The sequence below is a fragment of the Neisseria sp. HMSC068C04 genome (genome assembly GCF_001810105.1).
Taxonomy (GTDB): Bacteria; Pseudomonadota; Gammaproteobacteria; order Burkholderiales; family Neisseriaceae; genus Neisseria; species Neisseria flavescens_B.
Genome location: NZ_KV799911.1, coordinates 1 through 57,671, shown reverse-complemented (window position 1 = coordinate 57,671; position 57,671 = coordinate 1). Strand labels below are relative to the sequence as shown.

At 48.5% G+C, this 57,671-nt stretch carries 56 protein-coding genes and 1 pseudogene (1 of these 57 running past the window's edge); 31 read left to right on the top strand and 26 right to left on the bottom strand.

The annotated features are described in order from the left end of the window. The 10 genes from HMPREF2700_RS01920 to nagZ form a co-directional block, all read left to right on the top strand. Positions 1 to 525: the 3' portion of an efflux RND transporter periplasmic adaptor subunit gene (locus HMPREF2700_RS01920; RefSeq protein ID WP_070589586.1), read on the top strand. The gene continues 657 nt to the left of window position 1, outside the view; only the last 525 of its 1,182 coding nucleotides appear in the window; its start codon lies beyond the left edge, outside the window; it ends in the stop codon at positions 523 to 525. Positions 526 to 606: 81 nt separating this feature from the next. Beyond that, positions 607 to 2,544 carry a MacB family efflux pump subunit gene (locus HMPREF2700_RS01915; protein WP_070589584.1) on the top strand — a complete coding sequence of 646 codons (1,938 nt, stop codon included), beginning with the start codon at positions 607 to 609 and terminating at the stop codon, positions 2,542 to 2,544. A 63-nt stretch (positions 2,545 to 2,607) separates the two neighbouring features. After that, on the top strand, positions 2,608 to 3,990 hold the full coding sequence (locus HMPREF2700_RS01910) for a TolC family protein (RefSeq protein WP_070589582.1): 1,383 nt from the start codon (positions 2,608 to 2,610) through the stop codon (positions 3,988 to 3,990). Between the two features lie 112 nt (positions 3,991 to 4,102). After that, positions 4,103 to 4,969, top strand: coding sequence for a DUF808 domain-containing protein (locus tag HMPREF2700_RS01905; protein ID WP_070589580.1), 867 nt, complete (start codon positions 4,103 to 4,105; stop codon positions 4,967 to 4,969). A 55-nt stretch (positions 4,970 to 5,024) separates the two neighbouring features. After that, positions 5,025 to 6,572: an apolipoprotein N-acyltransferase gene (gene lnt, locus HMPREF2700_RS01900; RefSeq protein ID WP_070589578.1), complete on the top strand. Its 1,548-nt coding sequence runs from the start codon at positions 5,025 to 5,027 to the stop codon at positions 6,570 to 6,572. Positions 6,573 to 6,851: 279 nt separating this feature from the next. Further along, positions 6,852 to 7,715, top strand: a complete 864-nt coding sequence (gene rpoH, locus HMPREF2700_RS01895) for an RNA polymerase sigma factor RpoH (protein WP_004519690.1) — start codon at positions 6,852 to 6,854, stop codon at positions 7,713 to 7,715. A gap of 148 nt (positions 7,716 to 7,863) precedes the next feature. Continuing rightward, a complete protein-coding gene (gene hemA / locus HMPREF2700_RS01890) occupies positions 7,864 to 9,117 on the top strand; it encodes a glutamyl-tRNA reductase (protein WP_070589576.1) in 1,254 nt (417 codons plus the stop codon). A gap of 244 nt (positions 9,118 to 9,361) precedes the next feature. Continuing rightward, positions 9,362 to 10,861 (top strand): DegQ family serine endoprotease, encoded by a 1,500-nt coding sequence (locus tag HMPREF2700_RS01885; RefSeq protein ID WP_083303931.1) that lies wholly within the window; start codon positions 9,362 to 9,364, stop codon positions 10,859 to 10,861. Between the two features lie 135 nt (positions 10,862 to 10,996). Further along, positions 10,997 to 12,517: a Na+/H+ antiporter NhaC family protein gene (locus tag HMPREF2700_RS01880; protein WP_070589572.1), complete on the top strand. Its 1,521-nt coding sequence runs from the start codon at positions 10,997 to 10,999 to the stop codon at positions 12,515 to 12,517. A 97-nt stretch (positions 12,518 to 12,614) separates the two neighbouring features. Beyond that, the gene (gene nagZ / locus HMPREF2700_RS01875; RefSeq protein WP_070589569.1) at positions 12,615 to 13,700 is read left to right on the top strand and encodes a beta-N-acetylhexosaminidase; all 1,086 of its coding nucleotides are present in this window, start codon (positions 12,615 to 12,617) and stop codon (positions 13,698 to 13,700) included. A gap of 77 nt (positions 13,701 to 13,777) precedes the next feature. Here nagZ and HMPREF2700_RS01870 read toward each other — a convergent pair whose 3' ends face one another. Beyond that, positions 13,778 to 14,524 carry an amino acid ABC transporter permease gene (locus tag HMPREF2700_RS01870; RefSeq protein ID WP_070589567.1) on the bottom strand — a complete coding sequence of 249 codons (747 nt, stop codon included), beginning with the start codon at positions 14,522 to 14,524 and terminating at the stop codon, positions 13,778 to 13,780. A gap of 327 nt (positions 14,525 to 14,851) precedes the next feature. Here HMPREF2700_RS01870 and yegQ point away from each other — a divergent pair, with 327 nt between their 5' ends. Beyond that, a complete protein-coding gene (gene yegQ, locus HMPREF2700_RS01865) occupies positions 14,852 to 16,207 on the top strand; it encodes a prephenate-dependent tRNA uridine(34) hydroxylase TrhP (protein WP_003679384.1) in 1,356 nt (451 codons plus the stop codon). 62 nt (positions 16,208 to 16,269) lie between these two features. Here the strand turns inward: yegQ and hemC are convergent, their stop codons facing one another. Then, entirely contained in the window at positions 16,270 to 17,205 is a 936-nt protein-coding gene (gene hemC / locus HMPREF2700_RS01860; protein WP_107810756.1) for a hydroxymethylbilane synthase, read from the bottom strand. A 118-nt stretch (positions 17,206 to 17,323) separates the two neighbouring features. On the opposite strand from hemC, the gene ybeY reads away from it, so the two are divergent. The 5 genes from ybeY (at position 17,324) to HMPREF2700_RS01835 (ending at position 21,203) form a co-directional block, all read left to right on the top strand. Further along, positions 17,324 to 17,839 (top strand): rRNA maturation RNase YbeY, encoded by a 516-nt coding sequence (gene ybeY, locus HMPREF2700_RS01855; protein WP_070589564.1) that lies wholly within the window; start codon positions 17,324 to 17,326, stop codon positions 17,837 to 17,839. 1 nt (position 17,840) lies between these two features. Further along, the gene (locus HMPREF2700_RS01850) at positions 17,841 to 18,683 is read left to right on the top strand and encodes an HlyC/CorC family transporter (RefSeq protein ID WP_070589562.1); all 843 of its coding nucleotides are present in this window, start codon (positions 17,841 to 17,843) and stop codon (positions 18,681 to 18,683) included. Continuing rightward, entirely contained in the window at positions 18,680 to 19,417 is a 738-nt protein-coding gene (locus tag HMPREF2700_RS01845) for a methionine ABC transporter ATP-binding protein (RefSeq protein ID WP_070589561.1), read from the top strand. Before HMPREF2700_RS01850 ends, HMPREF2700_RS01845 begins: the two co-directional genes overlap by 4 nt. Position 19,418: 1 nt before the next feature. Then, complete coding sequence (locus HMPREF2700_RS01840; protein WP_063075347.1) at positions 19,419 to 20,105, top strand: methionine ABC transporter permease; 687 nt, start codon at positions 19,419 to 19,421, stop codon at positions 20,103 to 20,105. A 186-nt stretch (positions 20,106 to 20,291) separates the two neighbouring features. Continuing rightward, positions 20,292 to 21,203 (top strand): MetQ/NlpA family ABC transporter substrate-binding protein, encoded by a 912-nt coding sequence (locus HMPREF2700_RS01835; RefSeq protein WP_070589559.1) that lies wholly within the window; start codon positions 20,292 to 20,294, stop codon positions 21,201 to 21,203. Positions 21,204 to 21,794: 591 nt separating this feature from the next. On the opposite strand, the gene HMPREF2700_RS01830 is transcribed toward HMPREF2700_RS01835, so the two are convergent. The 10 genes from HMPREF2700_RS01830 to HMPREF2700_RS01785 all read right to left on the bottom strand — a co-directional run bounded on the left by HMPREF2700_RS01830 (position 21,795) and on the right by HMPREF2700_RS01785 (position 36,044). Next, positions 21,795 to 22,820, bottom strand: a complete 1,026-nt coding sequence (locus tag HMPREF2700_RS01830) for an FAD:protein FMN transferase (protein ID WP_070589557.1) — start codon at positions 22,818 to 22,820, stop codon at positions 21,795 to 21,797. Between the two features lie 119 nt (positions 22,821 to 22,939). Further along, positions 22,940 to 23,434 (bottom strand): nitrous oxide reductase accessory protein NosL, encoded by a 495-nt coding sequence (locus HMPREF2700_RS01825; RefSeq protein WP_070589555.1) that lies wholly within the window; start codon positions 23,432 to 23,434, stop codon positions 22,940 to 22,942. Then, positions 23,431 to 24,261: an ABC transporter permease gene (locus tag HMPREF2700_RS01820; protein ID WP_070589553.1), complete on the bottom strand. Its 831-nt coding sequence runs from the start codon at positions 24,259 to 24,261 to the stop codon at positions 23,431 to 23,433. Before HMPREF2700_RS01820 ends, HMPREF2700_RS01825 begins: the two co-directional genes overlap by 4 nt. Then, positions 24,258 to 25,151, bottom strand: coding sequence for an ABC transporter ATP-binding protein (locus tag HMPREF2700_RS01815; RefSeq protein ID WP_070589551.1), 894 nt, complete (start codon positions 25,149 to 25,151; stop codon positions 24,258 to 24,260). The genes HMPREF2700_RS01820 and HMPREF2700_RS01815 overlap by 4 nt, the downstream gene beginning before the upstream one ends. 59 nt (positions 25,152 to 25,210) lie before the next feature. Continuing rightward, positions 25,211 to 26,578, bottom strand: a complete 1,368-nt coding sequence (locus HMPREF2700_RS01810; RefSeq protein ID WP_070589549.1) for a nitrous oxide reductase family maturation protein NosD — start codon at positions 26,576 to 26,578, stop codon at positions 25,211 to 25,213. Between the two features lie 192 nt (positions 26,579 to 26,770). Then, the gene (nosZ, locus tag HMPREF2700_RS01805; RefSeq protein ID WP_070589547.1) at positions 26,771 to 28,738 is read right to left on the bottom strand and encodes a TAT-dependent nitrous-oxide reductase; all 1,968 of its coding nucleotides are present in this window, start codon (positions 28,736 to 28,738) and stop codon (positions 26,771 to 26,773) included. 109 nt (positions 28,739 to 28,847) lie between these two features. Continuing rightward, a complete protein-coding gene (locus tag HMPREF2700_RS01800; RefSeq protein WP_283129662.1) occupies positions 28,848 to 31,124 on the bottom strand; it encodes a NosR/NirI family protein in 2,277 nt (758 codons plus the stop codon). A 486-nt stretch (positions 31,125 to 31,610) separates the two neighbouring features. Beyond that, on the bottom strand, positions 31,611 to 32,672 hold the full coding sequence (gene porB, locus HMPREF2700_RS01795) for a trimeric porin PorB (protein ID WP_070589545.1): 1,062 nt from the start codon (positions 32,670 to 32,672) through the stop codon (positions 31,611 to 31,613). Between the two features lie 313 nt (positions 32,673 to 32,985). Continuing rightward, positions 32,986 to 33,831 carry a tRNA pseudouridine(38-40) synthase TruA gene (gene truA, locus HMPREF2700_RS01790; RefSeq protein ID WP_070589543.1) on the bottom strand — a complete coding sequence of 282 codons (846 nt, stop codon included), beginning with the start codon at positions 33,829 to 33,831 and terminating at the stop codon, positions 32,986 to 32,988. A gap of 227 nt (positions 33,832 to 34,058) precedes the next feature. Beyond that, the gene (locus HMPREF2700_RS01785) at positions 34,059 to 36,044 is read right to left on the bottom strand and encodes a motility hub landmark protein FimV (protein WP_083303930.1); all 1,986 of its coding nucleotides are present in this window, start codon (positions 36,042 to 36,044) and stop codon (positions 34,059 to 34,061) included. Positions 36,045 to 36,397: 353 nt separating this feature from the next. Here HMPREF2700_RS01785 and HMPREF2700_RS01780 point away from each other — a divergent pair, with 353 nt between their 5' ends. The 6 genes from HMPREF2700_RS01780 (at position 36,398) to dtd (ending at position 39,798) form a co-directional block, all read left to right on the top strand. After that, positions 36,398 to 36,931, top strand: a complete 534-nt coding sequence (locus tag HMPREF2700_RS01780; protein WP_070589539.1) for a septation protein A — start codon at positions 36,398 to 36,400, stop codon at positions 36,929 to 36,931. Further along, the gene (locus tag HMPREF2700_RS01775; protein WP_004519663.1) at positions 36,931 to 37,221 is read left to right on the top strand and encodes a YciI family protein; all 291 of its coding nucleotides are present in this window, start codon (positions 36,931 to 36,933) and stop codon (positions 37,219 to 37,221) included. The genes HMPREF2700_RS01780 and HMPREF2700_RS01775 overlap by 1 nt, the downstream gene beginning before the upstream one ends. Further along, positions 37,218 to 37,490 carry a BolA family protein gene (locus tag HMPREF2700_RS01770; protein WP_070589538.1) on the top strand — a complete coding sequence of 91 codons (273 nt, stop codon included), beginning with the start codon at positions 37,218 to 37,220 and terminating at the stop codon, positions 37,488 to 37,490. The genes HMPREF2700_RS01775 and HMPREF2700_RS01770 overlap by 4 nt, the downstream gene beginning before the upstream one ends. A 69-nt stretch (positions 37,491 to 37,559) precedes the next feature. Next, the gene (locus tag HMPREF2700_RS01765) at positions 37,560 to 38,432 is read left to right on the top strand and encodes a peptidylprolyl isomerase (RefSeq protein ID WP_070589536.1); all 873 of its coding nucleotides are present in this window, start codon (positions 37,560 to 37,562) and stop codon (positions 38,430 to 38,432) included. A gap of 44 nt (positions 38,433 to 38,476) precedes the next feature. Continuing rightward, on the top strand, positions 38,477 to 39,241 hold the full coding sequence (locus tag HMPREF2700_RS01760) for a peptidyl-prolyl cis-trans isomerase (protein WP_070589534.1): 765 nt from the start codon (positions 38,477 to 38,479) through the stop codon (positions 39,239 to 39,241). A gap of 95 nt (positions 39,242 to 39,336) precedes the next feature. Further along, positions 39,337 to 39,798 (top strand): D-aminoacyl-tRNA deacylase, encoded by a 462-nt coding sequence (dtd, locus tag HMPREF2700_RS01755; protein ID WP_070589532.1) that lies wholly within the window; start codon positions 39,337 to 39,339, stop codon positions 39,796 to 39,798. A gap of 59 nt (positions 39,799 to 39,857) precedes the next feature. Here the strand turns inward: dtd and HMPREF2700_RS01750 are convergent. The 13 genes and pseudogenes from HMPREF2700_RS01750 to hisC form a co-directional block, all read right to left on the bottom strand. Then, positions 39,858 to 40,199, bottom strand: a pseudogene (locus HMPREF2700_RS01750) (gluconokinase, GntK/IdnK-type); the annotation flags it as partial. 197 nt (positions 40,200 to 40,396) lie between these two features. Continuing rightward, on the bottom strand, positions 40,397 to 41,173 hold the full coding sequence (gene tatC, locus HMPREF2700_RS01745; RefSeq protein WP_070589530.1) for a twin-arginine translocase subunit TatC: 777 nt from the start codon (positions 41,171 to 41,173) through the stop codon (positions 40,397 to 40,399). Positions 41,174 to 41,188: 15 nt separating this feature from the next. Continuing rightward, positions 41,189 to 41,851 carry a Sec-independent protein translocase protein TatB gene (gene tatB / locus HMPREF2700_RS01740; RefSeq protein WP_070589527.1) on the bottom strand — a complete coding sequence of 221 codons (663 nt, stop codon included), beginning with the start codon at positions 41,849 to 41,851 and terminating at the stop codon, positions 41,189 to 41,191. Positions 41,852 to 41,854: 3 nt separating this feature from the next. Next, the gene (gene tatA / locus HMPREF2700_RS01735; RefSeq protein ID WP_003679438.1) at positions 41,855 to 42,058 is read right to left on the bottom strand and encodes a Sec-independent protein translocase subunit TatA; all 204 of its coding nucleotides are present in this window, start codon (positions 42,056 to 42,058) and stop codon (positions 41,855 to 41,857) included. Positions 42,059 to 42,093: 35 nt separating this feature from the next. Then, the gene (locus tag HMPREF2700_RS01730) at positions 42,094 to 42,417 is read right to left on the bottom strand and encodes a histidine triad nucleotide-binding protein (protein ID WP_049329536.1); all 324 of its coding nucleotides are present in this window, start codon (positions 42,415 to 42,417) and stop codon (positions 42,094 to 42,096) included. A 116-nt stretch (positions 42,418 to 42,533) separates the two neighbouring features. Further along, positions 42,534 to 42,857 (bottom strand): phosphoribosyl-ATP diphosphatase, encoded by a 324-nt coding sequence (locus tag HMPREF2700_RS01725; RefSeq protein ID WP_070589526.1) that lies wholly within the window; start codon positions 42,855 to 42,857, stop codon positions 42,534 to 42,536. A gap of 32 nt (positions 42,858 to 42,889) precedes the next feature. Then, positions 42,890 to 43,288, bottom strand: coding sequence for a phosphoribosyl-AMP cyclohydrolase (gene hisI / locus HMPREF2700_RS01720; protein WP_141745811.1), 399 nt, complete (start codon positions 43,286 to 43,288; stop codon positions 42,890 to 42,892). A 52-nt stretch (positions 43,289 to 43,340) separates the two neighbouring features. Further along, on the bottom strand, positions 43,341 to 44,108 hold the full coding sequence (gene hisF, locus HMPREF2700_RS01715; RefSeq protein WP_003748652.1) for an imidazole glycerol phosphate synthase subunit HisF: 768 nt from the start codon (positions 44,106 to 44,108) through the stop codon (positions 43,341 to 43,343). Between the two features lie 40 nt (positions 44,109 to 44,148). Further along, positions 44,149 to 44,466 (bottom strand): hypothetical protein, encoded by a 318-nt coding sequence (locus tag HMPREF2700_RS01710; RefSeq protein ID WP_063075325.1) that lies wholly within the window; start codon positions 44,464 to 44,466, stop codon positions 44,149 to 44,151. A gap of 175 nt (positions 44,467 to 44,641) precedes the next feature. Then, positions 44,642 to 45,379, bottom strand: coding sequence for a 1-(5-phosphoribosyl)-5-[(5-phosphoribosylamino)methylideneamino]imidazole-4-carboxamide isomerase (gene hisA, locus HMPREF2700_RS01705; protein WP_070589522.1), 738 nt, complete (start codon positions 45,377 to 45,379; stop codon positions 44,642 to 44,644). Between the two features lie 74 nt (positions 45,380 to 45,453). Next, positions 45,454 to 46,098, bottom strand: coding sequence for an imidazole glycerol phosphate synthase subunit HisH (hisH, locus tag HMPREF2700_RS01700; RefSeq protein WP_070589520.1), 645 nt, complete (start codon positions 46,096 to 46,098; stop codon positions 45,454 to 45,456). A gap of 168 nt (positions 46,099 to 46,266) precedes the next feature. Then, positions 46,267 to 47,223, bottom strand: coding sequence for an imidazoleglycerol-phosphate dehydratase HisB (gene hisB / locus HMPREF2700_RS01695; protein WP_070589518.1), 957 nt, complete (start codon positions 47,221 to 47,223; stop codon positions 46,267 to 46,269). Positions 47,224 to 47,242: 19 nt separating this feature from the next. Next, positions 47,243 to 48,328, bottom strand: a complete 1,086-nt coding sequence (gene hisC, locus HMPREF2700_RS01690; protein ID WP_070589516.1) for a histidinol-phosphate transaminase — start codon at positions 48,326 to 48,328, stop codon at positions 47,243 to 47,245. 218 nt (positions 48,329 to 48,546) lie between these two features. Here hisC and HMPREF2700_RS01685 point away from each other — a divergent pair, with 218 nt between their 5' ends. The 9 genes from HMPREF2700_RS01685 to rplS all read left to right on the top strand — a co-directional run bounded on the left by HMPREF2700_RS01685 (position 48,547) and on the right by rplS (position 57,454). Then, a complete protein-coding gene (locus HMPREF2700_RS01685) occupies positions 48,547 to 48,903 on the top strand; it encodes a DUF2069 domain-containing protein (protein WP_070589514.1) in 357 nt (118 codons plus the stop codon). Further along, positions 48,900 to 50,732, top strand: coding sequence for a PglL family O-oligosaccharyltransferase (locus tag HMPREF2700_RS01680; RefSeq protein WP_070589512.1), 1,833 nt, complete (start codon positions 48,900 to 48,902; stop codon positions 50,730 to 50,732). The genes HMPREF2700_RS01685 and HMPREF2700_RS01680 overlap by 4 nt, the downstream gene beginning before the upstream one ends. A gap of 207 nt (positions 50,733 to 50,939) precedes the next feature. Next, a complete protein-coding gene (misR, locus tag HMPREF2700_RS01675) occupies positions 50,940 to 51,617 on the top strand; it encodes a two-component system response regulator MisR (protein ID WP_070589510.1) in 678 nt (225 codons plus the stop codon). 15 nt (positions 51,618 to 51,632) lie between these two features. Next, a complete protein-coding gene (locus tag HMPREF2700_RS01670; RefSeq protein WP_070589508.1) occupies positions 51,633 to 53,030 on the top strand; it encodes a HAMP domain-containing sensor histidine kinase in 1,398 nt (465 codons plus the stop codon). A gap of 55 nt (positions 53,031 to 53,085) precedes the next feature. Beyond that, a complete protein-coding gene (locus tag HMPREF2700_RS01665) occupies positions 53,086 to 55,476 on the top strand; it encodes a bifunctional acetate--CoA ligase family protein/GNAT family N-acetyltransferase (RefSeq protein WP_070589505.1) in 2,391 nt (796 codons plus the stop codon). A 75-nt stretch (positions 55,477 to 55,551) separates the two neighbouring features. Then, positions 55,552 to 55,800 (top strand): 30S ribosomal protein S16, encoded by a 249-nt coding sequence (gene rpsP / locus HMPREF2700_RS01660; protein WP_003684452.1) that lies wholly within the window; start codon positions 55,552 to 55,554, stop codon positions 55,798 to 55,800. A 15-nt stretch (positions 55,801 to 55,815) separates the two neighbouring features. Further along, positions 55,816 to 56,325, top strand: a complete 510-nt coding sequence (gene rimM, locus HMPREF2700_RS01655; protein WP_070589504.1) for a ribosome maturation factor RimM — start codon at positions 55,816 to 55,818, stop codon at positions 56,323 to 56,325. Beyond that, positions 56,325 to 57,074, top strand: coding sequence for a tRNA (guanosine(37)-N1)-methyltransferase TrmD (trmD, locus tag HMPREF2700_RS01650; RefSeq protein ID WP_070589502.1), 750 nt, complete (start codon positions 56,325 to 56,327; stop codon positions 57,072 to 57,074). The genes rimM and trmD overlap by 1 nt, the downstream gene beginning before the upstream one ends. Before the next feature lie 14 nt (positions 57,075 to 57,088). Then, complete coding sequence (gene rplS / locus HMPREF2700_RS01645) at positions 57,089 to 57,454, top strand: 50S ribosomal protein L19 (protein ID WP_003679470.1); 366 nt, start codon at positions 57,089 to 57,091, stop codon at positions 57,452 to 57,454. On the opposite strand, the gene HMPREF2700_RS11880 is transcribed toward rplS, so the two are convergent. After that, the coding region (locus tag HMPREF2700_RS11880) for a hypothetical protein (protein ID WP_210389845.1) at positions 57,451 to 57,671 on the bottom strand (221 nt) is incomplete at its 5' end. The genes rplS and HMPREF2700_RS11880 overlap by 4 nt on opposite strands.

Below are 57,671 nucleotides of genomic sequence, written 5' to 3'. Positions count from 1 at the left end.
ATGTTAAACAAAATGCAGATTGCCGAGGGCGACATCACGAAAGTCAAAGCCGGTCAGGATATTTCGTTCACCATTCTGTCCGAACCGGACACCCCGATTAAAGCAAAATTAGACAGCGTCGACCCCGGCCTGACCACCATGTCTTTGGGCAGCTACACCAGCAGCACGGACACGACTTCCAATGCGATTTACTACTATGCCCGCGCCCTTGTGCCGAATAATGACGGCAAGCTCTCCATCGGCATGACCACTCAAAATACGATTGAAATCAACGGCGTGAAGAATGTCTTACTAGTACCGACACTGACCGTGAAAAAGCATAACGGCAAATCATTTGTCAGTGTTTTGGGCGCAGACAATAAAGCTGTCGAGCGCGAAGTAACCGTCGGTTTGAAAGACAGCATGAATACCGAAATCAAAAGCGGCTTGAAAGAAGGCGAAAAAGTGATCATTTCTGAAATGAGCGCAGATGAAAAGAATAAGAGCAGCGAACGCGCGATGATGGGCGGTGGCCCTCCTCGCTGATTGATTAAGGCCGTCTGAAAGATTTGGCTGTGTTTCAGACGGCCTTAGTTCCTGTATTTCTATTTTTCGCCCGGAAAGATTATGAGTTTAATCGAATGTAAGAATATCAACCGTTTTTTCGGTAGCGGTGAAAACCGTGTGCACGTATTGAAAGATGTCAGCCTTTCTATTGAGAAAGGCGACTTTGTGGCGATTATCGGCCAGTCTGGTTCAGGCAAATCTACGCTGATGAATATCTTGGGCTGTCTGGATACCGCCACTTCCGGCTCTTATCAAATCGACGGCATCGAAACATCGCAAATGCAGCCGGATGAGCTGGCGGCTTTGCGCCGTGAGCGTTTCGGCTTTATTTTCCAGCGTTACAACCTGTTAAGCTCGCTGACCGCCCGAGACAACGTCGCCCTGCCTGCCGTATATATGGGCATGGACAGCAAAGAGCGCGCGGAACGTGCGGAAAAACTGTTGGGCGATTTGGGTTTGCAAAATAAAGAAGGCAACAAACCCAGCGAACTTTCCGGCGGTCAGCAACAACGCGTTTCGATTGCCCGCGCGTTGATGAACGGCGGCGAAATCATCTTTGCCGACGAGCCGACCGGCGCATTGGATACCGCCAGCGGTAAAAACGTGATGGAAATCATCCACAAGCTGCACGAAGACGGGCATACCGTGATTATGGTCACCCACGATCCGGGCATTGCGGCAAACGCAAACCGCGTCATCGAAATCCGCGACGGTCAGATTATTTCGGATATGTCTAAAAATCCCGATATCCCGCCAAGCAAAGTGGAGAGGATTAAAGAAAAAGCTTCTTGGTCGTTTTATTACGATCAATTTATGGAAGCATTCAAAATGTCGGTGCAGGCGATTATGGCGCACAAAATGCGTTCGCTGCTGACCATGCTGGGGATTATCATCGGTATCGCTTCGGTGGTATCGGTAGTGGCATTGGGTAATGGCTCGCAACAAAAAATCTTGGAAGACATCAACTCGATGGGTACAAACACCATCAGCATCTTCCCCGGCCGTGGTTTTGGCGACCGCCGCAGCGGACGGATCAAAACACTGACGATTAATGACGCAAAAGCCATCAGCCAACAAAGCTACGTCGCCTCTGCCACCCCTCAAACCAACTCCAGCGGCACCTTGACCTACCGCAACACCGACCTGACTGCCTCGCTTTACGGCGTAGGCGAACAATATTTCGACGTGCGCGGTTTGAAATTGGAAGAAGGCCGTCTGTTTGATGATGACGATGTAAAAACTGATGCCCAAGTCGTCGTTATCGACCAAAACACCAAAACCAAACTCTTCGGCGAAGGCATCAATCCTTTAGGAAAAACCATCCTCTTCAAAAAACGCCCGCTAACCGTCATCGGCATTATGAAAAAGGATGACAACTCATTCGGCAATTCCGACTCGCTGATGCTTTGGTCGCCTTATACAACGGTCATGCACCAAATTACCGGCGAGAGCCATACCAACTCCATCGTTGTCAAAATCAAAGACGATGCCAACACACAGGTTGCCGAAAAAAGCCTGACCGAGCTGCTGAAAGCACGCCACGGTACAGAAGACTTCTTTATGAACAACAGCGACAGCATCAAAGAAATGGTGGAAAGCACGACCGGCACCATGACGCTGCTGATTTCTTCCATTGCGGTCATCTCTTTGGTGGTCGGCGGTATCGGCGTGATGAACATCATGCTGGTCTCCGTTACCGAGCGCACCAAAGAAATCGGCGTCCGCATGGCAATCGGCGCACGCCGCAACAATATTTTGCAACAGTTTCTGATTGAGGCAGTCTTAATCTGTATCATCGGCGGCCTGTCAGGCGTATTGCTGTCTGCGTGCATCAGCCTGGTGTTCAACTACTTTGTCACCGACTTCCCGATGAGCATTTCCATGACTTCCGTCATCGGCGCAGTTGTCTGCTCCACCGCCATCGGTGTCGCGTTCGGCTTTATGCCTGCCAACAAAGCTTCTAAGCTCAACCCGATTGATGCGCTGGCTCAGGATTGATTATGTTTCAGACGGCCTATTATCTTAGGGCCGTCTGAAATGCTGTTACCCGAAAGATTTTTTATGAAGACGAAACCTTTTTCCCAAGCAGCCTTATCATTGGCTGTTGCCCTTGCCCTGAGTGCGTGCGCCGCACCTAAAGCCAATCCGAACCTGACACTGGAAGCAACCGGCCAAGTCATGAGCGCGGCGGAAACTGCCGAACGCTACGATGTAAACGGCAACTGGTGGGAAATCTACCAAAGCCCGCAGCTCAACGCGCTGATGGAGCAGGCGCTGGCGAACAATGTCGATTTGAAACAGGCCGCCATCAGCGTCAACAAGGCTTTGTACCAAGCCAATATTTTGGGTGCGGATTTGGTGCCTTCGTTCAGCGGCTCGTTGGGGGCGAATGCTTCTAAAAACCTGAAAACCGGCAGCCACGGCAATACCTTCAGTAGCCAGCTTGGCTTGAGCTACGAATTGGATTTGTGGCGAAAACTCAGTGCCACTGCCGATGCGCAGGTATGGGAATACCAAGCCACGCATGAAGACATGGCCAACACACGCCTGACTTTGATTAATAATGTCGCCGATGCGTATTTCAATATCGCCTATCTGAACGAAGCCATCGAGTTGGCGCAAAAATCGCTGAAGCAATATCAGGAAATCAACCGCATTGCGAATGCCAAGTTCCGCTACGGCCGGGCCGACTCAAGCCAGCCGACCCAAGCCAAACAATCATTGCTGAGCGCGGAAAACAGCCTGTTGTCTTTGCAAAACAATTTGGATACGCAAAAACAGGTTTTGCGTAATTTGTTGAATTTAAGGCCGTCTGAAAACATGGCTGCCGATCCGGCACAGTTCCGCCTGCTGCCTGTCAAAGGCGTGAACTTAGACGTACCGATTACCGTTTTGGCCAACCGCCCCGACCTGCGCGCCGCTGAATACCGCCTGCAAGCGTCGCAACAATCGGTCAACGCACAAAAACGCAGTTGGTATCCGTCGATTACTTTGGGCGCAAGTTTGAGTACGTCTTCCGATAAAGCGAAAAGCACGTTCAATATCCCCATGTTGGGCGGCTCGGCCACCATCAATCTGCCTTTCCTTAATTGGCAGACCATGAAATGGAAAGACAAAACCGTACAAGCGGAGATGGACAGTGCCAAGCTGAATTTTGAAAAAGCCCTGACCACCGCGCTCAACGAGGTCAACACCAACTACCTTGCCTACAAAAACGCGCAGGCCAGCCTTGCCAATCAAGAACAGCGTTATCAGTTGGACAAGAAAAACAGCCATTACTATCAAGTACGCTACCAACACGGTAAAAACGAACTGAAAGACTGGCTGGAGGCTTTGAATTCAGAATACAGCTCGGCTCAAAACCTGCTGAACCAACGCTATGAAGCCTTAAAATACGAAAATATGGTGTATAAAGCCATGGCGGGACGTTATACGCCGAAATAGCATTTTCAGACGGCCTTCGGTTAATTTCCGTCAACGGCCGTCTGAAAAACATTCAAGCAACTGAATTTTCATATATAATCGCGCGTTTATTTGATTTTATCCGGACAAAATTATGGCCTTCGCCTCTCTCTTTACGCTTTTGGACGACATTACCGCCGTTTTGGACGACGTAGCGATGATGACCAAAGTCGCCGCCAAAAAAACCGCCGGCGTGGTCGGTGACGATTTGGCGCTCAACGCCAATCAGGTAACCGGCGTATCCGCCGAGCGCGAATTGCCGATTATTTGGGCGGTGGCAAAAGGCTCTCTGGTCAACAAGCTGATTCTGGTGCCGCTTGCGCTGTTGCTTTCCGCTTTCCTGCCTGCGCTGATTACGCCCTTGCTGATGATCGGCGGTGTTTATTTATGTTTTGAAGGCGTGGAAAAACTGCTGCACAAATTCTTGCACCGCAATGAACACGAAGACGGACACGATGCCGAGCCTGAAGTCACAGACGAAAAAACAAAAGTTAAAGGCGCGGTCCGCACAGATTTCATCCTCTCAGCCGAAATCATCATTATCGCGCTGGGTGTTGTTGAAAAATATGACCTGATGACGCGTTCTTTGGTTATGGCCGCCATCGGTGTCGGCATGACGGCATTGGTCTATGGTTTGGTCGGCATTATCGTCAAACTTGACGACCTCGGCATGATGTTGATGCGCCAAAAAAGTGCCGCCGTGCAAGGTATCGGACGCAGTTTGATTTCATTTATGCCTTGGTTTATGCGCGGCTTGAGCATTGTCGGCACGCTGGCGATGTTCTTGGTTGGCGGCGGACTGATCGCCCACAACCTTGGCTTTTTGCACGATTTCCTCCACGCGCAGCATTGGGACAGCGGCATAATGGAGCATATCGCCAATCTGGTGGTCGGAGTAGCCGCCGGTTCATTGGCTTGCGCAATCGTCCTGCCTGCAATGAAATTGTTTCAAAAAGACTGATTTTGTTTCCCTGCCGTCTGAAAATTTTTCAGACGGCCTCAATACCATTTAAAGCATGAATATTTTCCGTAAACTCGAACAATATTGGCAACATCCGCTGCTTTACTGGCCGCTGGTCATCTTGATTGCCGCCGCGACACCGTTCACTTTCGCCCCCTATTATCATTTCTGGCTGATGCCGCTGTTGTTTGGCGCGCTGATACGCCTGATTGAATTGCGTCCGCGCTTTGCCGTCATGACTGCCTATCTGTTCGGATTAATCGGTTATACGGCGCAGTTTTATTGGATACACACTGCCTTACATGACGTTTCGGGTTTGCCGGATTCATACGCCATCCCCCTCACCTTCCTGCTGCCGGCGTTTCTTGCGCTTTATCCGGCCATCTGTTTTTGGGGGTGGAGAAAATGCAACCTGTCGCGCTGGGCTAAAACCGGCCTCCTGCTGCCGATTTTGTGGACGCTGGCAGAATTTGCCCGCGAACGTTTCCTGACCGGATTCGGCTGGGGCGCAATCGGCTATTCCCAAATCATCAAAGACAGCCCGTTGGCAGGCTTCGCGCCTTTGGGCGGCATTCATATGGTCACGCTGGCAACCGCTTTCCTCAGCGCATGGCTGGTGTTGCTGATTGACAACCACGGCCGTCTGAAACACCGCCTGCTACCCTTATTCCTTATCGTTGCGCTCTGCTCCGTCGGCTACATTTCCCAACAAACCGAATACACCCGCCCCGACGGCAGCACCAGCACGGTTGCCCTGATTCAAGGCAACATCGAGCAAAATCTGAAATGGAAGGAAGAGCAAATCATTCCGACCATTCAGAAATACTACGAACAAATCAGCAAAACCAGTGCCGACATCGTCATCCTGCCTGAAACCGCCCTACCGCTGATGCGCCAAAACCTGCCCGAAGGCATCTTGGAACAATTCGCCGAACAGGCACAAAGCAACGGCAGTGCATTGGCCATCGGCATCAGCCAATATACGCCCGACGGCAACGGCTACGAAAATGCAGTCATCAATTTGAGCGACTATCACAACAGCACTTCCGATGTCATCCCCTACTACGCCAAGAACCACCTCGTTCCATTTGGCGAATACAAGCCCTTGCCCGCCATTACCGAGCGCCTCTATAAAATGATGGATATGCCTTTGGCCGACTTTCAAAAAGGCGGCGACAACCAAGCGCCTTTGGTGATGAAAGATCAAAAAGTCGCCTTCAATATCTGCTATGAAGACGGCTTCGGCGACGAACTCATCGCAACGGCGAAACGCTCCACCCTGCTCGCCAACATCAGCAATATGGCATGGTATGGCAAATCCAATGCCATGTATCAGCAGCTTCAACAGTCCCAAGCGCGTGCAATGGAACTGGGCCGCTACATGGTTCGCGCCACCAATACCGGCGCAACCGCCATTATTTCTCCTAAAGGTACGATTGTTGCCGAAGCCCAACCGGATATAGAAACCGTCCTCGAAGGCCACGTTAAAGGCTATATCGGCGAAACGCCTTATATGAAAGCAGGCGGCTCCACATGGCTTATCAGTATTTTGGCCGTTATCGGCGTATTCCTTATCCTGATTGGCCGGAAGAAACCAGAATAAAAATTTTTAAGACCTTGTTATACAAGGTCTTTTTTATTGACGAAACTATTTACATACAGAAATGTTTGTAATATACTTATCCAAAACCTAGCAAATCACTCAAATTTTCTAAGACAATCAACCCTTGCAATTCAAGCAGTAAAAACTATTGAATCTATCGTTAATTTACAGAAAAAATCCAACCCATAACAAAACAAACCACAGGCAGTGTTATACTGCTTGTCACACAATAAACAAAAAGCCGTTTTCAGACGGCCCGATCAAGGAGAGCATCCTTTTATGAATAAAGCTTTTGCATTACCCGTTATCCACAGCGGCAACGGTAGCCTCGAGCAATACATTCATACAGTCAACAGCATTCCCATGCTGACTGCCGAAGAAGAAACGCAACTGGCCGAACGTCAACAAAAAGGCGATCTCAACGCCGCCAAACAGCTTATTCTGTCCCATCTTCGCGTCGTTGTATCCATTGCACGCGGCTACGACGGCTACGGCCTCAACCAAGCCGACCTGATTCAAGAAGGCAATATCGGCCTGATGAAAGCCGTCAAACGCTACGAACCAAGCCGCGGCGCGCGCCTGTTTTCGTTTGCCGTGCATTGGATTAAAGCAGAAATCCACGAATTCATTTTGCGCAACTGGCGTTTGGTCCGCGTCGCCACCACCAAACCGCAACGCAAACTGTTCTTCAATCTGCGCAGCATGCGTAAAAACCTGAATGCCTTGTCTCCAAAAGAAGCGCAAGAAATCGCCGATGATTTGGGTGTCAAATTGTCCGAAGTCTTGGAAATGGAGCAACGCATGACCGGTCACGATATCGGCATCATGGCAGAAAACAACGATGACGAGGACAATTTCGCCCCTATCGACTGGTTGGCCGATCACGATGCAGAGCCTAGCCGTCAGTTGTCCAAACAAGCTCACTACGCCCTGCAAACCGAAGGTCTGCAAAATGCCTTGGCACAACTGGACGACCGCAGCCGCCGTATCGTTGAAAGCCGCTGGTTGCAAGACGATGGCGGTTTGACCCTGCACGAATTGGCTGCCGAATACGGCGTATCTGCCGAACGCATCCGCCAAATCGAAGCCAAAGCCATGCAAAAACTGCGCGGTTTCTTGGCAGAAGAAGCAGAAGCCGTTTAAGCCTTTCATTATAAAAAGGCCGTCTGAATCTTTTCAGACGGCCTTTTCGATGGCAAACCTTATTGTATCTTCTCCCCCAACACATTCATTTTAAAGCCCACTTAAGCTATAATACCCACCACACACACTACCCAGTCATACCATAACCATGCAACTTACCGTCGTCGGACTCAATCACCAAACCGCGCCCTTGAGCATACGCGAAAAACTGGCATTTGCAGCTGCAAATCTGCCGGATGCCGTGTCCAACCTCGCGCGCAGTGAGGCGGCGGAAGAAGCAGTCATTCTTTCTACCTGCAACCGCACCGAGCTTTACTGCGTCGGTGAAACCGAAAAAATCATCGACTGGTTGGCGCAATATCACGACCTACCTGTCGAAGAAATCCGCCCTTACCTCTATACCTTGGATAATAATGAAACCGTCCGCCACGCCTTCCGCGTCGCCTGCGGTTTGGATTCCATGGTCTTGGGCGAACCACAAATTCTCGGTCAAATCAAAGATGCCGTCCGCGTTGCGCAAGAACAGGAAAGCATCAACACCCACTTAAACGCCCTGTTTCAAAAAACCTTTGCCGTTGCCAAAGAAGTGCGTACCGACACTGCTGTTGGCGAAAACTCCGTCTCCATGGCTTCTGCATCGGTCAAAATGGCAGAGCAAATCTTCCCTTCCATTTCTGATCTGAACGTCCTCTTTATCGGCGCAGGCGAAATGATTGAGCTGGTGGCCACTTATTTTGCCGCCAAAAATCCCAAGCTCATTACCGTTGCCAACCGTACACACCAGCGCGCGCAGGAATTGTGCGACAAACTCGGTGTCAACGCCGAAGCCTGCCTGTTGAATGAATTGCCCGATATTTTGCACGATTACGACGTGGTTGTTTCTTCCACCGCCAGCCAACTGCCCCTCGTCGGCAAAGGCATGGTCGAGCGCGCATTGAAAAAACGCCACAACATGCCCGTTTTCCTGCTGGATTTGGCCGTTCCGCGCGATATCGAAGCCGAAGTCGGCGAATTGGAAGACGCATACCTCTATACCGTAGACGACATGATGGACATTGTCCAAAGCGGTAAAGATGCGCGCAAAAAAGCAGCGGCGGCGGCTGAACGCATGGTGGAAGAAAAAGTCAGCGAATTTATCCGCCTGCAGAAAAACCGTCAAAGCGTTCCGCTTATCCGCGCCTTGCGCGACGAAGGCGAACGTGCGCGCCGCCAAGTATTGGAAAATGCCATGAAGCAATTGGCAAAAGGCGTATCCGCCGAGGATGTCCTCGAACGCCTCTCCATTCAGTTAACCAACAAACTGCTCCACTCTCCGACACGCACGCTCAATAAAGCCGGCTCGGACAACAGCGAGTTAATCGATGCCGTGGCGCAGATCTACCATTTGGATCAACACGACTGACCACAATTTAAAGGCCGTCTGAAAGAAGCGAACCGACCGACAAGTCATATTCCAAAGCTTTCAGACGGCCTTAAAACAATAAAATCCCAATTATCATTTTTTCATTTAAAATGAAATGCTTGAAAAAAAACCGTTAAAGTGTAAAAATCCTACCTTATACATTTAAACAGCATTCAAACAATAAAACTGCCTGCCGGCTCAAACGCATGCCGACAATATGATAGCACCGGCAAAAGGAACTTTCGTGAATATTAAAACAAACACATATCTGGCTCTTGCTGTCCTCTCAGCTTCCCTTCTTTCAGGTTGCGACAAAGTCAGCACCTTTTTTGGCAAAGACGAAAACAAAGAGCTCGTCCAACGCATAGAAACCAATACCGATGACGGAAAAGTCGGCATGTTGTTGCCCGACTTTGCCCAACTGGTGCAAAACGAAGGACAGGCCGTCGTCAATATTCAAGCGACACCGGCGAAACGCACTGCGACACCGGATGACGACCACAGCATGGACCTGAGCCAATTCCCCGACAACGACCCGTTTTACGAGTTCTTCAAGCGCCTTGTTCCCAATATGCCCGACATGCCGCAGGAAGATACTGAAAGCGACGCTTTGAATTTCGGTTCCGGCTTCATCATCAGCAAAGACGGCTATATCCTGACCAATACCCACGTGGTTGCCGGCATGGGCAATATCAAAGTCCTGCTCAACGACAAACGCGAATACACAGCCAAACTGGTCGGCTCAGACGCTCAATCCGACGTTGCCCTCTTAAAAATTGAGCCGCAAGAAGACTTGCCGGTTGTCAAAATCGGCAATCCAAAAGATTTGAAACCAGGCGAATGGGTAGCCGCCATCGGCGCGCCTTTCGGCTTTGACAACAGCGTAACTTCAGGCATCGTCTCCGCCAAAGGCCGCAGCCTGCCGAATGAAAACTACACGCCGTTCATCCAAACCGACGTTGCCATCAACCCAGGCAACTCAGGCGGCCCGTTATTCAACCTCCGCGGCCAAGTAGTCGGCATCAACTCACAAATTTACAGCCGCAGCGGCGGTTTCATGGGTATTTCGTTTGCTATTCCGATTGATGTTGCCATGAATGTGGCCGATCAATTGAAAGCCAATGGCAAAGTCCAACGCGGTCAATTAGGCGTGGTTATTCAAGAAGTTTCTTACGATTTGGCCAAATCTTTCGGTTTGGACAAAGCAAGCGGTGCACTGATTGCCAAAATCATGCCGAACAGCGCGGCACAACAAGCCGGTTTGCAGGTTGGCGACATCGTACGCAAAGTTAACGGTGAAGAAGTCCGCGCTTCCAGCGATTTGCCTGTTATGGTCGGCTCGATTATGCCGGGCAAAGAAGTGACTTTGAGCATTTGGCGCGGCGGCAAACAAACCGATGTCAAAGTAAAACTTGGCAGCGCAGCCGAGCAAACGGAAACTTCTGCAAAAGAAGCCGAACACCCGCAACACGAAAGCGGCCATGACGGATTTACCGTTGAAAATGCAGGTGTTACCCTGCAGGTTGAAAACGCAGACGGCAAACAACGCTTAATCGTTCTGCGTGTTAGCGGTGCGGCCGAACGTGCCGGCCTCAAACGCGGGGACGAAATCATTGCCGTCAGCCAAATTAGCGTCAATGATGAATCCACTTTCCGTAGCGCATTGGAAAGCGCAGGCAAAAACGTACCGCTTTTGGTACAACGCGACGGCAATACTTTGTTCCTCGCGCTAAATCTGCAGTAGTCCGATTTTTTTCAGACTGCATGATGATGTGTTAGATGATAAAATACCCATCTGTCAGAGGCGGTGGGTATTTTGTTATCCGCCTTCCAATTTAGGCCGTCTGAAAATATTTCACCGCTTATACACAATATAATTATGCAACTTATTAATTATTCGAATTCTATTTTATCTGTCGTCCCGGCAGCCATTGCGCTCGCCTTAGCCATTGCCACGCGCCGTGTATTGCTGTCCCTGGGTGTCGGCATTATCGTCGGCTCATTCCTGCTGGTAGGCGGTCATCCACTCGATGCCTTGGTTCACTTGAAAGACATGACTGTCAGCCTGACTTGGGCAGACGGCGATTGGTCTTTGGGCAAACCCAAAATCCTGCTCTTTTTGGTGCTTTTGGGGATTTTCACTTCCCTGCTGACGCATTCCGGCAGCAACCAAGCATTTGCTGATTGGGCAAAACAGCACATCAAAGGTCGTCGCGGTGCGAAACTGCTGACTGCCTGTCTGGTATTCGTTACCTTTATTGACGACTATTTCCACAGCCTTGCCGTCGGTGCGATTGCCCGCCCTGTAACCGACAAGTTCAAAGTTTCCCGCGCCAAACTGGCTTATATCCTTGACTCCACTGCCGCACCGATGTGCGTTTTGATGCCTGTATCCAGCTGGGGGGCATCGATTATTGCTACTTTGGCAGGCCTTTTGGTGACTTACAACATCACAGACTACACACCAATGGGCGCATTCGTGGCCATGAGCCTGATGAATTACTACGCCGTCTTCGCATTGATTATGGTGTTTGTCGTTGCCTGGTTCTCATTCGACATCGGCTCTATGGCTCGTTTGGAACGTGCCGCTTTGAATGAAATTCATGATGAAACCGTTGAAACAGGTCATCCCAACGGCCGTGTATTCGCGCTGATTGTGCCGGTTTTGGTACTGATCGTCGCCACGGTTTCCGCCATGATTTACACTGGTGCACAAGCTTCTGAGACATTCTCTTTGCTCAGCGCATTTGAAAATACCGATGTGAACACTTCCCTCGTATTCGGTGGTACTTGCGGCGTATTGGCCGTCATCCTCTGCACCATCGGCACCATCAAAACCAACGATTATCCTAAAGCCATTTGGCAAGGCATCATCTCTATGCGCGGGGCCATTACCATCTTGATTTTGGCATGGATTATCAGCACCGTTGTCAGCGAAATGCACACTGGCGAATATCTCTCCACTTTAGTGGCAGGCAATATCCACGCAGGTTTCCTGCCCGTGATTTTGTTTATGCTCGCAGGCGTGATGGCCTTTGCTACCGGCACAAGCTGGGGTACATTCGGCATCATGTTGCCGATTGCCGCCGCCATGGCCGTCAAAGTCGAACCATCGCTGATTATACCTTGCATGTCTGCCGTAATGGCCGGTGCCGTATTTGGCGACCACTGCTCGCCGATTTCCGACACCACCATCCTCTCTTCTACCGGCGCACACTGTAACCACATCGACCACGTTACCTCGCAATTCCCTTACGCGCTGACCGTAGCCGCATCTGCTGCCACAGGCTACCTTGCACTGGGCATGACCGGCTCTGCACCTTTAGGTTTTGTGGTAACCGGCATCGTGATGGTTGTGTTGATTCTGATCTTAAAAGACAAGAAAAAAGCAACTGCCTAATTCAAAACCAATATTCAGACGGCCTGAGATATCCCTATACTCTCAGGCCGTCTGAACATAACGATTATCCAATATATATATTATTTAGGACAAACTAATGAATACGCCTCATCTTCCACGCGGCCCAGTCATGGCCGACGTCGCCGCCTATCATCTGACCGAAGAAGAAAAACAACGCCTGCTCGACCCTGCCGTCGGTGGCGTTATTTTGTTCCGTCGCAACTTTGAAAACGTTTCCCAGCTCAAAGCTTTGGTTCAAGAAATCAAAGCCGTCCGTACACCTGAACTCATCATCGCCGTCGACCACGAAGGCGGACGGGTTCAACGTTTTATTGACGGCTTCACCCGCCTGCCGGCCATGAACGTATTGGGCGAAATTTGGGACAACGAAGGCAAAGAAGCCGCTTGCGCCCAGGCAGAACAAGTCGGCTGGGTTTTGGCTACCGAACTCTCCGCCTGCGGTATCGACCTATCCTTTACGCCTGTATTGGATTTGGACTGGGGTCAATGCGCCGTCATCGGCAACCGTAGTTTCCACCGCGACGCCAACATCGTTACCCAGCTTGCCCTTGCCCTGCAAAAAGGCCTGAACAAAGGCGGCATGAAATCTTGCGGCAAACACTTCCCCGGCCACGGCTTTGTCGAAGGCGACAGCCATCACGTCCTGCCTTGCGACGAACGCAGCCGCGAAGCGCTCGAAGCCGCCGACCTTATCCCATTCCGAGCATTGAGCCAGGCAGGCATGGCCGCAGTCATGCCTGCCCACGTCGTGTACCCGCAAACCGACAGCCAACCTGCCGGCTTCTCCAAAAAATGGCTGAAACAAATCCTGCGCCAAGAAATCGGATTTAACGGCGTTATTTTTTCAGACGACCTGACCATGGAAGGCGCATGTGGTGTCGGCGGTATTAAAGAACGCGCCCGCCTTTCTTTTGAAGCAGGCTGCGATATTGTACTGGTATGCAACCGCCCTGACTTGGTCGATGAATTGCGAGACGGTTTCCACGCACCGGCAAACGCCGACTTGGCAGCACGTTGGCAATACATGGCCAACACATTGACCGTACAAGAAGCTGCCGACATCATGGCAACCGAAGAATTCCAAGCCGCCCAACAGGCAACCGCCAAACTGGCAACGCCAAAAGACATCGCAGGCGGTGTCAAAGTCGGCGAAGCATTCTGATTCAAGACCGTCTGAAACATTGACGGCAAATAAAAAAGGAAGACTTGAAAAAGTCTTCCTTTTTTGATTCAAACCGATTAGCGGTGTTGCGGATTGTAACGGCTTTCCAATCGCAGGAATACCCAACCCAAAAAGCTTGTCAGCACCAAATAAATCAGCGCGATTGTATAAAGCGGCTCTTCATAAACAGAATAGCGGCCGGTAATCGTGCTTTGTACATAAGCCAACTCTGCCACGCCGATGACGGAAAGCAATGAGCTGTCTTTCAACAGCGTAATAAACTCACTGGCCAATGGCGGCAACATACGGCGCAAAGCTTGCGGCAAAATCACATAACGCATCGCCTGAGTATAGGTCAGACCCAAAGAACGCGCGGCTTCCATTTGGCCTTTATCAATCGACTGGATACCGGCACGGAAAATCTCACAAATATATGCACCCGAGTTCGCAATCAAAGCCAAAGAACCGGCAATCAATGCACCATAAGAACGGCGCAGATCAATGGCTGCTTCGCCACTAATCAAAACACCGTCGGCCGGATGAACAAAAAATGGGAACCAAACATAAGCCCAAATCACAATTTGTACAAACAATGGCGTACCGCGGAACAGCGTAACATACCAAAAAGAAATCTTACGCAACACCCAAGCCAAGGCACGCATCGGCACACCGGCTTTTTCCGGATTAACCAAACGCGCCAATGCCAACAGCAAACCCAAAATCGAGCCGCCCGCCGTTGCCACCACCGTCAGTCCCAGCGTCGTCAATACGCCGTATAAAAACATCCAGCGGTATTCATAAATAATGTCAAAACGAAAATCCATAACCCTTCCGTCGGTCAAAATCGGTAATTAATCCGAATATTTTTTAAAATGAAGCTTGATATTTTACAAGAAAATACATTGCTTGAACGGTTTTTTGTTAAATTATTCCGTCCAACCCTACTTTTTTTACATTTCCAATGAATTGCAGCCCCTTTTCACCTTTCATCATATAAGACATTTTCCGTATAAAAAACAAAGCGCAAACCCGACACAAAATTGACCGAAACACAAAAACAGCGGATAATCCGCCCATTCTTCAAACATCTTTCAGACGGCCTTCCCTCTTCTCTTGAGGGCCGTCTGAAAACATTTTAAAAAGCATAAAACATGAAAGCACCCGAACTCTTATTACCGGCAGGCGGCCTTGAACGTATGCGCGCCGCCTACGACTACGGCGCAGATGCCGTTTACGCCGGCAGCCCGCGTTACTCCCTGCGCGCCCGCAACAACGAATTTGCCAAACTCGACGTCCTCGAACAAGGCATTAAAGAAGCGCACGAGCGCAACAAAAAATTCTTCCTGACCGTCAATACGCTGCCGCACAACTCCAAACTCAAAACCTTTGTTTCCGATATGGAACCCTTGATTGCCATGAAGCCCGACGCGCTGATTATGGCGGATCCGGGTTTGATCATGACCGTGCGCGAAAAATGGCCGGAAATGCCGATTCACCTGTCCGTTCAGGCAAATACCACCAACTACTGGGGCGTGAAATTCTGGCAAAACATCGGTGTCGAACGCATCATCCTGTCGCGCGAATTGAGCATGGAAGAAATCGCCGAAATCCGCCAAGAATGCCCCGACATCGAACTCGAAGTCTTCATTCACGGCGCATTGTGCATCGCCTACTCCGGCCGCTGCCTGCTCTCCGGCTACTTCAACCACCGCGACCCTAACCAAGGCACCTGCACCAACTCCTGCCGTTGGGACTATAAGGTTCACAACGCCACTGAAAGCGATGCAGGCGATGCCCAGCTTCTGCAAGGTTTCAACTTTGAAAAAGCCCAAGAAGAAGCCAACCAAAACTTTGAAGGCATCAACGGTCAAAAACGCCATCCCTACGCCGACAAAGTTTTCCTGATTGAAGAGTCCAACCGCCCGGGCGAAATGATGCCGATTATGGAAGACGAACACGGCACCTACATCATGAACTCCAAAGACCTTCGCGGCATCGAAGTGGTTGAAAAACTGGCCAAAATCGGCGTGGACAGCCTCAAAGTCGAAGGACGTACCAAATCGCTCTATTATGTTGCACGCGTGGCCCAGTCCTACCGCAAAGCGATTGATGATGCCGTTGCAGGCCGCCCGTTTGATTACAGCCTGTTGAGCGAACTCGAAGGCCTTGCTAACCGCGGCTACACCAGCGGCTTCCTTGAGCGCCACCAAACTCAGGATTACCAAAACTACCTGACCGGCCACTCCATCGCCAAACAGAGCCAATATGTCGGCCACGTTACCGAAATCGATGAAAACGGCTGGGCGACTATCGAAGTCAAAAACCGCTTTGCCATCGGCGATTCACTCGAAATCATCCACCCGAGCGGCAACCAAACCATCAAATTGGAACAAATGACCCGCAAAGGCCAGCCTGTCGATGTTGCCCCAGGCAACGGTATTCAGGTCAAAATCCCGAATATGCAAGGCAAAGAAAAAGCTTTGGTTGCGCGGATTATGAATCCTTAAGCATCAACAAAATAAAGGCCGTCTGAAAGTTTCAGACGGCCTTTTAAATGATCTATGCTGTTTTAAGCCTGTTCTTGCAATACGGCGGCAATCAATTCTTCCGCACCATCATCTGCCAGTTTTTTGGCGACTGCACGACCCAAGGCATCGGCATATTCGGCAGGGGCTTGCGCGTCCGCCTGCAAAATGACCGAACCGTCAGGATGGCCGACCAAGCCGCGCAAGGTCAGCAAGCCGTTTTCTTCAGTGCAATATGCGGCCAGCGGCACTTGGCAGCTTCCGCCCAAAGCGCGCGCCAACGCACGTTCGGCTGTAACGCAGGCGTGTGTGGTATCGTGGTTCAACGGCTTTAAGACTTCGTACAAATCTTCGCGATGCGCTGCAATTTCAATACCCAATGCGCCTTGTCCGGCAGCAGGCAGACTGTCGGATTCCGACAAAATCATGCGGATGCGTTCGTCCAATTCCAAACGCTGCAAACCGGCGGCGGCCAAGATAATCGCGTCGTACTCGCCATTATCGAGTTTGGACAAACGGGTTTGCACATTGCCGCGCAAAGGTTTGATAACCAAATGCGGATAGCGCGCACGCAACTGGGCTTCGCGGCGCAGGCTGGATGTACCGACGACGGCACCTTTGGGCATTTCTTCCAAACGCGCGTATTGGTTGGACACAAATGCGTCAAACGGATTGGCGCGTTCGCCGATGGCCGCAAGCGCGAAACCTTCAGGCAAATCCATCGGTACGTCTTTAATCGAATGCACTGCCAAGTCGGCTCTGCCGTCATACAAAGCCTGTTCCAACTCTTTGACAAACAAGCCTTTACCGCCGACTTTTGACAAAGTTCTGTCCAAAATCTGGTCGCCGCGCGTGGTCATGCCCAAAATCTCGACTTCGCAATCGGGATACAGGGCTTTCAGACGGCCTTGGATATGTTTTGCCTGCCACATGGCAAGCAGGCTTTCGCGACTGGCGATAACGAGTTTTTTCGGGTTCATAATGGTTGCCTGAAAGATGGAAAACGGCATGAAGTCTATCATATTTTGGGCGGTTTTTCAGACGGCATGAGGGTGAATATGTTATATTTACGCCTAAAAACCAAATTTTCGGGACAACATGAAACGCGCCAAACAATATCCTTTTTTATCCTTACAGCGGCAACGTTTTCATCTGAACTTTGAAAACGCTTCTTCCGCCGCCGACCTTCCGAGCGAACGCGATTTTTACCGCTGGACATGGTCTGCCTTGAAAAACGAATACCGCCGCGCAGACATCAGCCTGATTCTTCTGGACGAAGAAGAAGCCCGCGCTTACAACCGCGACTACCGAGGCAAAGATTACGCCACCAATGTATTGAGTTTCGCGCTCAACGAAGGCGAAATCCTGCCCGACCAGCTTTCAGACGGCCTGTATGGCGATTTGGTGATTTGCCCGCAAGTGGTTTTGAAAGAAGCCGCCGAACAAGGCAAAACACCTGAGCAGCATTTTGCCCACCTGACCATACACGGTACTTTACACCTGATGGGCCACGACCACATCGAAGACAATGAAGCCGAAATAATGGAAGCCGAAGAAATCCGCCTGATGCTGGCGGCAGGCTTCCCCAACCCCTACCAAGAGGACGAATATTAAAATGGACGGTACGCAGTCGAAACCCAAGTTTTTCGAACGCCTGATCTCCCGACTTGCCGGCGAGCCCGACTCCGCCGAAGACGTATTGACCCTGTTGCGCCAAGCGCACGAACAGGAAGTTTTTGATGCCGACACACTGACCCGGCTGGAAAAAGTATTGGACTTTGCCGAGCTGGAAGTGCGTGACGCGATGATTACGCGCAGCCGCATGAACGTATTGAAAGAGAACGACAGCATCGAGCGCATCACGGCCTACGTCATCGAAACCGCCCATTCGCGTTTCCCCGTCATCGGCGAAGACAAAGACGAAGTTTTGGGTATTTTGCACGCCAAAGACCTGCTCAAATATATGTTCAACCCCGAGCAGTTCCACCTGAAATCCGTCTTGCGCCCTGCCGTTTTCGTACCCGAAGGCAAATCTTTGACTGCCCTTTTAAAAGAGTTCCGCGAACAGCGCAACCACATGGCGATTGTCATCGACGAATACGGCGGCACATCCGGTTTGGTTACCTTTGAAGACATCATCGAGCAAATCGTCGGCGAAATCGAAGACGAGTTTGACGAAGACGACAGCGCCGACAATATCCACGCCGTTTCTTCCGAACGCTGGCGCATCCACGCCGCTACCGAAATCGAAGACATCAACACCTTCTTCGGTACGGAATACAGCAGCGAAGAAGCCGACACCATCGGCGGCCTGGTCATTCAAGAGTTGGGACACCTGCCCGTGCGCGGCGAAAAAGTCATCATCGGCAGCCTGCAATTTACCGTCGCACGCGCCGACAACCGCCGTCTGCACACCCTGATGGCCACACGAATTAAAGAAAACACGGATAAACCATGATTATTCTGGATCACGTCTCCAAACACTATCAAACACGCGACAAACAAGACTTTGTCGCCGTCGAGCCGACCAGCCTCGAAATCAAACAGGGGGAAATCTTCGGCCTGATGGGCTACTCCGGCGCAGGCAAATCTACCCTGCTGCGCCTGATTAACTTATTGGAACGTCCGGATACAGGTACCGTCAGCGTGTGCGGCCAAGAGCTGACCGCGCTCAACGCCACGCAACTGCGCCACGCCCGACAAAACATCGGCATGGTGTTCCAACAGTTCAACCTATTGAGCAACCGTACCGTTGCCGAAAACGTCGCCTTTCCTTTAGAAATTGCCAAATGGCCGTCTAAAAAAATCCAAGCGCGTGTTGAAGAATGTTTGGAAATCGTCGATTTGCAAGACCGTGCCAACCATTACCCGTCCCAACTTTCCGGCGGTCAAAAACAACGTGTCGGCATTGCCCGTGCGCTGGCGCCGCAACCTCAAGTCATCCTCGCCGACGAACCCACTTCTGCCCTCGACCCTGCCACTACGCGCAGCGTTTTGAAGTGTTTGGAAGACATCAACAAACGCTTTAACGTAACCATCGTCATCGTTACCCACGAAATGAGCGTTATCCGCCGCCTGTGCGACCGTGCCGCCCTCTTGGACAAAGGCCGTCTGCTGGAAATCGTTGAAGTACACGGCAACCAAATCCATGCCCAATCCGAAATCGGGCAAGAGCTGATTCGAGAGGACTAATATGGCAAATTTGACATTTGAAAGTGCTGTTGAGACCATCGTCAGCATGAAGGGCGAAATTATCCAAGCCTTGGGCGAAACCTTTATTATGGTCGGCCTATCGACTACTTTCGCCGTTATCTTCGGTACGATTTTGGGCGTATTGCTGTTTGTGACGTCAAGTCATCAGTTGCACTACAACAAACAACTGAATTTATTTTTGGACAACCTGGTCAACCTGATGCGCGCATTCCCTTTCGTCATCCTGATGATTGCCATGATTCCCGTTACACGCGCCATCATCGGTACGACCATCGGCCCGGTTGCCGCCTCATTGGTATTGAGCGTATCCGGCCTGTTCTACTTCGCCCGTCTGGTCGAGCAAAATCTGCGCGAAGTACCCAGAGGCGTAATTGAAGCGGCCTCCGCAATGGGTGCCTCACCCATGAGCATCATCTGCAAAGTGCTTTTGAATGAAGCGCGCGCAGGTATGGTTTCCAGCATTACCGTACTGGCTATCGGCCTTCTGTCGTACAGCGCAGCGGCAGGCATGATTGGCGGAGGCGGCTTGGGCGACCTTGCCATCCGTTACGGCTACTACCGCTATCAAATGGAAGTCATCATCTTCATTGTCGCCATCCTGGTTTTACTCGTTATCCTGATTCAAGGTATCGGCAACAGATTGGCGCGCAAACTGGATAAACGTTAAGCAAACAGGCCGTCTGAAATGGACTTACTATTTTTCAGACGGCCTGTTATCTATTTAGGGCATATATTCCAAATAAATTTACAAAAAACATCCTCAGATTTCCAAAATAGATTTACAATCCCTCTTTTTTGACGGCGGCGGCTTGAAGCCGTCTGAAACCGTTTTATCATCCATCAGGAGCAAAATATGCAAATCAACACATTCTTCAAAACCCTTTCAGCCGCTGCGCTCGCCATCGTACTGGCTGCCTGCGGCGGTCAAAAAGACAGCGCGCCTGCTGCTTCTGCCGCTTCCTCTGCCGACAACGGTGCTGAGAAAAAAGAAATCGTCTTCGGTACAACCGTCGGCGACTTCGGCGATATGGTAAAAGACCAAATCCAACCGGCTTTGGAGAAAAAAGGCTATAAAGTCAAACTGATCGAGTTCACCGACTATGTGCGACCCAACCTTGCTTTGGCTGAAGGCGAATTGGACATTAACATCTTCCAACACAAACCTTATCTGGACGACTTCAAAAAAGAACACAAGCTGGACATCGTTGAAGCCTTCCAAGTACCGACCGCACCTTTGGGCCTGTACCCTGGCAAATTGAAATCTTTGGACGAAGTGAAAGACGGCGTCAGCGTTTCTGCACCTAACGACCCATCTAACTTTGCCCGCGCATTGGTTATGTTGAACGAATTGGGCTGGATTAAACTGAAAGCCGACGTTGATCCGCTGACTGCTTCTAAAAACGATATTGCCGAGAATCCAAAAAATATCCAAATCGTAGAGCTTGAAGCCGCCCAACTGCCGCGAAGCCGTGCCGACGTTGACTTTGCCATCGTTAACGGCAACTACGCCATGAGCAGCGGCATGAAACTGACTGAAGCCCTGTTCCAAGAGCCAAGCTTTGCCTACGTTAACTGGTCTGCCGTCCGCACTGCCGACAAAGACAGCCAATGGCTGAAAGATGTAACCGAAGCCTACAACTCTGACGAGTTCAAAGCCTACTCACAAAAACGCTTTGCCGGTTATAAATATCCTGCTGCATGGGGTGAAAACGCAGCTGCAGGTGCTCAAGCCGAAGCTGCTTCTACTGCTTCTGCAACCAAATAAGTAACTTTTTGAAAAAAGGCCGTCTGAACATTCAGGCGGCCTTTTTCTATTGCTTATCTCTTCTCAAAGCTCAAAACAAGTTTTTTGATTAACGCCAAACACTTACATAATTCCCTTTTTAAAACCAAATCAATATGTTGTAAAAAAGTTCAATAAAAAGTCATATTTTTATTCAATAAAATCAATTACTAAATGAATTATTCTAATTTTTTATAATATTCACTAGTAATGTTCCGTTTATCCTGATATTATACCGTTCATCTAAAGACATCCGGTTATCTGCATTACAGACCGTTCATCTGAATTGCTTCAAACCACTTTGTCGGATTTTCCCATGTATGTTGTGTTTCTCCGTATCGAAGGGGTTTGAGCGGTTGAAACCGTATTGCTTAGATATTAAAGCTTCATGCTTTGAAATGAGTGAATTTTTGTTTTAAGTGTCGTAATCTCTTGCTAATTACTCCCAGCTGCAAGAGTTTCAGGGTTGCCCCCTTGGGCAGCCCTTCTTTTTTTATCCTCCATTATTTCAGTAATCGAGCCTTCCCTGTCCTATGCACATAGTCAAAATCGCAGGCAAGGCTGGCCTTCCCCTCAGCCTCCAATCTTCTTCAATTCATTATTCGTCATCACCAGCCAAACCTGTGCATTTTTAACTTGAGCCGCAGTACGGATGGACGCCTCATCCATAATGGAGAATGCTGTAGAAAAGGCATCGGCAACCGCCGCACTCTCCGCCATGACACTCATGCTTTTATAACGCGGTTGGCTTCCGCCTGTACGCGGATCAAAAAGATGGGTAAATTTGCCAGCTTCATCCATTACCGTGCCATAGCCTCCCGATGTGGCAAAGGCTTGGTTTTTCATGGCAATGGTGGTCAGGATTTGGTCTTCTTGGTCGGGATTGCGAATGCTGACATTCCACTCGCGCTGGTTTGCATTATCAAAGCCGTAAATCTCCCCCATATCAATCAATGCCTGGGTAACGCCTTGCTGCTTCAACAATTCGACTACCTTGTCAGTGATATAGCCCTGCGCAATGCCGTTGAGCGACAAGCCCATGCCTTTTTGGGTAAAACGGATTTCTTTGGTATCAAAATCGACTTTGTTGAAATCCACTAATTTGAGCGTGTCTTTGATACTGCGTGCGGATGGCGGCGTTTCGGTTTTTGGGTTTCGCCTGAAATGGTCGGCATACAGATTCCACAAAGGCTGAATGCTGGGATCAAATGCACCCTGTGTCAGCTGATGGATATCTCGGCTGATGCTGAGCAGCTGCAAAAAATCGGATGGCGGATTTTTCAGACGGCCTTCTCGATTTAAACGGCTGATCAGGCTGTCGTCCCGATACAGGCTGAAGATTTTTTCCAATCGTGAGACTTCCGCCAATACTTTGTTGACCAGCATTTCCGCCTGCTTGCGCTCAACGCCGAACAAGCGCAATTCCGCACCCGAACCCAATGCAATGCCTCTCCAAATAACTGGCTGCTCTTCTTGATTCGGGCTGGCCGGATGAGTCGGCTGATTGGTTCTGCGGCTAATGGCAAAGGGAATGCCGACACCGGTGGCAAATGTGGCGGCGATGGCAAGGAAACGGCGGCGCGTTAACGGGGTAGACATAAAGTATTCCTTGGATTTTTTATCTTTACATTGAAAGCCGCATTCATTAAATCATCAATCGGCAGCTTCCAACGCAAAGGCCGTCTGAAACTGTTTCAGACGGCCTTTTATTGATTGTTTTATTTGAAAATGTATTCGTCGGGCATCTCTGCAAAACCGACTACTCTGCCGCCTTTTTCTTTGGCGAATTTTTCAGCCTGAGCCTTGTCGGCAAACGGAAGCGCGTCTTCCGCACCCATGCCGCCGATAAAGCTGCTTTCGATAACGTAATAGGCTTTTTTCGCATCTATCCATTCGGCGTCGGCATTGGGTTTTTCCCAATCTTTGACTTTGCCCATATCGGTGACATAGATGGCATGAATGCCTTTAGGCTCTTCGGGCAGCTTGGTATAGCCGAACATCTGCTTGATGGTGGAAAACCAAACCGGTTTGTCAGGTTTGCCGTTCAAGAAGATTTGCGCTTTAGGGCCGTTGTGTTCGGTCAAATTCATGCTGCAGTAATGACCGACTGCGCTGTCGCTGATTTGTTGGGGCGTAGGCGGAGGGGTATTTTCCTCTTTGCTACAAGCAGATAAAGCAAGGATGGTGAATGCTGTAAATAATATTTTTCTCATATTTGTCTCTTTCCGAAAATCCAGGCGGCTAAGACCAAAGGAATGATAACCCATAATACCTGCGCCGTCAGCAAAACCGGCATAGTCAGGCTGATTTGATCGCTCAAACCGGCCATACCTGCGTACATCGCGGTGTTTTCATAACCGGTCAGGTTGAGCAGACGGTAAATGTCGGAAGGATTGAACAAAAGAATGGTTTCTACAACAGGCGCGGTAATGACTTGTTCGGTATCGGCAACCAAAATACCCAAAAGCGCCATATCAAAAATCACCACAAAAAACAGCCATACACCGATGGCGATACCGGCGGCAGTACCGCGTTCTTTGACTTTCGCGCTAATCAAATAACCCATAGACAAAAAGGCTGCACCAAGAATCACACTGGCAATAATCAAGAGGGCAAAAGGTTTCCATGCGGCAAAATCAACGCCGCCGTTGGCAAGCTGGAGGGTAATGCCTGCCAATCCGTAGCCTGCCGTGGTAGCAAGGGCAAGGATGATGAGATGCCCGATAAATTTGCCGGCAAGGATTTGGTTGCGCGAAATCGGATAGCTCAACAACAGCGCCATCGTGCCGCGTTCGATTTCGCCAATCAGTGCGTCATAAGAGAGCAACATCGCAATCAGCGGAATCAGGAAAATCGACAGACTGGAGAGGCTGACAACGGTAACGGTCAACGGATCGACTTTGACTGTGCCGGTGGGCGAGCTGCCCAGGAAACCCAATGACAGGGCAAGCGCGGCAAGCAGAAGCGCGGCGGCAAGTACCCAACGGTTGCGCAGGCTGTCGCGGACTTCTTTGCCGGTAATAATCCAAACGGGGTTCATACGTCTTCCCTTTTTAAGAATTGTGCGTACATATCGTCAAGTGTCGGGGTATGGATATCGATATAGGCAAGGTTGCCCAAATCACCCAATTCGCTCAAAAGTCCCATACGCTCTTCGGCTTTACATTGCGCCTTATACGACAGGCCGTCTGAAAGCGGCTGCCAACGCTCGCTCAACGGACGCGCTTCTTTCAAACGGACATTGACGGTCAACGGCAAACCACTTTGGACGTGCAATTCATCCATGCTGCCATCTGCAACTTTCACGCCGTTTTTCATGACGATAATGCGGTCGGCGTGGCCATCAAGTTCGGCAAGCGCGTGCGTGCTAAGCAATACGGTTGCACCGCGGCCATTCAGTTCGCGCACGACTTCGTAAAACATTTGGCGTGAAGCCGGGTCAAGGCCTGTGGTTGGTTCGTCAAACAATAAGACTTTAGGCTCACCCAATAAGGCTTGTGCCAAAGCGAGACGCTGGCGCATACCTTTGGAGTAAGTGCCGACACGGCGGCGTGCCGCTTGAGAAATACCGACGCGTTCCAACAACTCACGGTTTTTATTCAAGGGCTGTTTTTTCAGCTTGGCATAGAAATCCATGGTTTCAATGCCGGTCAATGAAGGATGAAGCGCGACGGTTTCAGGTAGATAGCCGATTTGACTGCGAAGCAGTGCGCCTGCCTTGCTGCCGGTACGCTCGCCCAGCAACATGACTTCGCCTTCGGTCGGTGTAATCAGGCCGAGTATCAGCTTCATGATGGTGGATTTGCCTGCACCGTTATGCCCTGCCATGCCGACGCTTTCGCCTGCTTTGAGGACTAAATCGACTTGGTTGACGGCTTTTTGACTGCCGAATTGTTTGGTCACGTTTCTTAATTCGACGTGGTTGGTCATGAATAATTCCTTTGTGCCGTTTCAGACGGCCTCATTCAAAAGGCCGTCTGAAAACATGTTTAATTCAAAGATCCGTTTTCGGCATCGCTCCAATCGGATTGGCGCGTATTGGCTTCGTGCAACAGCTCATCCTTCATGGCTTCGTATTTGGTGCTTGTTTTGTTGCTGATCGGTTTCATCAATGGCTTACTGTCGATGACGCCGCCCGGCAAAATAGCGGGGAACTGAGATTGCGCCCATTTGACAATGCTGACAGCAGGACTGTTCATCAACAGACGGGACACGGGGGCGCGCCAAATGATTTGGTCGATGATGCCGTTCGGTCGATAAGCGTTGTCGCCAAAACCATCGCCATCAAGGTCGAATGTGCTGTTGTCACTCCAATAATTGCCTCGGCCGCCCTCTCCCCAATCAAGGAAACGGGTGCTGACGTATTTAACTTGGCTTTCATTATTGATAAACGAATTATTGAACAGGCTTGTGCCTTCAATGGCTGCGGTAAAGTGAATGCCGATTTGACAGTTTTCAAAATGGTTGTCAAAAATTTTATTGAAGTTGGCGTTATAGGCGAATACGCATTTACCGGCTTTATTGATAATGTTGTCGTTAATATCGGAATAGTTGACGTAGTTGAGCATGATGCCTTGGTCGCGGCTGCCCACGGCGATATTGCCATACACTTTAAGACGCTCTGAGAACATCAACACATAGCCCATATTGTTGCCGACGGAGATGTTGTTGCTAATCTCGCTGTCGTTGGTGTACATATAATGCACTGCAAAACGCAAATCACTGAAACGATTGCCTTTATAGGTATTGTTTGTACTGGTATTGGAGAAAATACCGTCACGGCCTTTGGAAATATCGTTGTCGACGACTTGCGCGCCCGGCGCATTCCAAACCGTTACGCCATTACCACGCTCATTCACGCGCAATGTGGCTTCCCCGACAATCTTATTTTCGCGTACCATCGATTCTGCCGCGCCATGGATGTACACGCCGACAGAGTTGTCCAAAACATTATTGTGTTCAACCAATGCACGCGGAGCCGTTTCCTCGAGGTAAATCCCTGCATCCATGGCCGGCAGGCTCAAACCTGAATTGGAAACTGTCAGATTGCGTAGAGTCACGTCAGGCGCATGAACGGCAATGGTACGCCCGCTCCTGTCGCCGACAATCTTGGCAGAGCGGTCGGCCGGACCTTCAATGGTAATCGGTTTGTCGATATAGAGTTTGGTCTTGTATGTACCGGAGGCAAGCTTGAGCGTATCGCCGGCTTGGGCGCGCGCTAAAGCATCATTGAGATTGTCTTGTGCGGATACGTTGATGACTGCGGCAAAGGCCGTCTGAACCATACTGCCAAGCAGCAATACGAGTGCGGCACGTCGCCATTTGGAACGATGGATTTGTGTGTGCGTCATAATCATATCTCAATTTCAGACGGCCTGTTTTCTACACGGTAAACATATACAGAAACAGGTATTTTGGTGTTATAGCAAAACTGTCTGATGATGGCTTTCATGTTGTGACCATATCGACCGACAAACAACTTTGCTATAAAGGCCGTCTGAAAGAATGTTTTTTCAGACGGCCTGAAGGATTAAATCATCAAACCGAAATTATTTTGGTTTAACAATCATTTGGCCTGACATTTCCATGTGCAATGCGTGGCAGAACCATTGGCAGTAGTACCAGTGTACGCCTGGACGGACAGCCTTGAAGGTTACAGAAGATGTCGCTTGCGGGCTAATCTCCATAGCGATACCGTAGCCTTCCAAAGTGAAGCCGTGAGTCAAGTCCTCAATGGTCTCAACATTGGTTACATATACGGTCACTTCGTCGCCTTGGTTCACTTCAAATTGAGGGATACTGAATGCAGGCGCAACGGCAGTCATGTACACGCGTACTTTGTTACCTTCGCGTACAACTTTAGCAGCTTTTTCCAGCTCAACACCGTCTTTTTGGGCTTGTTCCAAAGCATCTTTCCAGAACCATGGGTCTTTACGATCCCAAGTTTTGCTTGGGTTCACTTTGGAGGCGGAAACCAGACAGAAGTCATGTGGTTCTGCAAACGTCGGGTTGTCGTGAACCAGACGCATTTCGTCGCCGGAGATGTCGATCAATTGGTCACACTCAGGTTTCAGAGGACCTGCGTTCAGGAAACGGTCTTTGGAGAATTTGTTCAAAGACACCAACCATTTACCGTCAGCTTCTTTGGTTTCACCCATGGTAGTGTGGTTGTGACCAGGTTGATAGTGAACGTCCAGTTTTTGTTTAATCGGATCGATTTTCTCGCCTTTGTAGGCTTTAATCGCATCGTCGATGTTCCATTTCACCATTTGGCTGTCGATAAACAATGTTGTATAAGCATTGCCGCGACCGTCAAATGCAGTGTGTAATGGGCCAAGACCCAGTTGAGGCTCAGCTACAACAACATCGCGCTCTTTGATTTTGCCTGCAAACAAATCGTCCAGTTTGCTGACATCCAATACGGTAACGGTTGGAGACAGTTTACCGTTGAGCATGATGTATTTGCCGTCAGGGCTTGCGTTACAGCCGTGAGGAGAGTTAGGAACCGGGATGTAACGAGTGTATGGAGAGTTGGCTTCCGCACGACCATCCAACATTTTCACACCGTTAACTTCTTTGAAGTCGCCTTTTTTGATGCCTTCTTCGATGGCGGCCAGGTTAAATACCACACACCAGTCTTGTTCGTTAGAAGATGCACCTTGTACAGTCAGAGCGCGCTCAGAGTTATAGCAGGTAGAGAAAGAGTATTTACCTTGGTAGTCGGCATCACCGTTGTCCAAGTTACCGTCTACCAATACTTGCCATGCGATGTCCATGGTTTCGCCGTCAATTGCTGTATAAACGGCATTCCAAGTTTTAGGATCATCCCATTTGCCTACGCCGTCAACAGGAACGATATGCTCGCCGTTGGCAAAAACGTAACCGGTTTTCGGATAACGTTGCGGACGCAGACCGTGGATACCTGAAGCATTAGGAATATCGATGATTTTATCGGTTTTCATTACATCCAAACGGATACGGCAAACACGGGTGTTTGCTTTATCGTTGGCATATGCATAGCGACCGTCGTAAGTCTGATCGGTAAAAGACAAGTGTGGGTGGTGCAAGTCGCCGTTAGGGTAGCAACGCAGACCGCTGTCTTGCAGGAATTTACGGGTTTCCGGCGTAATATTTCCGTTCAAAACGCTCAGGCTCTCGTTGGTACGACCCCAACCGGTAGCACTGTCCATATTGAATACAGGGATACGCATCAGTTCGCGCATAGATGGCAAACCGATCAAGCGCATTTCGCCTGATTGACCGCCTGACAGGAAACCGTAGTATTGGTCAAGCTCGCCTGGACCTACTTCGGAAGTTTGTTTGCCCGGTTCGGCAGAATGAGTAGCTGCTTTTTCAGCAGGAGCTGCGCCAGAAGCGGCAGCTTTATCACCCTCACCGTTAGAGCAACCGGCCAAGCCCAACAAACCGGCACCGGCAATACCTGCACCGGAAGCAGCGGCAGTACCTAAGAATGAACGACGGCTTAAGCCGTTTTGTTCTAATTTTTCGTCTGACATACGACACTCCTTGGATAAAATCTGGCGGCCGATTTTTTCAGACGGCCTGCCGATGAAAAACTTTCTAAGTTGGGCTGCCGATACAGCCCTCTTTTTTATTTATAAATTACTACTTGTCAACACTGATTGCTGATTCTTTTTTAACAAACTGAACAACTTGTTCTTGAGCATTTTGCGCTACTGCCGCATCGTGCTGCTCAGATTTTGCCGCCGCTTGTTTTTGTTTTTTCTTATTCGTTGCCACTACTTGAGGACAACGCGTATCGTGGTGATACATTACCTGACAATGCAGACATTGGATACATTCGTTCGGATGAATATCGCCTTCTGGTGCAATGGCCTGTACCGGACATTCGTGTGTACAAATCTGGCATGGGTTACCGCACATTTTATAGCGGCGCAGCCAGTCAAACACACGGAAGCGACCCGGCAATGCGATACCTGCACCCAAAGGACACAGATAACGGCAGAAGAAACGTTCGATAAACAAGCCTGCGATCAGCAAAGCGGCAGCGAACAGAACAAACCACCATTCACGCATAAATTTCAAAATGATTGCAGTTTTAAAAGGCTCAATTTCAGCAAATTTTTCAGCCGTACCCAAATCGTACAGAGAAATTGCCAACAAGGCGAAGAAAATTACATATTTAATCGCACTCAGACGGGTATGCAACAAGTGTGGCACTGTAATTTGTTTCAGACCCAATTTTTTGGCGATACGGTTGGTTAACTCTTGCAATGCACCGAAAGGACACAGCCATCCACAGAATGTACCGCGGTTCCACAACAGCATGGTCGCCGCTGTAAAGAGCCACAGAATGAATACCAGCGGATCCATCAGGAAGAATTCCCAGTGGAACTCAGTCAAAATGGCTGAGAACAACGTCAAAGTATTCACTACTGATAATTGTGCCTGAGCATACCAGCCGATATAAAACAGCGTAAAGATCAGGAAACAGAGGCGGAAACGGTCATACCATTTTTCGTAACGTACAATCCAGTCTTGGAACAGGAATACCAACAGAAGAATTGTCAAAGCAATACCGACAACCACGATTTGACCTTCTTTGGCTTTCCAAACCTGTTTCCAAAGTTGGTTGGAAACACCATCATCACCGGCAGTCGCATCTTCGGCAATACCCGTACTTTCAGGAGCTGAGGCTGCAGCCGCAACTTGCTCAACCGGCGCGCTGATTTCAACCGGCGGTGCTTTAGGATCGTCAACGTAGTAGCCTTTTGGCAATTCGTAATCCAAATCCGCCGTTACAAAAGCTTTATCATTTACGCTCAATACACGTTGAATCATCAATTGCAAACGCCATGGCTCGGCACCATCAAATTCCACACCTTCAGGGATTGCGAACCAAGATACCTCTTTGAATGCAGGTGCACCTTCCGCTGCCAAAGCAACCACACGCTCATGCTGTGCATCAGTAAAACGGAAGCTGGTATCGCCCTGAATCATTTCGATACGGTCAAAGATACCGCCGCGAACATAACCCGAACCTTTCCAAGAATATCGGCCTTCACCGGCAACCATAATAGCCTGTTGACCCGGTTGCAAACGTTTTTGCAGATTATTCCACCCGGCTTCGCCTAAAAGGCTCTTACCGATAGAAGGCTGGCTGACCAAGGCAACATACAGATCAATAAATGTATCATTACCATTGCCCTGCTCTGCATGCTCAGCAACACCGGCTTTACCGCCTTTTTCAAACAGTTTGTTGATATCGTCAACAGAAATATGCAAATGACCAACAGCTTTTTGTTCTAACAGTGCATTCCAAGACTGAATATCTTGTTTATCAAGATTTACAGCACGACGAGGACGGGTTTGAACCGCAGGCTCATTTGCAGCCTGCTCACCAGAAGCAGCTGCCGCATCGGTTTGAACTGCTTTATCAGTACCCAAATGATATTGATGGATTACCGCCTTAACAGAACGCTGAATACTGTCATTGATGACCATCAGGGTTACAGTCGCACCACTAATAATATCCCCTGGCGCGACACCTGGTTGAGGCGGGTTTTTAATAAAATTTAAGCCGATATATTTGTCAATGAATTTATCAACACGGGATTGCGGGATACCGATCAGCATAATTGGCTCATGGTGTTCAACCAATTTTGCTCCCGCAATAGTGCCATCATTGGCCAATGCAACCATTGTATCAATCGGCTTACTCGAATAACCACGCGTATTGACCACATCAGTCGTGATATAAACCAAACCAAGCTGCTCTTCGCCTTTATATACACGAACAACCAAAGGCTTACCTTCAGGTTTGCCGTAGCGATCAGCACCAGGAAAAATTTCAGAAGGCTGAATTTTTGCCAAGAAATCAGGTAAGCGCTCCGCGTAAGCAGGCAGGCTTACTATCATCATAGAAAACACAGCAAACAGCACAAGGATTCGTTTCCAAATGCCACTTAAGCACTTCATTTCAAGACAGGACATGGCTATTCCCGATATATCGATACTCTAAACACTTATATTATATGAATCATCTATCAGCAATAATTTGATTAAAATCAAATTTACAAATCTTAAAACCAAATTCTACATGCTAATAATACTTTAGAACTACAAAAATAAATCTTTTATTAGTAGACATGAAATATAGGAAAATCAACTTAATCCAATAATCACCCTATATTGTTAACTTATTTATAATAATACTCAAAACAATTTCCGAAATTTCATTTAGCATATATTGAATAAAATATAACCTGACTTAAATTTCCATAGGCCGTCTGAAAACGAATATCGAAAATACTTTAACCTGCCCCTGCAATGACAAAATACATTTCTTACAAAAACAAAAAGAGCCTGTATAAAACAGGCTCTTTTTCAGACTAATCTTAAGTCAGATTAGAATTTGTGACGCAGGCCAACAGTACCAGCAGTTTTCTCGTATTTGTAGTCGCCTTTGCCTTCTTTCAACCAACCGGCAGACAGCAGGGCAGAAGTACGTTTAGAGAAGTCGTAGTCAGCACCAACGATAACTTGGTTGTAAGCGCTGTTCTTTTCTTTCACGCCTTCTTCTTTAGCTTTGAAACCGTGAGCGTAAGAAACACGAGGAGTTACGTTACCGAAGCGGTAAGCAGCAGTTGCACCAACTTCAGTACGTTCGTTTTTCTTAGCACCAGCTACGTCAGCTTTGAAGCCTTCGTATTGACCTACAACAGCAACCATCAGGTTGTTAGCATCGTAACCAGCAGTCAGACGGTGAGCTTGGTGATCTTTGTAAGTACCAGCAGCCAAAGTAGTATTGTGGTTGAATGCATCCAAGTAGCCAGCATCCAAGACAGCATGTTTAGCGTAAGAACCAGCATAGCGACCAAAGAAGCCAGAGTTTTCGTAGTTCAGACCTAAATCGTAAGACGCACGGCTTTTCACAGCGTGATCGTATTTGTCGCCAGGGTTAGCATTGTCGCGAGGTTGGAATTGTACGCTTGCGCTGAAACCACCCAATACAGGAGTGTCGTAACGTACAGATACTTTACGTTTATCTACACGTTTGATTTTACCCAATTGCAGAGCGTCTGCGTTAGCTGCACTAGATTCCCATGGGTCAAAGCTATCGCTGCTGTCGTTCAGAGCAGTATTCAAGTTACCGGCACGAACTTTACCGAAACCGCCTTCCAAGCCCAAGAAAGATTCACGGTTTGCGAAACCAGAGTCACCACCGGCGATAGAAGTTTTTTGTTCAACTTGCCAGATAGCATTCAGGTTGTTACCCAAGTGTTCGTGGCCTTTGAAACCGATGCGAGAGCCGTAGTCAGCAATCTCAGTAGCAGTTTTAGAAGAAGTCTTACCCTCTTTTACTTTAGAAATTTCTACGCCAGCTTTGATTTGACCGTACAGAGTCACATCAGCCATAGCTGCAACAGGCAGAGCTGCCAAAGTCAGAGCAATCAGAGATTTTTTCATTGCTGTATTCCTTTTCTATTGTGAAGAAATAACTTAAGCAGACCGGACAATCCGCTTAGGCTTACTTTATCGCTGGAATCAGCGATTCCATGACTGTCACTATAATTGTTCCTCTCTAAAAAAACAAACTTTATTCAATTCCCTCCCACTACCGCAGAAACCAAATAAAGGTAGAGACAACCCAAATAATGGAAATTTATTATTTAAAATCAATGATAAATTTCTTCAAAACCAAGATTTGCATTTTTACAACACTTTATCAATTTACACATCAATCACGCTATTTTGTTGCTTTTATACCAACAATCCGTAGTTAGGCCGTCTGAAAATCATTACCTAGAACGCTCATCCACTCGGGCAAAGATAGCTGCGTCACTCCAAACTCATCAGGATAGTCAACACCTGTTAGATACAGGCCATCTGACATAAAAGTTGGCGGAGCCTTCAATCTACTTTTTGCATGGAAGACCGACTCAAACTCATCCACACTGATTCTGCCACTACCCACATACACCAATGCACCCATAATATTGCGTACCATATGATGTAAGAATGCGTTCCCATGCAAATCAAGGCACAGATAGCGAGAAGTTCCACTAATACTTGCACTATATAGTGTCTTTATAGGGGACTTCGCCTGACATTCAGCAGCTCGAAAACTGGAAAAGTCATGTTCGCCCTCCAATAAGGCAGCAGCCTGCCTCATCAGATTTAAATCCAATTTCAAATGCGTCCACCCTACCCTGCCAACCAATAATGGAGAACGAACCGGTGAAGATTCCAATAAATAACGATAATGGCGGCCATAAGCATCAAATCGGGCATGGAAATGAGGTGCAACTTTTTGCGCAACCAACACAGCAACACCATCAGGTAAATATGCATTAACACCTCGCACCCATGCTTGCTCCGGACGACTTACTGATGTATCAAAATGCACTACCTGAGCAGTTGCATGCACACCCGTATCCGTCCTTCCCGCAACAATAGTATTAATTTGCTCCCCTGCTATTGAAGACAAGGCCTGCTCTAAGGCCGTCTGAACAGTCGGCAAATCTCCAGCCTGTTTTTGCCAACCATAAAAACGGCTACCATCATAAGAGAGGGTCAAAGCCCAACGCTGCACGAGATGCCCTGTTGTATTTGCTTGTTCAGTCATTTCTTATACTTCTTGTAAATTGATATTGTTGCCTACGTTCAAGCAACAAATATTAAAAAGGCGTGATCAATACACGCCTCCATTATGTATTTTAGACGGCCTTCATCTTCAACCATCATATAAAGCTGAAATCTTACCCAACTGACAATAGACTCAGCCAAAATCTTGCTTTTTAATTTACCATAAAAAAGATGCCGTCTGAAACGGCATCTTCACTTAACTGGCACTTATGCGCCAAGTTCTTTCATCAGTTTTTGGGCTTTATGCAGAATATCGCCTTCAGCCTCCTCAATCAGCGCTTGCAATGTTTCTCGAGCCGCTTCAGGATCACCGATTTCGATATACATCTTAGCCAAATCATATTTGGCTTCAAGCGGCGCAGTCATGCCGACTGATTCTGAAACAAAGCCTCTTTCACTATTGCTTTTATCGGCGGCCACTGAAACATCTTCAGCCCCCCATTCCAATGCACCTTCTTCAATCACAAACTCAGAAGCAGATTCTTCTTTCTCTACTTCTTCTTTGGTTTCTTGAATTTGCAAGTCTTGATCTTGCTTGACATCAAATGGCAGCGCATGGCCGTCTGAAGCTTCAGGAGTTTCTACCGTAAACTCGAGTGGCTCTTCATTTCTTGACTCGGAGACTTTTTTCTCTGTCACCAAATCAAACTCAGCAAATGTATTTGCCTGCTCTTCTTTACGTTCCGGCATAACAACAGATACCGGCTGATACGGATTTTCTGGTTCAGGCTCGTACACGCTTTCTGTTGATTCGATATTATCCCAATCAGCATAGCGACGTTGCTCTGTCTCAACATCATGCGTTACTGCACCTGAAAGAATACCTGCCTGACTATTGTCAATCTTACCCAAATCAAGTTTGACATCATCGATATTAGAAGATTCTTCTACTTCATTGATAACCACATCATCTTCGAAATCATCTTCGATAAACAGACCGTCTTGAGTTTTTTCTGACGGCATTACTTTAGTTGCAGCAACCGCAGCAGCTGAAGCAGCAACATTTTTCTGTACAGCCTTCTCTTCATCCTTACGGCTTACAGGCGCTGCTTCTGGTTCGTCTTTGCGTTTACCGGCAGCTTTCAACAACAACCAAGCAGCAATAAGGGCTGCACCGCCTGCCAATAACCATTTCCATAAATTGCCGTCTGATTCGCTTTCTGTTTGCTCCGCGACAGAATCAGTGGTTGCAACAGGCTCAGAAGCCACTACATTTTCTTGAGCATCAGAAGCCATATCTTCTTGAACATCAGACGCAGGAACAGTCGATGCGGCATTTTCATTAACCGCTGCAGATGCTGCTTGCTCTGTTTGCTCAGCTGAAGCTTGTTTCACTTCTTCCTGTTGCTGTGTATTTACACCAGCATCTTTAACCTGGGCTTCAGTTTGAACTTCAGGCTGAACAACAGGTTTTTCAGTTTTAGCTTCTGTTGCATTAGCGGTTTCATTGGCTTTTTCTGTCGCCGTATTGGTTTTAACAGGAGCAGAAGCAGCCAAGCGTTGCAATTCGCTACGGTTTGGAATATTCAGCACTTTACCTGCCAACATACGGTTAGCATTGTTATCGATAAACACATCCGGATTGGCATTTACCAAAGCCTGAATGGTTTGATCCAGGGTCATACCTTGCGGACGGATGCTGGACGCAATGGCAATCAGGGTTTCGCCCGTACGCACCAAATGCTGCCTGCCTGAACGTGCAGCCGTGTCGTTTTTAGCAGAGGCCGTCTGAACCTGTTTTTTCTCAGCCTTACGCTGCACATCCTTACGCGCTTGAGCTGCCTGATTACCTGCTGCTTTATTATTTTTCGTTGCAGGCTGTTGGACATTGCGTGTCGGCTCGGAGAATTGAGATTCAGTAGCCGGACGGGTACGAACAGATGCAGCATCCTTAGAATCATATCCGGCCGGATCGATAATAGCGGTGTACTCACGCGATTGCGCGCCAACACCTACTTGGAAAACCAAAACAGGATCTTTGATGGCTTTAGAAGAGCGGATGGTAACGACTGCCTTATCGCCTGATTTGCGTACCGCCGCGCGCAAATTGCCATTTGAAATAGTGGCCTTACCGCCATTAAGCAGAGCCTGAGCTTCCTCGCCAGTCACAGTGATACTGCCTGTAAAAGGCTCACCCAAATGAGATTGAACATTCAAGCCGCCCAAACCTGCAGAGACACTGAGCGATGTCATTAAAGCGATAGAAGCTGTAATTAATTTAATATTGTGATGTTTTTTCAAAACTGATCCCCTGTTCGGAAATTATGGTACTGACCAATGTGCGCGCATTTAACCATATATTTACTAGATATTACGTCATGATATATTTTTAACCCATTCCTGCCAAGCAATAGAGGCTATTCAGCCTAAAATTCCTTAGCAAATCTATTACTTTTGCATGCTTGTGTTTCTTTTTTACAAATTTCGCCAACCCAAAACAAATATTTCATATAGATATATGTGGTATTAAAGTCATAGGGAAAGGTGCAAAAAAACACATCTCCCTGTATGATTAGCATTTACTCAATTAGTTTCATCATTAACATATGAAGGTTTTGAGCGACTTATTCGCCGTATTCTTATTTTTCATTACATACATCATCACCAAAGACATGATTGCCGCAACAACTGTTGCGGTTATCGTCGGCATTACCCAAGCTGCGCTGACCTTTTGGAAGCACCGCAAACTGGACACCATGCAATGGGTCAGCCTGATTTTGATTGTCTTTTTTGGCGGCGCAACGATTCTGCTGAAAGACAACCGCTTCATCATGTGGAAACCGACCGTTCTGTTTTGGATCGGAGCGATCGTCATGTTGTTCAGCCACCTTGCCGGTAAAAACGGGCTTAAAGCCGTCATGGGCAAAGAAATGCAGCTCCCTGATTTTGTATGGACGCGCCTGACTTATGCATGGATTGGCTTCCTGATTTTTATGGGTGCGGCCAACCTCTTTGTCTTTACGTATTTCCCAGACCAATGGGTCAATTACAAACTGTTCGGCACATTGGGTTTCACAATCATTTTTTCCATCGCACAGGGTATGTATCTGATGCGTTTCCAGCCTAAGGAGGATCAATAATGGAATATTTCATGCTTTTGGCCACTGATGCCGAAGATGTCCACGAAGCACGCATGGCGGCCCGCCCTGCTCATTTGGCACGCTTAGAAGAGTTGAAAGCGCAAGGCCGCCTGCTGACTGCCGGCCCCAATCCTCTACCAGATAATCCCGAACGCGTTTCCGGCAGCCTGATCGTGGCTCAATTTGAATCTTTGGACGCTGCACAAGAATGGGCAGAACAAGACCCTTACGTCGATGCCGGCGTATACGCAGAAGTATTGATTAAACCTTTTAAAGCCGTGTTCAAATGAGCAATATGCGTCAAATTATCGAGGAACGCCTGCAGGCGCTTGAGCCTGAGTTCTTCGATTTTGAAGATGAAAGCCATCTGCATGCCGGCCATGCCGGTAATAAAGGCGGTGGGCATTACGCTATAGTGGTGGTCAGCAACTCATTTGAAAATATTGGCCGCCTCCAGCGGCAACGTATGATTAAGCAGCTTTTACAAGACTTGTTTTCAGACGGCCTGATTCATGCACTCAGTATCAAAGCGGCCACGCCGGACGAATACTTCCATTAAGATTACTACTAAAACTTTGATTTCTAATCATTAATTTATTTTCAATCATTAATTTAAAAGAGAAATACGATGAAAAAAACCTACTTTACTTCAACCTTGATGCTTGCCCTGGCTTCCGGCACCCTGTTTGCCCAAACTTTGGTTACCGTCAACGGTCAAGCCATCGACAGCAGCGTTATCGATGACCAAGTTGCTTCCGTGCGCGCCAGCAACCCGAACGTTCAAGACACTCCTGAATTGCGTCAAATGCTGACCGAACGCCAAGTTATCAGCACTGTTGTTACCCAAGAAGCTAAAAAATTAAAACTGGATCAAAGCGCTGAATTCAAAGCTGCATTGGAGCAAGCGCGTGCCGATGCCGCCAAGCAAGGTGCAGATAAAAAAGCCACATTCAAAACCGAATGGGCAGTTTTCGAGAATGATTTGTTAGGCCAAGCTTTCGCGGCGCATATCGTCCGTCAATATCCTGTTCAAGAAAAAGATGTCCAAGCCGCTTACAACGACTTTAGCAACTTCTACAAAGGTACTCAGGAAGTCCAACTGGGCGAAATCGTGACCGACAACAGCAGCAATGCCCAAAAAGCCATTGCCGATTTGGATGCGAAAAAAAGCTTTGTTTCGGTATTGAACCAATACTCAATTGACGAAGCGGCCAAAAAAGCAGGTGGTATCCCTAAAGCTTATGTTCCGCTTAAAGATTTGCAAGAATCAGCGCCTCCGCTTTACGCAGCTGTCAAAGACCTGAAAAAAGGTGCACACACTAAAACGCCACTGCAAAACGGTAATCTGTACGCCGTTTTCTATGTCAACGACCGCCGTAACGTTACCGTACCTTCTTACGAAGCCGCTAAAAACGAGATTGGCAACGACTTACAGGCAGCCCGTGTTGATGCGGCCATTCAATCATTGCTGAAAAAAGCCAGCATCAAAGTCAACAAATAATATAACGTGCCCGCCGTGATAACGGCGGGCAATAAGGAACTCACATGAACATCAAGCCCAAAACTGCCGTTTTGGCTATCCTCGCCCTATCAACCGTCGGCTTGGCAACTGCCAAAGCACCTGAAATCGATCCCGCCCGTATCGACAGCATGGTCGCCGAAGTATTGAGACAGGCCGATCAACATCCCAACCAGACTGCCAAACCCGATGGTCAGGCAATCCGCAAAGATGTGGTTACACGTTTGCAGACTTTGGAAATTTTGAAAAATGAAGCCATCAAGGCTGGTTTGGACAAAGATGCGGAAGTGCAAAATCAGTTGAAAAACGTCGAAGCTGAATTCTATGCTAACCAATACGCTGCTTATCTAGAACGCCAAACCACGGTTGACGATGCCGAGTTGCGCCGTTTCTACGACCAGCAAACACGCATTATCAAGCTGCAACAAGTCAGCTTTGCTTCAGCAGACGAAGTACGCGCCGCGCAAGAACTGCTGCTCAAAGGCTTGTCATTTGAAGAGCTGATGAAACGCTATCCCAACCCCGAACAGGAGTTCGACGGCTTCATCTCTCCGCAGCAGCTCTCTCCTCAACTGGCTACCGCTTTTGCCGACATGAACCGAGGCGATGTAACGCATGAGCCGATTCAAATAGAAAACCGTTTTTATCTGTTTAAACTCAGTGCCGTAGAGCGTAATCCTAATGCTGAACCTTTCGAACTGGTACGCAATCAGCTTGCCCAAGCTGTCAAACAACAAAAAGTCGAGAATCAGATCGAACGTATCTTGAAAGAAAACGGCATTAATCCGTAAATTGATTCAATGGTTTCAGGCCGTCTGAAACTATATTTGGACTCAGAGGGCGTATCTTACGCCCTTTTTTACAACTCCTTTTATTCAAAAACATCATGCGCGCTGTTATCCAAAAAGTTACCCAAGCCAAAGTTGACGTTTTGTCCGAAGATTCTCGAGAAACCTGCGGCAAAATCAACAACGGATTTATGATATTGCTCGGCGTTACCCACACTGATACAGAAGCAGACGCCAAATACATTGCGGATAAAACCGCCAACCTGCGTATCTTTGAAGACGAAAACGGTAAATTGAATTTATCGCTCAAAGATGTCGGCGGCTCGATATTACTGGTTTCCCAGTTTACCCTTTACGCCGATGCGCGCAGCGGCCGCCGTCCTTCTTTCTCCAATGCCGCACCCGCAGAACAAGCGGATAAACTTTATCAATACACCGCACAACTTCTACGCGAACATGGCTTAACTGTCGAAACCGGCAGATTCCAAACCCATATGCAGGTTTCCCTTTGCAATGACGGGCCGGTCACTTTATTGCTTGACTCGCAAAAAACATTCTAAATCCCATCAAAAAAGGCCGTCTGAAATATTTCAGACGGCCTCTCCATTTCTTATCATGACTAAATCAAGCCTTGCGCTTTCACCCAGGTCACAATATCTGCCTCAACGGCTTCAGGCGAACCCGGATTGTCGATTTTGACACTATATTCATCAGCACCCAACTCTTCCAAAATCTCCAGCTGCGAATCCAGCATTCCGGCTTTCATATAATGCCCCTGACGCGACAGCATACGCTCGAGATTGATTGCTTGAGGCGGAGTCAAATGGATAAAAGCCACCTTCCCTTCTGCACCACGCAGAATATCGCGGTATTGGCGTTTGAGTGCGGAACAAGTAACAATGGAATATTTTTCCCCATTTTTTGCCTGCTCCGTCATCCAGTCACGCAAATTGCCCAGCCAGACGCATGAGAAACTGTTACGCATTACTGCTTCGATTTCGGCAAAATTCTCGATCGAAATTTTTAGTCACATCAAAAGAATTTAAGGCGATAGCGTTTTTATACGACTCCTGAACATCCATCATACTTTTTCTTAAAAACTCTGAAAGTGCCATGATACAAAGGCCGTCTGAAAAATTCTTCAGACGGCCTTAATTCTTAAACTTCTGCCGGCGGTTGCGGTGTATCTTCATCTTCCTGCTGCGTTTTCACTTTGGCAAAGCGGCTGAACCAAATGCCTGCTTCGTAGAGCAGAATCAGTGGAACGGCAAGCAGGGTTTGAGAAATTACGTCAGGCGGCGTGATGATTGCGGCTACGACAAATGCACCGACAATCACATACGGGCGCGCATTCTTAAGCTGTGCAGTCGAAACAATGCCCATTTTTGCAAGCAACACCACAACGACGGGCACTTCAAACGTCGTACCGAATGCAACAAACATGCCCAAAATAAAGGACAGGTATTTGTCGATATCGGTCGCCATATTGACGCCGACAGGGGTTACACCGGCCAGGAATTTGAAAATAACGGGAAACACCAAAAAATAGGCAAACGCCATCCCAACGAAGAAAAGCGTTACGCTGGACAACACCAGCGGCGTAATCAAACGTTTTTCGTTTTGGTATAAGGCAGGAGCGACAAACGCCCAGACTTGATACAGCGTGTGCGGCAACGACAGCAGAAACGCCGCCATTAGAGTAACCTTGACCGGTACAAAAAACGGCGCGATCACATCGGTCGCAATCATGCTGGTATCTTTAGGCAGATTGGCCATCAACGGTTCGGCAACAAAGGTATAGAGCTGCTGGGCAAACGGCATCATGCCCAAAAAGCAGACGACGATACCGATGACGATCCACATCATGCGGCGACGCAGCTCGAGAAGATGCTCGATAAGCGGTTGGACGGGTTGTTCGTTTTGAGGTTCGGACACCGGTTGACTCACTTTTTACTTACGGACGCGCAGTTTGGGCTTGGCGTGGAATTTCGGGCGCATATCGCGTTTGCGGCTCATCGCCTGCTTACGCAAAGAAGTCGTATGCGGCGGAGGAACATCGGCAACAGGAGATTCGACATAGCTGACTTCTACCGCAGGAGCAGGTGAAACCGAAGCTGTCAAATACTCACGCCAAGCGCGGTCTTGCTCGGATTCAGCATTTTCAGCCTCGACAAGCTCTTGGGTTTGCACTGCCCCATCCTGCTCAGAAGCTTGGATTGCACTTTCATGCTCAGCGCCGTTTGAAGCCAGATCAGGCAAAGGGTTGCCCAACTCATCCACACCAAAATCGGCAGGCGTTTTCTGTTCGGGCAGGCGTTCCCACGGCTTGAGGCCGTCTGAAATATCGCTCAGATTTTTTTGTGCATCGTTGCCCAAGTCTTTGATACCGTCGCGAAACTCAGATGCGGCGGTTTCAAATTCCTGCTTCACCTTGCGCAATTCGTCCAACTCAGCCTGAGTGTTGAGTTCCTGCTTGACGTTGTTGACGAATCCTTGCAATTTGCCGACCAAACGACCGGCCGTGCGCGCGGCTTGCGGCAGACGTTCGGGGCCAAGCACTATCAGGGCGACAACGCCGACCAGCAGCAATTCGCCCAAACCGAAATCAAACATGGATTATGCTTTGTCTTCGTCTTTTTTGTGTTCGATGACTTCGTCTTTTTTGGCATCTTTGCCGTCAGTACCTTCGTTCAGGCCTTGTTTGAAGTCATGCACCGCACCGCCGAGGTCTTTGCCGACGTTGCGCAATTTTTTGGTACCGAATACCAAAACGACGATAATCAGTACGATAATCCAGTGCCAGAGAGAGAAGCTACCCATGATAAATCCTTGAATTTGTTAAAAATAGATAATAGTTATGCAGGCGTACCCATGATATGGATATGCAGGTGGAAGACTTCTTGTCCGCCGCCTTTACCTGTGTTGATCAGGGTTTTGAAACCGTCGGTCAAACCTGCCTCATGGGCGATTTGAGGAACTTTCAACATCATTTTGCCCAACAGGGTTTGATGTTCGGCAGTTGCATGTGCCAGTGAATCGAAGTGCACTTTCGGAATCAGCAGCAGATGCACCGGCGCGGCAGGACGGATGTCTTTGAAACAAAGCATCTCATCGTCTTCGTAAACGGTTTGTGCCGGAATATCTTTGGTTGCGATTTTACAGAAAATACAATTATCCATAATGGCTCCAATGGCCGTCTGAAACGGGCGTAACGGGTTTCGACCAAAAAAGGAAATCGTTTTTGCCCCAAGAGACGGATTCTGAAACAGGTCAAATACGGGATTGTAATATAAATTCAAGATTCTTTGCGAGAAGCTTTTTCCACTAATCCCGACAAACCTTGACGGCGCGCAAGCTCGTTGACCACATCTTCGGCGCGCAATCCGTGATGCGCCAATAAAACCATGGTATGAAACCACAAATCCGCCACTTCGTAAACCAAATGTTCGCCACCGCCATCTTTAGAGGCCATCAAGGTTTCACCCGCTTCCTCGATGACTTTTTTCAGAATCTTGTCTTCGCCTTTGTACAGCAGTTGGGCGACATAAGAAGCATCGGGATCGCCGCCTTTGCGCGAATCGATGACGTTTTGAATTTGGGTAAGGATAGTATCGGTCATGGTCGGTTTCTCTTATTTTCTTTCAGACGGCCTTAAGGATGTTTATGTCCGTAGATCGCTTCTTCATCTTTCAACACGGCATCGACTGTCTGCCATGCGCCCTCTCGCCAAACTTTATAAAAACAGCTTTCACGCCCTGTATGGCAGGCAATGCCGCCGTTTTGTTCAATCAGCATGACCACAGCGTCGCCATCACAATCCAGGCGCAATTCATGTACTTTTTGCGTATGTCCGGACTCTTCGCCCTTCATCCATTGTTTTTGGCGGGAACGGCTGTAATAGTGGGCAAACCCGGTTTCTACGGTTTTTTGCAGGGCTTCGGCGTTCATCCAGGCAACCATCAGCACACGGTGTGTCTGCCAATCTTGGGCAATCGCGCAAACCAAACCTTTTTCATCAAATTTTACGGCATTCAGCAGCGTTTCGTTTATGTTCGACATTCGCGTTTCTCTCCAATATTTTCAGACGGCCTTTGGATAGCAATCACAAACGCACTTCGATTCCTGCTTCACGCATGGCCAGTTTCGCTTCGCGGATACTCGCTTCGCCAAAGTGGAAAATACTGGCGGCCAATACCGCATCTGCCTTTCCTTCTTTAATGCCGTCCACCAAGTGTTGTACCGAACCGACGCCGCCGGAAGCAATAACCGGAATATCGACCGCTTCGCTGACCGCGCGTGTCAAAGGCAGGTTGAAACCTTGCTTGGTACCGTCCCGGTCCATACTGGTCAGCAAAATCTCGCCCGCACCGCGCCGCTGCATTTCGACAGCCCATTCCACCGCGTCCAAACCGGTCGGATTACGTCCGCCGTGAGTAAAGATTTCCCAACGGGTGTTTTCGGGGTTGACCGCCTTGGCATCGACGGCAACAACAATCGCTTGCGAACCAAAAAAACCGGCCGCTTCGTTTACCAAATCAGGATTGGTTACAGCGGCCGTATTGATGCTGGCCTTATCGGCACCGGCATTAAGCAGACGACGGATATCGGCAACTGTGCGCACACCGCCGCCAACTGTCAATGGAATAAAAACTTGTGAAGCAACTGCCTCAATAACGTGCAAAATAGTGTCGCGATTGTCGCTGGAGGCAGTGATGTCCAAAAAGGTCAACTCATCTGCGCCTTCATCGTTGTAGCGTTTGGCAACGTCAACCGGATTACCCGCATCGCGCAGACCCAAAAAGTTGACGCCTTTTACCACGCGACCGTCTTTTACATCCAGACAAGGAATAATTCGTTTTGCCAATGCCATACCCAATACCTCTTATCCGTTATCAGGCCGTCTGAAACCGTCAGGCCAAAAATTTGCTCAACCAATCCGGCAAATGTTGCAACAACTGAAAATAACCAATGCCGGCCATCATCGCCAAAACACAGGAAATAATGAAATTGCTGTCAATGCGGCCGACTATGGAAAAAATCAAACCGGCAAATGCCCACACTATCCCATTGAAAATCATCCAATAGGTGTCGATAATCGGCAAATCAAACGCCGTCAGCTGTCGCAGTATCACGGCAATCAGTGTAAACCACAAACTTTCGCTTAGCGGATACACTTCGCGATCGGATGACCAGATAATCCAAAAACCCAAAACAAACGCTTCAAGCATACCAATCCCTTAATAAAATAAGATATTGAGTGAGTTGTTTTTATAATTATTTCAGACAGATTTTTAAGTCTAAGGACTTTGCAAAATGCCGCTTTTGAAGGTATTTTCATATGCGCCAACTCCTGCGCTGTTACCCCTTGCAACGCCCTAATCTGCATAATTAAACGCACTTAGGTCAAGCCAAAGAATCGGCCAGTTTTTGTGCCTGTGCGAAATCAATACTTCCCTCATAAATTGCGCGGCCGGTAATCGCTCCGCTCACACCCTCTTTTTCAACGGCACACAATGCGCGGATATCGTCCAAATTCGTCAATCCGCCGGAAGCGATAATCGGGATATTCACTGATTGAGCCAATTTGACGGTAGCCTCGATATTCACGCCACTCATCATGCCGTCGCGGCCGATATCGGTATAAATAATGCTGTTGACGCCATCGTCTTCAAAACGCTTGGCCAAATCGACGACATGGTGTTCCGTTACCGTTGCCCAACCGTCTATCGCCACCATACCGTCTTTGGCATCCAAGCCGACAATAATCTGACCCGGAAATGCCTTACATGCTTCGCGCACAAATTCAGGATTTTTTACCGCGGCCGTACCGATAATCACATCGGTCAGCCCTAAATCCAAATACTTTTCAATGGTTCCCAAATCACGGATACCGCCGCCAAGCTGTACCGGAATATCTTTAGCCACGGCGGCCAAAATTTCTTTAATCGCCGGAAAATTTTGAGGAACGCCTGCAAATGCGCCATTCAAATCAACCAAATGCAAACGGCGTGCACCTTGATTGCGCCAATGCAACGCCATCTCTGCCGGCGAATCGGAAAACACCGTCGCCTGCTCCATCAAGCCTTGTTTTAAGCGAACACAGCGTCCTTCTTTTAAATCAATGGCAGGTATCAACAGCATTTTCTTCTCCTCTACTCAATTTCAGTATATTTTACACAAATTAGCGATTTTTAGCATATTTATGTTAAAAAACCTCAAATCTGCCAATTTAAAAAATTACGCAGCAGCAGCAATCCTGCCTGATGGCTTTTTTCCGTGTGGAACTGTGTGGCAAACACATTGTCCTTACCGACAATACAGGCAAATTCATTCGGATATTCGCTAACGCCTAAAACAATCTCTTCATTTTTCGGCGCAAAATAATAGCTGTGAACAAAATAAAAATACTCGTTCTGCCCAATGTCTTGAAATAAAGGATGCGGACGGGTTTGGCGCACTGTATTCCAGCCCATATGTGGCACTTTCAGACGGCCTCCCTGTGCATCGGTTTGATTGGACAAAAACCGTTTTACTTGCCCTTCAAACCAACCCAAACCATCTGTATCGCCTTCTTCGCTGTGTTCAAACAATAATTGCGCACCTACGCAAATTCCAAAAAACGGCTTGTTTTTCAGGCCGTCTGAAACCGCCTCGCCCAAACCGCTTGCCTTCAGCGCAGACATACAATCCGGCATGGCACCCTGCCCCGGAAAGATTACCTTATCCGCCACCATCACCTCTTCGGGGCGCGAAGTCAGATAAATTTCCGCATTTTGATTGGACAAGACCTGAGCCGCCTGAACAGATTTCAATACTGAATGCAGGTTTCCCATTCCATAATCGACAATCGCTACTTTCATTGCTTCTCCTCAGGCCGTCTGAAAACATTTAATGATTAATATAATAATAAGAATGATTGTAGCAAAAGATGGTTTAAAACAAAATATTGTTGATATACAAGACAAATAATAAAGGCCATCTGAAATCCCAATCGGTTTCAGACGGCCTTTATTCATTCACACGATGCCTTATTCTTCAGATGCGGCTTCTGCTTCTTCTTGAACAGACTCTTCGCTCAACGTGCCTTTGGTAGAAGGCGTTTGACCCATCATGCGCGGATCGTATTCGACCGCCATGCGCAAGGCGCGGCCAAAGGCTTTGAAAACAGTCTCGGCTTGATGATGTGCATTACGGCCGCTCAAGTTATCGATGTGCAAAGTCATCATGCTGTGGTTCACAAGCCCATGGAAAAATTCTTCAAACAAATCGACATCAAAACGGCCGATCAGGGCGCGGGTAAAGTCGATGTTGTACACCAAGCCAGGGCGGCCGGAAAGGTCGATGACTACACGGCTCAACGCTTCATCCAGCGGAACATAGGCATGGCCATAACGGGTAATACCGGCTTTATTGCCAAGCGCTTGTTTCAAGGCCTGACCCACCACGATACCGATGTCTTCAACCGTGTGATGGTCGTCAATGTGCAAATCGCCTTTGCAGGTAATATCCAAGTCAATCAAACCATGACGTGCTACTTGGGCAAGCATGTGTTCAAGGAAAGGAACGCCGGTATCCAAGCGGTATTTACCGGTACCGTCAAGATTGAGGCTGACGGTGATTTGGGTTTCGCTGGTATTGCGGGTAACGGTAACAAAACGGCCTTCAGGTGAAACACCAGCTTCAACTGCTTCGACAGTTTGTTTTTCCAAACGCGCCGCTTCAACCGCTGCTGCTTTTTCTTGATCTTTGCTGTGATCACGGTTCAGCCAGCCTTTGCGTTTGTGCATGCCGGATTCCAACTTCGCAGCCAGGCTCGGACGAATGCCGCGTGCAGACTCATCGCCTGCTTGTTGTTCCAAACGGCGTTTGAGCTGAGATAGAGAAGCGGAGTTTTCATAACCGCACGCACGTGCAAGCTTGGTTAATGAGCCGGCTTCTTCAACCAATAACAGAAAATTGGTCAAATGCAATTGAGCTTTGTTCATGATGGTAGTTTCCTTGGAATCAAAGATTAGGGTAAAGGTTTTTAATAACTGCTAAGACGGCATCATTTTGCGCTGCCGAGCCTATGGTTATGCGGACACACTGATCCAAAAGCGGATGGTTGCCATGCAGTTTTTTAATCAGTATGCGGTTTTGCTTCAATGTTTCAAACAGCTCGTTCGCATCAGGAACACGAACGGTAATAAAGTTGGCTTCGCTTGGAAAAACTTCCAAACGGTTTAATTTCAACAATTCATTCATTACGCGCGAACGCTCATTTTTTAATGTATCAATGTTTTGCTGAATGATTTGATGATGTTTCAATGAGAATTTTGCCGCCGCCAAGCTTAATTGATTCATATTATAAGGAGGAAGAATTTTAGCCAGTTCACCCATAATGCTTGGACTTGCCGCCGCATATCCCATCCGCAAGCCTGCAAAGCCGATTTTACTGATGGTGCGCATTACGACCAGATTTTCGACTTCGCCCGCCCACGGAAGGAAACTGTCATGATGAAACGCACCATATGCCTCATCGACAACCACAATGCCGGTAGCCGCACGAATGACCGCCTCCACTTCTTCTCGCTTAAAGCACACGCCGGTAGGGTTATTGGGATAGGCAATAAAAATTAATGATGGCTGATGTTGCTCGATAGCGGACAAAACGGCAGGGGGATTTAAAGAGAAATCCGGATTTAAGGGAACGCCGACATATTCCATGCCATAAAGTGCGGCATTATGCCGATACATAACGAAACTTGGCTCAACACCCAATATACGCGCATTTGGTTTGGCAACCAGCATAGTCAAAAACTGGATAAGCTCGTCGGAGCCGTTACCCAACGCGATTTCCGCTTTATCGGGAATACCGAAAACCTTCCTCAATTCTTCATAAATGCCGCTCTTGGCAGTATGGGGATACAAATGAATCGGCGCCTGCTTTGCCAAATCCGCCCATTCCGATAATAAAGATTCATACCCAGCGAAAGGATGATGCGGACACTCCATGGCGTCCAACTTAATAAAACCTTCCGGCAAATCGGCAACCTGATAGGCTGTCATTACTTTAATATCATCACGGATAACATCAGCAACGCGATTCATGATTTTCTATCCTCCTGAGATAAAGTATTTAGAATAATAGCACAATCTTTATTAAATATATATATTAATAAGACTATAAAACAAGATAAAGTTTCATTCGTTTGAAGAAAAAACAATAAATCCTTTCTTCAACATCTTTAAGCAATATTCTTGGCTTACCCTGCCTTTTTAGCGGTATAATTTTAAGTTTTCCAGTACGGCTTTACGCCCTCAATATTGTGAACAATACACGCTCCCCATTACCTTATCTTGCAACTTCCGTAAGCCTTATCCTGCTGATTCTGCTTTCCTTGTCATGGGAATTGTGGATCGCGCCATTGCGCGAAGGCGGCTCATGGCTGGCACTGAAAGCCCTGCCCCTGTGCCTGCCGTTGACCGGCATTTTGAAAAAACGCATCTACACTTATCAATACAGCTCCATGCTGATTCTGATTTACTTTGCCGAAGCCTGTATGCGCCTGGCTGACACAACCGTCGCCAGCCGGATTTGCGCCGCCGTTTCCGTATTATTGTGCATTGCCTTTTTCCTTGGCTGCCTTGCATTTATCAAACAACAAAAACACACATCAAAATGACCTACCACACACTTTCAGACGGCCTGACTGAATCTTCAGTGAAAACCTTTTGGCCTTTATGGCTCAGTTTTCTTTGGATTTGCGCCGTCCCTTTTCTCTCACTCTACCGAGTCGGCCCTCTGCCCAGCTTTTATTTGGAAGCCATCTCACTGAGCGGCTCATTGGTACTGACATTGATTAGCGCACACAAAGGCCTGCTGAATATCCGCCTTCCTGCACTCAGTATCGGCTTGTTTGCCATGGCCGCATTTTGGTCGCTCCAAGCGCGCCTCATGCATTCCACCTACCCCGGCATGAGCGACATTACCGCCTGGACCTTTGTTATATTGGCACTGGGCGCATGGTCGGTGCGGGGCTGGATAACAGCTTACGGACAGGAACGCGTCGTCAGTATCTTTGCTTGGTCTTTATTAATAGGTGCAACCATACAGGCCGTCATCGTTTGGTTGCAATTTAAAGGTTGGTCCAACGTAGAGTGGTTGAACGGCATCATTGCCCGAAGCAGCGGTACCGTAAACGGCCAACTCGGTCAGCGCAATCATTTGGGACATTATTTAATGTGGGGCATTTTGGCGGCATCCTATTTGTGGACGGCGCGCAAAATGTCCAATGCAGCAGGTTTTCTGTTCGTATTGGCTTTGACTGCAACCCTCGGCCTTGTCAACTCGCGCACCATCTTGGGCTACATTGCCGCCCTATTCCTGATTACGCCGTTATGGTTTTGGCGTACCCGTTTCCAACACAAACGCGCACTGTGCATTTTCCTTCTGACCGCCATCCTGGCCGCCGCTTTCCAATTCGGCATGGGCAGCCTGTTGGATTTGTTTGGCAACATCAAATACGAAACCGCTGTCGAACGCGCAGGCACCAGCGGTTTTGAAGGCTCCATGCGCCAAATCGAATGGAGCAAGGCATGGATTGCTTTTCAATCCGCACCTTGGTTCGGACACGGCTGGAACAGCTTTGCCCAGCAAACCTTCCTGATCAATGCCCAACAACAATACTTCCCCAACAATATCCTCGGCGTACTGTTTACCCATTCGCACAATATCGTCATGCAGTTATTGTCCGAAATGGGCATTGCCGGCACCTTGCTTGCAACCTTAACCCTGCTTGCAGCCGTATGGCGACTATTGGGACGCAACCAAACACCGGCTTCCCTGTTTTTACTGACCGCCGCCGCCGTCAGCCTCTGCCACAGCATGCTCGAATATCCGCTTTGGTATATCTACTTTCTCACCGTATTCAGCCTGATTCTGTCGCTTACACCTTCTTATCCGAAAGATGTTTCAGACGGCCCTTTATCTACCCGAATCAGACAGTGGGCAGGCGGTATAGCCGCTTTATCGATTTTAATCGGCATGGCAAACCTCAGCTGGGAATATCAAAATCTGACCCAATATAGCCGTGTAGGGGAAACCGACAATCCGCAAACAGTTCAAAATAAAATCGACGGTTTGCAGCAGCTCTCCAAAGAAAGCCCTATGCTTGCCTATTACGCCGATTTAAGTTTGAGCAAACGTGCCGACCCGACCGATGCCTACATCCGCCCGTGGGCAGAAGAAGCCGCACTCAAAGCCCTAACCTACCGCCCCTACTCCAGCGCCTATCAAGTCGGCCTCTACCTCTACCGACAAGGCAAGAAAGAAGAAGGTGCGCAATGGATGCAGGCAGTGCAATATTATTACCCCTATATGATGTATTTCTACGCCGACAAAATACGCAGCCATCCGGTATTCGCCCCTCTGCTGCCCAAACTTTTGTCCGATTGCAAAGATTTCATCAATGCACCGAAACACCAAACTGCCAAATCATGTGACAAACCCTAAACAAAACACACTCAATTGTCAGTTTGTCCTTACAGGCCGTCTGAAAATGTAAAGAGCGACAAGTTTCTATGCAAAAAAGCGCAAAAGCACAGAAAATTACGCTATCAACAAAAGCAGATTGCATGTTAAGATTGAACACAACTCTATTTTAATCGCCGCACCGCCTATTTAGTGCCACGGCGCATACAATCACGAAAAGGAAATTCCATGAGTCGCGTATTACTCGTAGATGACGATGCCCTCTTGACCGAATTACTGACCGAATACCTGACTGCCGAAGGCCTCAACGTCCACAGCGTTCCTGACGGCGAAGCCGGCGTTCAAGAAATTCTGACCGGACAATACGATGTCGTCGTATTAGACTCCATGATGCCTAAAATGAACGGTTTGGACGTTCTGAAAAACGTACGCACCCAAAGCACTGTGCCCATCATCATGCTGACTGCAAAAGGTGACGACATCGACCGTATTATCGGTTTGGAAATGGGTGCGGACGATTATGTGCCGAAACCATGCACACCGCGCGAACTCTTGGCACGTATCAACGCCATCTTGCGCCGCGCACAACACAGCAACGAACAAAACAACGCGCCGAACAGCATTTCTGTCAGCGACGTTGTCCTCTACCCTGCCAAACGCCAAGCCAGCATCAAAGACATTCCGCTTGAATTGACCAGCACCGAGTTCAATCTGCTCGAAGTTTTGATGCGCCATGCCGGACAAGTTGTCAGCAAAGAGACCCTGTCTATCGAGGCACTCGACCGCAAACTGGCTAAATTTGACCGCAGCATCGACGTACACATCTCCAGCATCCGCCACAAATTGGGCGATGCTTCCCTGATTCAAACTGTACGCGGCTTAGGCTACCTGTTTGTTAAAAATTAAAGATTAAACAGATCAATGAAACTGTTTCAACGCATCTTCGCCACATTTTGCGCAGTCATCGTCTGCGCAATCTTTGTGGCGAGTTTTTCATTTTGGCTGGTACAAAACACCCTTGCCGAAAACCAATTCAACCAACGCCGCACCATCGAAACCACATTGATGAGCAGCATCATTTCCGCATTCAACTCACGTGGAGACAGCGGTGCGCGCGAAATTCTTTCCGAATGGAAAAACAATCCGGTTTCCAATGCCGTTTATGTCATTACCGGCGACGATAAAAAAGATATTTTAGGCCGAAACATCGACAGCCTCTCCATTGAGCGCGCCCGTATCTTTGCCATCAACAACCCCGAATCTGATTTGGCACACATCGAATACGACCGTTTCGGCGAAGAATACCTCTTCTTTATTAAAGGCTGGGACAATCATCAAGCCCAACGCCTCCCTAGCCCGCTCTTCATTCCCGGCTTGCCGCTTTCGCCTATTTGGCACGAATTTATCATTCTGTCTTTTATCATCGTTGTGGGGCTCTTGATGGCATACATCCTTGCCAACAACATTACCAAGCCTATTAAAATTTTGGGAGGCGGCATGGACAGAGTAGCCAACGGAGAACTTGAGACCCGCATTTCCCAACAAGTTGACGACCGTGACGACGAATTGTCCCACCTTGCCGTACAGTTCGACAAAATGGCCGAGAAACTTGAAAAACTTGTTGCCAAAGAGCGCCACCTGCTCCACCACGTTTCTCATGAAATGCGCTCGCCGCTAGCGCGTATGCAGGCGATTGTCGGCCTGATTCAATCCCAGCCGCAAAAACAAGAGCAATACCTCAAGCGACTCGAAGGCGAACTGGTGCGCATGGATACTTTGGTCGGAGAATTGTTGACCCTCTCTCGCTTGGAAACTTCCAATATCCCTTTGGAAAAAGAAAACCTCAAACTCGTTCCTTTCCTGACTAACTTGATTGAGGACAACCAAAGCATTGCCCACCAAAACAACCAAAGCGTTACCCTGAGTATTGACCCAAAAATTCCTGAAAATGCCGTAGTCAGCGCCAACGAAGGCTATCTATACCGCGCCTTTGACAACGTGATCCGCAACGCCATCAATTACAGTCCGGAAGGCAGCACCATTCAAACCCATATCGGACAAGACGGCAAAAACTGGATTATCGATGTTACCGACAACGGGCCTGGCGTAGATGAAATGCAGCTTCCGCATATTTTCACTGCCTTTTATCGCGCCGACTCCAGCGCGCACAAGCCCGGTACAGGTTTAGGGCTTGCCTTGACGCAACACATTATGGAACAGCACTGCGGTAAAATCATTGCTGAAAATGTCAAACCCAACGGCCTGAGGATGCGTTTTATCCTTCCTAAAAAGAAAGCCGGAGACAAAAAAGAAGTCTAAAAATAAGGCCGTCTGAAACTTTTCAGACGGCCAAAAACACAAATAAGGAACCATCATGAGTGCAACCGTCCAAACCGGCTACTTCTTCATGCCTGAACACATCATCCTCGTCGGCGCCAGCGAACGTCCGCAAAGCCTTGGCGAACGCATTTTCAGCCACCTGCTCGGTTCCTCATATCAAGGCAAAATCACCCCCGTCAATCTTCGACACAGCAGTGTCGCAGGCATTCCCTCCTACTCCAGCCTCAGCAAAATCCCGGGCCAAGCCGATTTGGTTGTTGCCGTTATCCCGCCCGACCATTACGACTCGCTGTTCAAAGCCTGCCGTAAAAAAGACCTGCGCCACATTATCCTGATTCAAGATTGGGAAAACCTACCACCCGAATCCTGTAAAAACGCCCGTTCCATCATTCAAAAACATCACGGCGACGAATTAAACATCAGCGCGTGCAATAGCGCAGGCATCCAACTCCCCTCGCTCAACCTCAACATCGGCACCCAAGCCGACTATCCGGCCGGCCATATCGCTTTACTGACCGGCCACAGCACCGTCAGCCGCAACATCAACCACCTGCTGAACACGCTGCACCAAGGCGTATCACGCCACATCAGCCTCAACTATGACCTAAGCCCCACCACATCCGCCGACTGGCTCAACCGCTTCGGCCACAACCGCCATACCAAAGTTGCCGTTACCCACTACAATCCGGCCGAAAACCAACGCGAGCTGTTCAGTGCCATCCGCCACTTTACACGCCACACTCCGCTTATCCTGTTGTCCACACACTACACCGACAACACAGACAAAGCCATCCTGCGCAGCCTCAGCCGCCATTGCAATTTCCAACTGGTATTCAACACCTCCGAACTGGAAGCAGCCCTAAAAGCCCACCTTTCCAGCATTCCCGTCATTACTAATCCCACCATTCTGTCCGACACACCGATAGAATGGCTGCGCACTACCGCCGATACCTGCGAATTGACCCTCGACCTCCCAACCGATGTACCATCCATCCGACAAGGCTGCATCGGCAGCAGCCCTACGCCTGCACGCATCCACCGCTTGGCACTCGAACAATTACAAAATCCACATACTCAAGCCCTGCTCGGCATTATTTCGCCAGATACGCCGGATGCGTACAGCATTCATCAAACTCTGGATAATTTGGCACAAAAAACCAGCAAGCCCATTCTCGTCAGCTATCGTTTTTCAGACGGCCTGACTCGGTTTAACACGCCGGAAGAAGCCTTACTGACACTTTATTTCCGCAATCAAACCGCCTATTTGCAACAGGTGCAAAATACCCCTGCACCAGCCAAAACAGGCCGTCTGAAAACACCTAAAAGCAAAAATATCGATAAAGCCATTGCATCCAGCCAAACCGAACTGATGGCGGAAGCCCTATATCTGCCTCCGTGCCAAACCCAAAAACACAACGCCGTCCAGTTCCGGTTCAGCCGTCATGCCATTTACGGCAACATCCTTACCGCCCATTATAACGGCAAAACCGAAGCCGCATTACCTCCCTTTACCACACTCGATATCCAGCGTTTAAGCCAATTTGCAGAACTCGACAACACGTCCGTTCTCAATCAATTCCTGCATTCCCTAAATACGCTTATCCACAACAACCAACATATCGGCGACATTATCCTCAACTACAACGGCAGCCTATACAGCAGTACCATTATTCCCGAGATCGTGGAAAAACCTGTTGCACCAACAACCAAAATCCCCAAAAAAGCCGTCCAAACATTGGAACAGGCCGCCGCCAAAATGCAAAGCGCCGCCGCCTACCTCCAACAAAAAAATCCGGCCGCAGCTGAATTCCTACGCAACACTGGCGAAGCCGCTTCCGAACTGTTGCACCCTAAAACCGAAACGCCCGAGATACAAAACGTACTCGCACCCTATCCGAGCCAAACCGATACCTTTGTCTTGCCCAACGGCAACACACTGCACATCCGCGCACTAGAGCCTGAAGATGCCGAAGCCAAACAAAAATTTGTCCGCCTATTACCGGCGGCCGACCGCTATACGCGCTTCATGACCCATACCAACGAGTTGCCGCTGCCCACACTCGCACGGCTGACCCGTCCCGATTTTCATACCGAATGCGCGTGGGCCGCCTTCGCTTCAGACGGCCGTATCGTCGCAGTCAGCCGCTACAGCCGCATCAATCGCAATGAGTGCGAGTTCGGCATTACTTTGGCACCAGAAGCACGCAAAACCGGCCTGGCCGGCAAAATGATGAGCCTCATTATCCAAACTGCCACACAGCAAGGTTACCAAACCATGAATGCGGAAATCCTCAAAGAAAACGCACCGATGCTCAAACTCGCTGAAAAATCAGGCTTTACCGTCACCCCATCTGAAACCGACCGCGGCCTGTATCAAGCCAGCCTCGATTTGAACGAATGGCAAAACAGCAACAAAAACAAATAAAAACTTGCATAACCCGTGTGAAATATCCTAAAATTAGCGGTTTCTATATATCCGCATTTTTCAAAAGGACTCAAAATGGTAGTTATCCGTTTGGCTCGCGGCGGCTCAAAACACCGCCCTTTCTTCAACGTAGTCGTAACTGACTCTCGCAACCGTCGTGACGGCCGCTTTATCGAGCGCGTAGGTTTCTACAACCCCGTTGCCAACGAAAAACAAGAACGCGTACGTTTCGACGCAGACCGCATCAACCACTGGGTTGCTCAAGGCGCGAAAGTTAGCGATGCAGTTGCCAAACTGATTAAAGAGCAAAAAATCGCTGCTTAATCAGCCGAAACGACCATGACAGACACTCAAAAACGGGTAGCCATGGGCTACATCAAAGGCGTATTCGGCATTAAAGGCTGGCTTAAAATTACCGCCAATACCGAATATACCAACAGCCTGCTGGACTACCCCGAGTGGCAGTTGTGCAAGGATGGCAAAACCCTGAATGTTGTGCTTGAGGCAGGTAAAATTGTCAATGGCGAACTTCAGGTCAAATTTGAAGGTATAGACGATCGCGACCAAGCATTTGCCTTGCGTGGCTATACCATCGAAATTCCCAGAGAGTCATTCGCCCCTACTGAGGAAGACGAATACTACTGGGCAGATTTAGTCGACATGACCGTCATCAACAAAGAAAACATCGTCCTCGGCAAAGTCAGCAACCTGATGGAAACCGGTGCAAATGATGTTTTGATGATTAAAGGCGAATACGGACAAATCCTGATTCCCTTTGTCTCCAACTATATCGAATCTGTCGATACCGACAGCAAAACCATTATCGCCGACTGGGGTTTGGACTACTGATGCTGATTCAAGTCATCACCATTTTCCCGGAGATGTTCGACAGCATTGTCGAATATGGCGTTACAGGCAGAGCAAGAAAACAAAATCTTTGGCAGTTTCAAGCCATCAATCCCCGAAAATTTGCCGACAACAAACTTGGCTATATCGATGATCGCCCCTTCGGAGGTGGTCCGGGAATGATTATGATGGCGCCGCCGCTTCAAGCGGCAATTGAAGAAGCCAAAGCAAACTCGCAAAAACCTGCCAAAGTAATTTATCTCAGTCCGCAAGGTCAGCCGCTGACACATAAAAAAGCTGCAGAACTTGCCGAACTGCCCCATCTTGTTCTTCTATGCGGACGCTATGAAGGCATAGATGAAAGACTGCTGCAAAGCAGTGTGGACGAAGAAATCAGCATTGGCGACTTTGTCGTCTCGGGCGGTGAATTACCCGCCATGATGTTGATGGATGCCGTCTTAAGATTGGTTCCGGGTGTATTGGGCGATATACAGTCAGCCGAACAAGACTCGTTTTCAGACGGCCTTTTAGACTGTCCTCATTACACCAAACCCATAGAATTCCAAGGCATGATGGTTCCCGAGGTCTTACGCTCAGGAAATCATGGCTTGATTGCCGAGTGGCGATTGAAACAATCGCTGCGACGCACTTTAGAGCGCCGACCTGATTTATTGGAAAAGCGCAGTTTAATCCCAAAGGAATCCCGCCTCTTAAAAGAAATCTTGCAAGAGCAACAGGAAATCCAATCATAACCTAGGAAAAACAAATGAACTTGATTCAACAATTAGAGCAAGAAGAAATCGCTCGCTTGAACAAAGAAATCCCTGAATTCGCTCCAGGCGACACCGTTGTCGTATCTGTACGTGTAGTTGAGGGTTCTCGCAGCCGTCTGCAAGCATACGAAGGTGTTGTTATTGCTCGCCGCAACCGTGGCCTGAACAGCAACTTCATCGTTCGCAAAATCTCTAGCGGCGAAGGTGTAGAACGTACTTTCCAACTGTACTCTCCTACCGTAGAAAAAATCGAAGTTAAACGCCGTGGTGACGTACGTCGCGCCAAACTGTACTACTTGCGCGGCCTGACCGGTAAAGCAGCTCGCATTAAAGAAAAATTGCCTGCTCGCAAAGGTTAATAGCCTTCATCAAAAACCCACTTCAATGAAGTGGGTTTTTTGTTTTTTATACAAAAACTCCTTGTCTTTCTTACACAATCCTGCAAGCTAATCACAATAAACACTTCACGCATAAACTTAAACAGAATCGTAACCTCCCTACCTCTTTTAACCTTTATACAAAAGGCCGTCTGAAACAAAAGATTCAGACGGCCTGAGACCTTTGCAAAATTCCTTT

Coding starts and splice junctions, on each gene's coding strand:
- HMPREF2700_RS01785 (WP_083303930.1), bottom strand. CDS start 36,044: ATGACATCGCTCAGTGTCTCTGCAGGTTTGGGCGGCTTGAATGTTCAA.
- hisH (WP_070589520.1), bottom strand. CDS start 46,098: ATGAAAGTAGCGATTGTCGATTATGGAATGGGAAACCTGCATTCAGTA.
- HMPREF2700_RS01770 (WP_070589538.1), top strand. CDS start 37,218: ATGAGCAATATGCGTCAAATTATCGAGGAACGCCTGCAGGCGCTTGAG.
- rpsP (WP_003684452.1), top strand. CDS start 55,552: ATGGTAGTTATCCGTTTGGCTCGCGGCGGCTCAAAACACCGCCCTTTC.
- porB (WP_070589545.1), bottom strand. CDS start 32,672: ATGAAAAAATCTCTGATTGCTCTGACTTTGGCAGCTCTGCCTGTTGCA.
- hisA (WP_070589522.1), bottom strand. CDS start 45,379: ATGCTGTTGATACCTGCCATTGATTTAAAAGAAGGACGCTGTGTTCGC.
- hemC (WP_107810756.1), bottom strand. CDS start 17,205: ATGAACCCGAAAAAACTCGTTATCGCCAGTCGCGAAAGCCTGCTTGCC.
- truA (WP_070589543.1), bottom strand. CDS start 33,831: ATGACTGAACAAGCAAATACAACAGGGCATCTCGTGCAGCGTTGGGCT.
- HMPREF2700_RS01765 (WP_070589536.1), top strand. CDS start 37,560: ATGAAAAAAACCTACTTTACTTCAACCTTGATGCTTGCCCTGGCTTCC.
- HMPREF2700_RS01815 (WP_070589551.1), bottom strand. CDS start 25,151: ATGACCAACCACGTCGAATTAAGAAACGTGACCAAACAATTCGGCAGT.
- HMPREF2700_RS01800 (WP_283129662.1), bottom strand. CDS start 31,124: ATGATGATAGTAAGCCTGCCTGCTTACGCGGAGCGCTTACCTGATTTC.
- nagZ (WP_070589569.1), top strand. CDS start 12,615: ATGAATACGCCTCATCTTCCACGCGGCCCAGTCATGGCCGACGTCGCC.
- hisB (WP_070589518.1), bottom strand. CDS start 47,223: ATGAACAAAGCTCAATTGCATTTGACCAATTTTCTGTTATTGGTTGAA.
- HMPREF2700_RS01775 (WP_004519663.1), top strand. CDS start 36,931: ATGGAATATTTCATGCTTTTGGCCACTGATGCCGAAGATGTCCACGAA.
- HMPREF2700_RS01820 (WP_070589553.1), bottom strand. CDS start 24,261: ATGAACCCCGTTTGGATTATTACCGGCAAAGAAGTCCGCGACAGCCTG.
- rimM (WP_070589504.1), top strand. CDS start 55,816: ATGACAGACACTCAAAAACGGGTAGCCATGGGCTACATCAAAGGCGTA.
- HMPREF2700_RS01670 (WP_070589508.1), top strand. CDS start 51,633: ATGAAACTGTTTCAACGCATCTTCGCCACATTTTGCGCAGTCATCGTC.
- HMPREF2700_RS01760 (WP_070589534.1), top strand. CDS start 38,477: ATGAACATCAAGCCCAAAACTGCCGTTTTGGCTATCCTCGCCCTATCA.
- rpoH (WP_004519690.1), top strand. CDS start 6,852: ATGAATAAAGCTTTTGCATTACCCGTTATCCACAGCGGCAACGGTAGC.
- trmD (WP_070589502.1), top strand. CDS start 56,325: ATGCTGATTCAAGTCATCACCATTTTCCCGGAGATGTTCGACAGCATT.
- HMPREF2700_RS01725 (WP_070589526.1), bottom strand. CDS start 42,857: ATGACCGATACTATCCTTACCCAAATTCAAAACGTCATCGATTCGCGC.
- HMPREF2700_RS01680 (WP_070589512.1), top strand. CDS start 48,900: ATGACCTACCACACACTTTCAGACGGCCTGACTGAATCTTCAGTGAAA.
- tatB (WP_070589527.1), bottom strand. CDS start 41,851: ATGTTTGATTTCGGTTTGGGCGAATTGCTGCTGGTCGGCGTTGTCGCC.
- hisF (WP_003748652.1), bottom strand. CDS start 44,108: ATGGCATTGGCAAAACGAATTATTCCTTGTCTGGATGTAAAAGACGGT.
- nosZ (WP_070589547.1), bottom strand. CDS start 28,738: ATGTCAGACGAAAAATTAGAACAAAACGGCTTAAGCCGTCGTTCATTC.
- lnt (WP_070589578.1), top strand. CDS start 5,025: ATGAATATTTTCCGTAAACTCGAACAATATTGGCAACATCCGCTGCTT.
- hisC (WP_070589516.1), bottom strand. CDS start 48,328: ATGAATCGCGTTGCTGATGTTATCCGTGATGATATTAAAGTAATGACA.
- HMPREF2700_RS01870 (WP_070589567.1), bottom strand. CDS start 14,524: ATGGATTTTCGTTTTGACATTATTTATGAATACCGCTGGATGTTTTTA.
- HMPREF2700_RS01710 (WP_063075325.1), bottom strand. CDS start 44,466: ATGCTTGAAGCGTTTGTTTTGGGTTTTTGGATTATCTGGTCATCCGAT.
- HMPREF2700_RS01665 (WP_070589505.1), top strand. CDS start 53,086: ATGAGTGCAACCGTCCAAACCGGCTACTTCTTCATGCCTGAACACATC.
- HMPREF2700_RS01810 (WP_070589549.1), bottom strand. CDS start 26,578: ATGATTATGACGCACACACAAATCCATCGTTCCAAATGGCGACGTGCC.
- rplS (WP_003679470.1), top strand. CDS start 57,089: ATGAACTTGATTCAACAATTAGAGCAAGAAGAAATCGCTCGCTTGAAC.
- misR (WP_070589510.1), top strand. CDS start 50,940: ATGAGTCGCGTATTACTCGTAGATGACGATGCCCTCTTGACCGAATTA.
- HMPREF2700_RS01905 (WP_070589580.1), top strand. CDS start 4,103: ATGGCCTTCGCCTCTCTCTTTACGCTTTTGGACGACATTACCGCCGTT.
- HMPREF2700_RS01825 (WP_070589555.1), bottom strand. CDS start 23,434: ATGAGAAAAATATTATTTACAGCATTCACCATCCTTGCTTTATCTGCT.
- dtd (WP_070589532.1), top strand. CDS start 39,337: ATGCGCGCTGTTATCCAAAAAGTTACCCAAGCCAAAGTTGACGTTTTG.
- HMPREF2700_RS01910 (WP_070589582.1), top strand. CDS start 2,608: ATGAAGACGAAACCTTTTTCCCAAGCAGCCTTATCATTGGCTGTTGCC.
- HMPREF2700_RS01780 (WP_070589539.1), top strand. CDS start 36,398: ATGAAGGTTTTGAGCGACTTATTCGCCGTATTCTTATTTTTCATTACA.
- HMPREF2700_RS01915 (WP_070589584.1), top strand. CDS start 607: ATGAGTTTAATCGAATGTAAGAATATCAACCGTTTTTTCGGTAGCGGT.
- HMPREF2700_RS01880 (WP_070589572.1), top strand. CDS start 10,997: ATGCAACTTATTAATTATTCGAATTCTATTTTATCTGTCGTCCCGGCA.
- HMPREF2700_RS01845 (WP_070589561.1), top strand. CDS start 18,680: ATGATTATTCTGGATCACGTCTCCAAACACTATCAAACACGCGACAAA.
- HMPREF2700_RS01840 (WP_063075347.1), top strand. CDS start 19,419: ATGGCAAATTTGACATTTGAAAGTGCTGTTGAGACCATCGTCAGCATG.
- hemA (WP_070589576.1), top strand. CDS start 7,864: ATGCAACTTACCGTCGTCGGACTCAATCACCAAACCGCGCCCTTGAGC.
- HMPREF2700_RS01730 (WP_049329536.1), bottom strand. CDS start 42,417: ATGGATAATTGTATTTTCTGTAAAATCGCAACCAAAGATATTCCGGCA.
- ybeY (WP_070589564.1), top strand. CDS start 17,324: ATGAAACGCGCCAAACAATATCCTTTTTTATCCTTACAGCGGCAACGT.
- yegQ (WP_003679384.1), top strand. CDS start 14,852: ATGAAAGCACCCGAACTCTTATTACCGGCAGGCGGCCTTGAACGTATG.
- HMPREF2700_RS01850 (WP_070589562.1), top strand. CDS start 17,841: ATGGACGGTACGCAGTCGAAACCCAAGTTTTTCGAACGCCTGATCTCC.
- HMPREF2700_RS01835 (WP_070589559.1), top strand. CDS start 20,292: ATGCAAATCAACACATTCTTCAAAACCCTTTCAGCCGCTGCGCTCGCC.
- HMPREF2700_RS01830 (WP_070589557.1), bottom strand. CDS start 22,820: ATGTCTACCCCGTTAACGCGCCGCCGTTTCCTTGCCATCGCCGCCACA.
- tatA (WP_003679438.1), bottom strand. CDS start 42,058: ATGGGTAGCTTCTCTCTCTGGCACTGGATTATCGTACTGATTATCGTC.